The 56,414-nt window shown below is 60.9% G+C and carries 56 protein-coding genes (1 of these 56 only partly in view); 28 read left to right on the top strand and 28 right to left on the bottom strand.

The window, feature by feature from the left end:
* Positions 1-103: the beginning of an MFS transporter gene (locus GSQ77_RS17015; RefSeq protein WP_158903971.1), read on the bottom strand. The gene continues 1,772 nt to the left of window position 1, outside the view; only the first 103 of its 1,875 coding nucleotides appear in the window; its start codon is at positions 101-103; its stop codon lies beyond the left edge, outside the window.
* A gap of 203 nt (positions 104-306) precedes the next feature.
* Positions 307-762, bottom strand: a complete 456-nt coding sequence (locus GSQ77_RS17010) for a CBS domain-containing protein (RefSeq protein ID WP_158903892.1) — start codon at positions 760-762, stop codon at positions 307-309.
* Between the two features lie 121 nt (positions 763-883).
* Here GSQ77_RS17010 and GSQ77_RS17005 point away from each other — a divergent pair, with 121 nt between their 5' ends.
* From GSQ77_RS17005 to GSQ77_RS16995, 3 genes are all read left to right on the top strand, one after another.
* A complete protein-coding gene (locus tag GSQ77_RS17005) occupies positions 884-2,275 on the top strand; it encodes an O-acetylhomoserine aminocarboxypropyltransferase (protein ID WP_158903891.1) in 1,392 nt (463 codons plus the stop codon).
* Positions 2,272-3,105, top strand: a complete 834-nt coding sequence (locus GSQ77_RS17000) for an alpha/beta fold hydrolase (RefSeq protein WP_158903890.1) — start codon at positions 2,272-2,274, stop codon at positions 3,103-3,105. Before GSQ77_RS17005 ends, GSQ77_RS17000 begins: the two co-directional genes overlap by 4 nt.
* Before the next feature lie 116 nt (positions 3,106-3,221).
* Entirely contained in the window at positions 3,222-3,542 is a 321-nt protein-coding gene (locus tag GSQ77_RS16995) for an Mpo1-like protein (RefSeq protein WP_158903889.1), read from the top strand.
* Positions 3,543-3,555: 13 nt separating this feature from the next.
* On the opposite strand, the gene GSQ77_RS16990 is transcribed toward GSQ77_RS16995, so the two are convergent.
* Positions 3,556-4,896, bottom strand: a complete 1,341-nt coding sequence (locus tag GSQ77_RS16990; RefSeq protein ID WP_158903970.1) for a YihY family inner membrane protein — start codon at positions 4,894-4,896, stop codon at positions 3,556-3,558.
* Positions 4,897-5,052: 156 nt separating this feature from the next.
* Here GSQ77_RS16990 and wrbA point away from each other — a divergent pair, with 156 nt between their 5' ends.
* The 3 genes from wrbA (at position 5,053) to GSQ77_RS29830 (ending at position 7,457) form a co-directional block, all read left to right on the top strand.
* Positions 5,053-5,679, top strand: coding sequence for an NAD(P)H:quinone oxidoreductase (gene wrbA / locus GSQ77_RS16985; protein ID WP_158903888.1), 627 nt, complete (start codon positions 5,053-5,055; stop codon positions 5,677-5,679).
* A gap of 18 nt (positions 5,680-5,697) precedes the next feature.
* Positions 5,698-7,167, top strand: a complete 1,470-nt coding sequence (locus GSQ77_RS16980) for an FAD-binding oxidoreductase (protein ID WP_158903887.1) — start codon at positions 5,698-5,700, stop codon at positions 7,165-7,167.
* A 164-nt stretch (positions 7,168-7,331) separates the two neighbouring features.
* Positions 7,332-7,457, top strand: a complete 126-nt coding sequence (locus GSQ77_RS29830) for a hypothetical protein (RefSeq protein ID WP_301951161.1) — start codon at positions 7,332-7,334, stop codon at positions 7,455-7,457.
* Positions 7,458-7,482: 25 nt separating this feature from the next.
* Here GSQ77_RS29830 and GSQ77_RS16975 read toward each other — a convergent pair whose 3' ends face one another.
* Positions 7,483-8,424, bottom strand: a complete 942-nt coding sequence (locus tag GSQ77_RS16975) for an AEC family transporter (protein ID WP_158903886.1) — start codon at positions 8,422-8,424, stop codon at positions 7,483-7,485.
* A gap of 284 nt (positions 8,425-8,708) precedes the next feature.
* Between GSQ77_RS16975 and GSQ77_RS16970 the strand changes: the two genes are divergently transcribed.
* Positions 8,709-9,584, top strand: coding sequence for a lipid A biosynthesis lauroyl acyltransferase (locus tag GSQ77_RS16970; protein WP_158903885.1), 876 nt, complete (start codon positions 8,709-8,711; stop codon positions 9,582-9,584).
* On the opposite strand, the gene GSQ77_RS16965 is transcribed toward GSQ77_RS16970, so the two are convergent.
* Together GSQ77_RS16965 and GSQ77_RS16960 are read right to left on the bottom strand one after the other, a co-directional pair.
* Entirely contained in the window at positions 9,585-10,499 is a 915-nt protein-coding gene (locus GSQ77_RS16965; protein ID WP_158903884.1) for a LysR family transcriptional regulator, read from the bottom strand. It abuts the gene before it with no gap.
* Between the two features lie 24 nt (positions 10,500-10,523).
* Positions 10,524-11,537 carry a zinc-binding alcohol dehydrogenase family protein gene (locus GSQ77_RS16960; protein WP_158903883.1) on the bottom strand — a complete coding sequence of 338 codons (1,014 nt, stop codon included), beginning with the start codon at positions 11,535-11,537 and terminating at the stop codon, positions 10,524-10,526.
* Positions 11,538-11,942: 405 nt separating this feature from the next.
* Between GSQ77_RS16960 and GSQ77_RS16955 the strand changes: the two genes are divergently transcribed.
* Entirely contained in the window at positions 11,943-12,425 is a 483-nt protein-coding gene (locus GSQ77_RS16955; protein ID WP_158903882.1) for an Lrp/AsnC family transcriptional regulator, read from the top strand.
* Positions 12,426-12,437: 12 nt separating this feature from the next.
* Here GSQ77_RS16955 and GSQ77_RS16950 read toward each other — a convergent pair whose 3' ends face one another.
* Positions 12,438-12,761, bottom strand: coding sequence for a hypothetical protein (locus GSQ77_RS16950; RefSeq protein WP_158903881.1), 324 nt, complete (start codon positions 12,759-12,761; stop codon positions 12,438-12,440).
* Positions 12,762-12,966: 205 nt separating this feature from the next.
* Here GSQ77_RS16950 and GSQ77_RS16945 point away from each other — a divergent pair, with 205 nt between their 5' ends.
* Positions 12,967-13,257: a hypothetical protein gene (locus GSQ77_RS16945; RefSeq protein WP_158903880.1), complete on the top strand. Its 291-nt coding sequence runs from the start codon at positions 12,967-12,969 to the stop codon at positions 13,255-13,257.
* Positions 13,258-13,350: 93 nt separating this feature from the next.
* On the opposite strand, the gene GSQ77_RS16940 is transcribed toward GSQ77_RS16945, so the two are convergent.
* Positions 13,351-14,400 carry an NADP(H)-dependent aldo-keto reductase gene (locus GSQ77_RS16940; RefSeq protein ID WP_158903879.1) on the bottom strand — a complete coding sequence of 350 codons (1,050 nt, stop codon included), beginning with the start codon at positions 14,398-14,400 and terminating at the stop codon, positions 13,351-13,353.
* 301 nt (positions 14,401-14,701) lie between these two features.
* On the opposite strand from GSQ77_RS16940, the gene GSQ77_RS16935 reads away from it, so the two are divergent.
* The 8 genes from GSQ77_RS16935 to hpaR all read left to right on the top strand — a co-directional run bounded on the left by GSQ77_RS16935 (position 14,702) and on the right by hpaR (position 21,280).
* Entirely contained in the window at positions 14,702-15,454 is a 753-nt protein-coding gene (locus GSQ77_RS16935) for a fumarylacetoacetate hydrolase family protein (protein WP_158903878.1), read from the top strand.
* Positions 15,451-16,224: a fumarylacetoacetate hydrolase family protein gene (locus GSQ77_RS16930; protein WP_158903877.1), complete on the top strand. Its 774-nt coding sequence runs from the start codon at positions 15,451-15,453 to the stop codon at positions 16,222-16,224. The genes GSQ77_RS16935 and GSQ77_RS16930 overlap by 4 nt, the downstream gene beginning before the upstream one ends.
* Positions 16,225-16,282: 58 nt before the next feature.
* Positions 16,283-17,746, top strand: coding sequence for a 5-carboxymethyl-2-hydroxymuconate semialdehyde dehydrogenase (gene hpaE / locus GSQ77_RS16925; protein WP_158903969.1), 1,464 nt, complete (start codon positions 16,283-16,285; stop codon positions 17,744-17,746).
* A gap of 12 nt (positions 17,747-17,758) precedes the next feature.
* Positions 17,759-18,610 (top strand): 3,4-dihydroxyphenylacetate 2,3-dioxygenase, encoded by an 852-nt coding sequence (hpaD, locus tag GSQ77_RS16920; RefSeq protein ID WP_158903876.1) that lies wholly within the window; start codon positions 17,759-17,761, stop codon positions 18,608-18,610.
* A 21-nt stretch (positions 18,611-18,631) separates the two neighbouring features.
* A complete protein-coding gene (locus GSQ77_RS16915; protein ID WP_158903875.1) occupies positions 18,632-19,021 on the top strand; it encodes a 5-carboxymethyl-2-hydroxymuconate Delta-isomerase in 390 nt (129 codons plus the stop codon).
* Between the two features lie 62 nt (positions 19,022-19,083).
* Positions 19,084-19,887, top strand: coding sequence for a 2-oxo-hept-4-ene-1,7-dioate hydratase (hpaH, locus tag GSQ77_RS16910; RefSeq protein ID WP_158903874.1), 804 nt, complete (start codon positions 19,084-19,086; stop codon positions 19,885-19,887).
* 32 nt (positions 19,888-19,919) lie between these two features.
* A complete protein-coding gene (hpaI, locus tag GSQ77_RS16905; protein WP_158903873.1) occupies positions 19,920-20,726 on the top strand; it encodes a 4-hydroxy-2-oxoheptanedioate aldolase in 807 nt (268 codons plus the stop codon).
* A gap of 68 nt (positions 20,727-20,794) precedes the next feature.
* Positions 20,795-21,280 carry a homoprotocatechuate degradation operon regulator HpaR gene (gene hpaR, locus GSQ77_RS16900; protein WP_158903872.1) on the top strand — a complete coding sequence of 162 codons (486 nt, stop codon included), beginning with the start codon at positions 20,795-20,797 and terminating at the stop codon, positions 21,278-21,280.
* 81 nt (positions 21,281-21,361) lie between these two features.
* Here hpaR and GSQ77_RS16895 read toward each other — a convergent pair whose 3' ends face one another.
* Together GSQ77_RS16895 and GSQ77_RS16890 are read right to left on the bottom strand one after the other, a co-directional pair.
* The gene (locus tag GSQ77_RS16895; protein ID WP_158903871.1) at positions 21,362-21,826 is read right to left on the bottom strand and encodes a MarR family winged helix-turn-helix transcriptional regulator; all 465 of its coding nucleotides are present in this window, start codon (positions 21,824-21,826) and stop codon (positions 21,362-21,364) included.
* Positions 21,827-21,912: 86 nt separating this feature from the next.
* Positions 21,913-23,055 (bottom strand): OpgC domain-containing protein, encoded by a 1,143-nt coding sequence (locus tag GSQ77_RS16890; RefSeq protein WP_158903870.1) that lies wholly within the window; start codon positions 23,053-23,055, stop codon positions 21,913-21,915.
* A gap of 377 nt (positions 23,056-23,432) precedes the next feature.
* Between GSQ77_RS16890 and GSQ77_RS16885 the strand changes: the two genes are divergently transcribed.
* The 3 genes from GSQ77_RS16885 (at position 23,433) to GSQ77_RS16875 (ending at position 26,299) form a co-directional block, all read left to right on the top strand.
* A complete protein-coding gene (locus GSQ77_RS16885; RefSeq protein ID WP_158903869.1) occupies positions 23,433-24,758 on the top strand; it encodes an Nramp family divalent metal transporter in 1,326 nt (441 codons plus the stop codon).
* Positions 24,759-25,215: 457 nt separating this feature from the next.
* Positions 25,216-25,467 (top strand): GlsB/YeaQ/YmgE family stress response membrane protein, encoded by a 252-nt coding sequence (locus GSQ77_RS16880; protein WP_158903868.1) that lies wholly within the window; start codon positions 25,216-25,218, stop codon positions 25,465-25,467.
* Between the two features lie 169 nt (positions 25,468-25,636).
* Positions 25,637-26,299, top strand: a complete 663-nt coding sequence (locus GSQ77_RS16875) for a DUF1415 domain-containing protein (RefSeq protein WP_158903867.1) — start codon at positions 25,637-25,639, stop codon at positions 26,297-26,299.
* A gap of 97 nt (positions 26,300-26,396) precedes the next feature.
* Here GSQ77_RS16875 and GSQ77_RS16870 read toward each other — a convergent pair whose 3' ends face one another.
* Positions 26,397-27,308 (bottom strand): SAM-dependent methyltransferase, encoded by a 912-nt coding sequence (locus GSQ77_RS16870; protein ID WP_158903866.1) that lies wholly within the window; start codon positions 27,306-27,308, stop codon positions 26,397-26,399.
* Between the two features lie 257 nt (positions 27,309-27,565).
* Between GSQ77_RS16870 and GSQ77_RS16865 the strand changes: the two genes are divergently transcribed.
* On the top strand, positions 27,566-28,393 hold the full coding sequence (locus GSQ77_RS16865; protein ID WP_158903865.1) for an alpha/beta hydrolase: 828 nt from the start codon (positions 27,566-27,568) through the stop codon (positions 28,391-28,393).
* 60 nt (positions 28,394-28,453) lie between these two features.
* Positions 28,454-29,617: a metallophosphoesterase gene (locus tag GSQ77_RS16860; RefSeq protein WP_158903864.1), complete on the top strand. Its 1,164-nt coding sequence runs from the start codon at positions 28,454-28,456 to the stop codon at positions 29,615-29,617.
* Positions 29,618-29,706: 89 nt separating this feature from the next.
* Here the strand turns inward: GSQ77_RS16860 and GSQ77_RS16855 are convergent, their stop codons facing one another.
* A complete protein-coding gene (locus GSQ77_RS16855; protein ID WP_158903863.1) occupies positions 29,707-30,303 on the bottom strand; it encodes a cytochrome b in 597 nt (198 codons plus the stop codon).
* Positions 30,304-30,524: 221 nt separating this feature from the next.
* On the opposite strand from GSQ77_RS16855, the gene GSQ77_RS16850 reads away from it, so the two are divergent.
* Entirely contained in the window at positions 30,525-31,961 is a 1,437-nt protein-coding gene (locus GSQ77_RS16850; protein WP_158903862.1) for a glycosyltransferase family 2 protein, read from the top strand.
* A gap of 21 nt (positions 31,962-31,982) precedes the next feature.
* Here GSQ77_RS16850 and ppk2 read toward each other — a convergent pair whose 3' ends face one another.
* The 10 genes from ppk2 to ycaO all read right to left on the bottom strand — a co-directional run bounded on the left by ppk2 (position 31,983) and on the right by ycaO (position 45,882).
* Complete coding sequence (gene ppk2, locus GSQ77_RS16845) at positions 31,983-32,912, bottom strand: polyphosphate kinase 2 (RefSeq protein WP_158903861.1); 930 nt, start codon at positions 32,910-32,912, stop codon at positions 31,983-31,985.
* 119 nt (positions 32,913-33,031) lie between these two features.
* Positions 33,032-34,201: an acyl-CoA dehydrogenase family protein gene (locus tag GSQ77_RS16840; protein WP_158903860.1), complete on the bottom strand. Its 1,170-nt coding sequence runs from the start codon at positions 34,199-34,201 to the stop codon at positions 33,032-33,034.
* A gap of 138 nt (positions 34,202-34,339) precedes the next feature.
* Positions 34,340-35,680, bottom strand: a complete 1,341-nt coding sequence (locus tag GSQ77_RS16835) for an MFS transporter (protein WP_158903859.1) — start codon at positions 35,678-35,680, stop codon at positions 34,340-34,342.
* Between the two features lie 166 nt (positions 35,681-35,846).
* Complete coding sequence (locus tag GSQ77_RS16830) at positions 35,847-36,653, bottom strand: enoyl-CoA hydratase/isomerase family protein (protein ID WP_158903858.1); 807 nt, start codon at positions 36,651-36,653, stop codon at positions 35,847-35,849.
* A gap of 94 nt (positions 36,654-36,747) precedes the next feature.
* On the bottom strand, positions 36,748-38,415 hold the full coding sequence (locus tag GSQ77_RS16825; RefSeq protein ID WP_158903857.1) for an AMP-binding protein: 1,668 nt from the start codon (positions 38,413-38,415) through the stop codon (positions 36,748-36,750).
* Positions 38,408-38,935, bottom strand: coding sequence for a (2Fe-2S)-binding protein (locus tag GSQ77_RS16820; protein WP_158903856.1), 528 nt, complete (start codon positions 38,933-38,935; stop codon positions 38,408-38,410). Before GSQ77_RS16820 ends, GSQ77_RS16825 begins: the two co-directional genes overlap by 8 nt.
* Positions 38,932-39,747 (bottom strand): xanthine dehydrogenase family protein subunit M, encoded by an 816-nt coding sequence (locus GSQ77_RS16815; RefSeq protein ID WP_158903855.1) that lies wholly within the window; start codon positions 39,745-39,747, stop codon positions 38,932-38,934. Before GSQ77_RS16815 ends, GSQ77_RS16820 begins: the two co-directional genes overlap by 4 nt.
* A complete protein-coding gene (locus GSQ77_RS16810; protein ID WP_158903968.1) occupies positions 39,744-42,803 on the bottom strand; it encodes a molybdopterin cofactor-binding domain-containing protein in 3,060 nt (1,019 codons plus the stop codon). The genes GSQ77_RS16815 and GSQ77_RS16810 overlap by 4 nt, the downstream gene beginning before the upstream one ends.
* A gap of 319 nt (positions 42,804-43,122) precedes the next feature.
* Positions 43,123-43,998, bottom strand: a complete 876-nt coding sequence (locus GSQ77_RS16805) for an AraC family transcriptional regulator (RefSeq protein ID WP_158903854.1) — start codon at positions 43,996-43,998, stop codon at positions 43,123-43,125.
* Between the two features lie 165 nt (positions 43,999-44,163).
* On the bottom strand, positions 44,164-45,882 hold the full coding sequence (ycaO, locus tag GSQ77_RS16800) for a 30S ribosomal protein S12 methylthiotransferase accessory factor YcaO (protein ID WP_158903853.1): 1,719 nt from the start codon (positions 45,880-45,882) through the stop codon (positions 44,164-44,166).
* Positions 45,883-46,246: 364 nt separating this feature from the next.
* On the opposite strand from ycaO, the gene GSQ77_RS16795 reads away from it, so the two are divergent.
* The 3 genes from GSQ77_RS16795 to mdtD all read left to right on the top strand — a co-directional run bounded on the left by GSQ77_RS16795 (position 46,247) and on the right by mdtD (position 49,633).
* Positions 46,247-47,116, top strand: coding sequence for an oxaloacetate decarboxylase (locus GSQ77_RS16795; RefSeq protein ID WP_158903852.1), 870 nt, complete (start codon positions 46,247-46,249; stop codon positions 47,114-47,116).
* A 232-nt stretch (positions 47,117-47,348) separates the two neighbouring features.
* Positions 47,349-48,152 carry a substrate-binding domain-containing protein gene (locus GSQ77_RS16790; RefSeq protein WP_158903851.1) on the top strand — a complete coding sequence of 268 codons (804 nt, stop codon included), beginning with the start codon at positions 47,349-47,351 and terminating at the stop codon, positions 48,150-48,152.
* A gap of 53 nt (positions 48,153-48,205) precedes the next feature.
* Positions 48,206-49,633 carry a multidrug transporter subunit MdtD gene (gene mdtD / locus GSQ77_RS16785; protein WP_254067660.1) on the top strand — a complete coding sequence of 476 codons (1,428 nt, stop codon included), beginning with the start codon at positions 48,206-48,208 and terminating at the stop codon, positions 49,631-49,633.
* 75 nt (positions 49,634-49,708) lie between these two features.
* Here mdtD and GSQ77_RS16780 read toward each other — a convergent pair whose 3' ends face one another.
* The 5 genes from GSQ77_RS16780 to GSQ77_RS16760 all read right to left on the bottom strand — a co-directional run bounded on the left by GSQ77_RS16780 (position 49,709) and on the right by GSQ77_RS16760 (position 54,689).
* On the bottom strand, positions 49,709-50,179 hold the full coding sequence (locus tag GSQ77_RS16780; RefSeq protein ID WP_158903850.1) for a GNAT family N-acetyltransferase: 471 nt from the start codon (positions 50,177-50,179) through the stop codon (positions 49,709-49,711).
* A 16-nt stretch (positions 50,180-50,195) separates the two neighbouring features.
* Entirely contained in the window at positions 50,196-51,149 is a 954-nt protein-coding gene (locus GSQ77_RS16775; RefSeq protein WP_158903849.1) for a dienelactone hydrolase family protein, read from the bottom strand.
* Positions 51,150-51,352: 203 nt separating this feature from the next.
* Positions 51,353-52,411, bottom strand: a complete 1,059-nt coding sequence (locus GSQ77_RS16770) for a hypothetical protein (RefSeq protein ID WP_158903848.1) — start codon at positions 52,409-52,411, stop codon at positions 51,353-51,355.
* Positions 52,408-52,953 (bottom strand): ankyrin repeat domain-containing protein, encoded by a 546-nt coding sequence (locus tag GSQ77_RS16765; RefSeq protein ID WP_158903847.1) that lies wholly within the window; start codon positions 52,951-52,953, stop codon positions 52,408-52,410. The genes GSQ77_RS16770 and GSQ77_RS16765 overlap by 4 nt, the downstream gene beginning before the upstream one ends.
* A gap of 56 nt (positions 52,954-53,009) precedes the next feature.
* Complete coding sequence (locus tag GSQ77_RS16760; RefSeq protein ID WP_158903846.1) at positions 53,010-54,689, bottom strand: SulP family inorganic anion transporter; 1,680 nt, start codon at positions 54,687-54,689, stop codon at positions 53,010-53,012.
* 257 nt (positions 54,690-54,946) lie between these two features.
* Here GSQ77_RS16760 and GSQ77_RS16755 point away from each other — a divergent pair, with 257 nt between their 5' ends.
* Together GSQ77_RS16755 and GSQ77_RS16750 are read left to right on the top strand one after the other, a co-directional pair.
* Positions 54,947-55,519 carry a TetR/AcrR family transcriptional regulator gene (locus GSQ77_RS16755; protein ID WP_158903845.1) on the top strand — a complete coding sequence of 191 codons (573 nt, stop codon included), beginning with the start codon at positions 54,947-54,949 and terminating at the stop codon, positions 55,517-55,519.
* Between the two features lie 49 nt (positions 55,520-55,568).
* Positions 55,569-56,234 carry an epimerase gene (locus GSQ77_RS16750; RefSeq protein ID WP_158903844.1) on the top strand — a complete coding sequence of 222 codons (666 nt, stop codon included), beginning with the start codon at positions 55,569-55,571 and terminating at the stop codon, positions 56,232-56,234.
* Here the strand turns inward: GSQ77_RS16750 and GSQ77_RS29290 are convergent.
* The coding region (locus tag GSQ77_RS29290; protein ID WP_216854912.1) for a hypothetical protein at positions 56,231-56,414 on the bottom strand (184 nt) is incomplete at its 5' end. The two genes, GSQ77_RS16750 and GSQ77_RS29290, sit on opposite strands and share 4 nt — an antisense overlap.

Raw genomic sequence — 56,414 nt, 5'->3', positions numbered from 1 at the left:
TTTGATACGTGACCAGCGACGTGAAGCCGATTTTAAAAACGTTGTCGTTCATGGCCCCAAGGAACTGAGTCCAGAAAAACGGCGCGAAGCGCCTTTCGCGCATCAGGCGACCTTGGCTATGTCCAGCGGCGGCAGGCGGTGCGTCAACAGGATGAGTCGATTCGGACACTGGGAGGTCGCTTATGAGAGTGCTTGTGAGACTGCTTATGCAGCGTACTTATGGAGCGCACATTGTGACGCACTCGGACAAAAAAAAAGCGCGCTACGCGCACGCTTTTTTTGGCGGCAGTGACTTCGGCCAGGGGATCAGCCCGGCTGCCCTTCCTGTTCTTCCGGCCAATCGCGAATATACGCCTTGAGCATGCGGTTTTCAAAACCCTGCTCCTCGACCACTGCGCGAGCAACGTCATAGAACGAGATAACGCCCATCAGCGTGCGGTTCTCCAGCACCGGCAGATAGCGCGCGTGACGTTCGAGCATCATGCGCCGGACTTCGTTGACATCCGTTTCCGGCGTACAAGTGAGCGGATGGTCGTCCATCACCTTGCGAATCGTCGTGGTGCCGACCGACCCCTTATTCTCGCGCAGAATGATGATGATTTCGCGAAAGGTCAGCATCCCGACCAGGTCACCGTACTCCATGACAACCAACGAGCCGATATCACGTTCGGCCATCGAATCGATCGCTTGCTGTAGCGTTGTGTCCGGCGTCACCGTGAAAAGAGCGCTGCCTTTTACTTTCAGTATGTCGCTAACTTTCATGGTCCCCCTCCTGCATTAATATGTTGTTTGATGCTAGCGTAAAGCCCAGTAAAAGGAAAGTCGCTTCGCCCGTCCTAGGGTAAGTCAGGTCGGCCGCCCCTATCAGGAGACACATTCGCTCATGCCTAGTCACCGTTTCGACACCCTCACGCTGCACGCGGGTGCATCGCCCGACCCCGCGACGGGCGCTCGCGCCACGCCCATTTATCAGACCACGTCCTTTGTTTTCAAAGACGCCGACCATGCGGCGGCGCTATTCAATATGGAACGTGCGGGCCACGTTTATTCGCGCATTTCGAACCCGACCGTCGCGGCCTTCGAAGAGCGCATGGCCGCGCTAGAGAACGGCGTCGGGGCGATTGCCACGGCAAGTGGGCAAGCGGCGCTGCACTTGGCGATCGTCACGCTGCTGGGCGCGGGCTGCCATATTGTCGCGTCCGCGGCCTTGTATGGCGGCTCGCATAATCTACTGCACTATACGTTGCCGCGCTTCGGCATCGAGACGACCTTCGTCGATCCGCGCGACCTGAACGCTTGGCGCGCAGCGATCCGGCCCAACACGCGGCTGTTGTTCGGCGAGACGCTCGGCAATCCGGGCCTCGACGTGCTCGATCTGGACGCGGTGGCCGACATCGCGCATCAGCACGGCGTGCCGCTGCTGGTCGATTCGACGTTTACGACGCCGTGGTTATTGCGTCCGTTCGAACACGGCGCCGACCTGGTCTATCATTCCGCGACCAAATTTTTGGGCGGCCACGGCACCACCATAGGCGGGGTGGTCGTCGACGGCGGATGTTTCGATTATGTCGCGTCGGGCCGCTTCCCGGAATTGACCGAACCGTATGACGGTTTTCACGGCATGGTGTTTGCCGAAGAAAGCACGGTCGCGCCGTTTTTGCTGCGTGCGCGCCGCGAAGGCTTGCGCGACTTTGGCGCATGCCTGCATCCGCAGGCGGCCTGGCAATTGTTGCAGGGCGTGGAGACGCTGCCGCTGCGCATGGCGCGGCATATCGACAACACGCGCCGCGTGGTCGAATTTCTGGTCGGGCACGAGGCGGTGGAGTCGGTCGCTTATCCAGAGCTCGACAGCCATCCCGATTACGCACTCGCCAAGCGCTTGCTGCCGCGCGGTTGCGGCGCCGTGTTCAGCTTCAATCTCAAAGGCGACCGAGCGGCGGGACGCCGCTTTATAGAGAATCTCGCGTTGTTTTCGCATTTGGCCAATGTGGGCGACGCGCGCTCGCTGGTGATACACCCGGCCTCCACGACACATTTCCGGATGGACCGCGAGGCGCTGCAACGTGCAGGGATTACCGAGGGCACCATTCGTTTGTCGATCGGGCTGGAAGATGTCGACGATTTGATCGATGACCTCAAGCGCGGCTTGAAAGCCGCGCGCAAAAGCGAGCGCACTGCGCCGACAGCCAATGCCACCGAGTCCGTTCGAGGCGTCGCGGCGACCCAGGCTGAAGGCCCCGCTGCTTCCAGCAACGTTACCAAGGAGACGCCATGAATCTGACAGTCGCGGGACGTGCGGCCTACGTCTATACGGGCGGCAAAACACCGACCGCCGATCAACCCACTGCGGTATTCATCCACGGCGCTCAACACGACCACTCGGTGTGGATCATGCAAACGCGCTACTTCGCGCATCACGGCTTTAACGTATTGGCCGTCGATCTGCCCGGCCATGCACGCAGCGCAGCGCCAGCGTTGACCAGCGTCGCCGCGCTTGCGCACTGGCTGATCTCGCTGCTCGATGCCGCAGGCGTAGCGCGCGCCGTGCTGATCGGTCACAGCATGGGCTCGCTGATTGCCCTCGAGGCGGCAGCACTCTATCCCGCACGGGTGAGTGCGTTGGCGCTGGTTGCGACCGCGTTTCCGATGCAAGTCTCCGCCGCGTTACTGGATGCCGCCCAGCATCGGCTGCCCGAAGCGATCGACATGATCAATACCTGGTCGCACTCGACCATCGCCGCCAAGCCGTCGTTTCCGGGCCCCGGTTTCTGGATGCAAGGCGGCAATCAGCGATTGATGGAGCGCGTCGGTGCGCTCAATCCGGAACCTGTGCTGCTCACCGATTTCTCGGCCTGCAACGCCTACGATCGCGGTTTCGAAGCCGCCACGCAAGTGCATTGCCCAGTGCTATTTGTGCTTGGAAAGCGCGATCTGATGACGCCGGCTCGCGCCGCGCAGCCGTTGGCGCAAGCACTGAGCGAGGCGGGTGCCACCGTGACGACGGTGGTGCTCGATGGCGGCCATGCGCTGATGGCGGAACGACCCGACGAAACGCTGGATGCTTTATACGGGTTCGCCCGCAAAGCTTCGGTCGAGTTGGTGTAACGCATGTGACCGGGCCCGCGTTCCTGTTCACCCCGCCCGCCCAAAAAAGCGGAACCCCGGCGCGCGTTCCGGGTCATATCAACATGACGCGGAATACGCGCAAATAGGGGGAGACCATGAACCATGACACCCACGCACCGGCTTATGCAAGTTTCGCGGAGTTCTACCCGTTTTATCTCGGCGAACACCGCAACATAAGCTGTCGCCGGATGCATTTCTTCGGCTCGCTATTCGCACTAGGTTGCGTGGGCATGGCAATCGCCACGCTGGACTGGTTTTGGCTCCCGCTGGCGCTGGTCTGCGGCTATGGATTCGCGTGGCTAGGGCATATCGTGTTCGAGAAAAATCGCCCCGCTACCTTCCGTCATCCGCTCTATAGCCTGATTGGCGACTGGGTGATGTTCAGCGAAATCTGCCGCGGACGCATTCCGTTTTAAAGCCCATGCAAACTCACGGCACGCGAAAGCCTGCCTCGGCATTCTCGACCGTGCGCGAACTCGAATCGTCCACGGCAATCATGGGTGCTTCGCGCTTCACCATCAATTGATCGAGCGTGAGCCTGAAATGCTTGCTATTGAGCGCATGGCACAGCAACGCGCCATTGAACGGTGTCGGCGCATGCGCCAGCTCCTGGCCTAACTCGACCCGGTTGAGCACAAATAAATCGAACAGCGCGTCGAGCGAAATCTGCGTCGGATTGGCCAGCAAGATCCATCGTTCGGGACCGTTATCGCCCGGCAGTCTGGCAATCCACTGGCGAGCTTCCAGCGCATCGAGCAAACGCACCATCGTATTGAGGTCGCAGCGCAATACGCGCGACAAGGCGCTGCACGCATAGCCGCCCAAGCCCTCCTCGCGCGCCTGTTCGAGGACGATCAGCAGGCCAATCGCATCGAGCAGGTCACCGCCGGCATAGGAAGCGCGCCGGTATTCCCCGGCTCGAATTGCCGGCAGCAGCGAAACCACCGTGGCGCCGAGCAACGTGATCAGCCAGTTCAGATACACCCAGATCAGGAAAATCGGCAGCGTCGCGAACGCGCCGTACACCGCCGTATAAGTCGGGAACCTGCGCATGTACATGCCAAAACCATGTCGCGCCAATTCGAAACCCAGACCGGCCAGCACCGCGCCAATCACCGCATCGCGCCATTCGACACGGCAATTCGGCAAATACACATACAACAGCGTGTAGGCGAGGATCGTCAGCGGAAGTGCCGTGCCGGTCAGCCCCAACGCCATCATCGGGCCCATATGATGGGCGTTTCCCGCCGCCGCACCGAGGCTGCCCGACCAGTTCGCCGACTCCGTGAGCACGAACGAGGAAATTGACAGGCTCAAGCCAAACAAGATCGGGCCGAGCGTGATGATGCTCCAGTACACCAGCACCCGCTGCGTGAGGGGCCGCGATTTACGCACGCGCCAAATCACGTTGAACACCGATTCGATGGTCATCATCGTCATCACGGCCGTCACCCCGAGCACCAGCAAACCGGCCGTAGTCAGCCCTTTTGCCTTCGAGACAAACTCGTCGAGATATTTGAAGATCTGGATGCTCACCTGCGCCGGCATCAGATGATCGGCAAGAAAGCCTTGCAAGGCCACCTGGAACGACGAGAACATCGGAAACGCCGTGAAAATGGCGAAACCCACCGTCACGAGCGGCACCACGGAGAGCACCGTGGTAAAGGTCAGGCTACTCGCGACTTGCGGAATCCGATCTTCGCGGCTGCGGCGAATCGTGAATTTCACCAAGCGCCGGAGCACCTCAAAATCAAACGAAAGCATGGTCAGCACGGCTCCTGCGAGCTTTTGGACGGTTGGATTCAGATTGGATCCTGCGTGAGGTCCGGTTGAAGCTGGGTTGTCCTACGGGTCGAGCTTCGGGGTGGTCTCCGGGTTGATCTCCGGGTTGATCTCCTATAATACGCGCTCAAACTGGCAGACTCTATGAAAGACATCCTCGTTCTCTATTACACCCGCTTCGGCGCCACTCGCGAACTTGCACTTGCGCTGGCCGCCGGCATCGACAGCGTGCCCGGCACCCAGGCGCGCTTGCGCACGGTGCCCGCCATCTCAACCGTATGCGAAGCGACCCAACCGGAAATTCCGGATGACGGGCCACCCTATGCCGAGGTGCGCGACCTCGAAGAATGTGCCGGCCTCGCGCTCGGTTCGCCCACGCGCTTCGGCAATATGGCCGCCCCGCTCAAGTATTTTCTCGATGGCACCTCGCCGCAGTGGCTTTCGGGTGCACTGACCGGCAAGCCCGCCTGCGTGTTTACTTCGACGGGCAGCCTGCACGGCGGTCAGGAAAGCACGCTGCTTTCAATGATGCTGCCGCTCTTGCACCACGGCATGCTGATCCTGGGCATCCCCTACGCGGAAAGCGCGCTGACCACCACGCAGACCGGCGGCACTCCCTATGGCGCCTCTCACTTTGCGCGTGCCGAGCGCGGCGGTACCGAGCGCGAAAGCCGTAACGGTGTGCTGAGCGCCGACGAAAAAACCTTGGCGACCGCGCTCGGTGCGCGACTTGCGCGCAGCGCGTTGGCGCTGGGCGCCCAAGTACGCTGACATGGAGTCGGGTCCCACATGACTGAACACAACACCCCCACCACCTCGTTCTCCGACCCGTTTTGCAACGCGTGCGCCGAAGCGATCGGCGCGGCTCACGTGTACACGCAAGCGCACGACACCGCGCCCTACCTGACGGACTGGCGCAAACGCTATACCGGCACGGCGCGCGCGGTACTTTGCCCGGCCAACGCAGAAGAAGTCGCGGCACTGGTCAAACTATCGGCGCAGTACCGCGTCGCCCTGGTCCCGCAAGGCGGCAACACCGGGCTGGCAGGCGGCGCCACGCCCGACACGAGCGGCACGCAAGCGGTGTTGAGCCTGCGGCGCCTGACCAAGATCCGTGAACTCGACACGACCAATCATACGATCACGGTGGAAGCCGGCTGCATCCTGGCCGAAATCCAGCGCGTGGCGCGCGAAGGCGGATGCCTGTTTCCGCTGTCGCTGGCGGCGGAAGGCAGCTGCACGATAGGCGGAAACCTGGCGACCAACGCAGGCGGCACCAGTGTGTTGCGCTATGGCAATGCGCGCGAACTGTGCTTGGGGCTGGAAGTCGTCACGCCCCAAGGCGAAATATGGAGTGGCCTGCGCGGACTGCGCAAGGACAACACCGGCTACGATTTGCGCGACCTGTTTATCGGTGCCGAAGGCACATTAGGCGTGATCACGGCGGCCGTGCTGAAGCTCTACCCTTTGCCCGCGGCGCGAGTGACAGCGCTCGCCGCACTGCCCACGCCGCAGGCTGCGCTGAGCTTGCTCGAACTGGCGCAACGCATTTGCGGACCACTATTGACCGGCTTCGAATTGATGTCCGATTTTTGCCTGCAACTCGTGAACCAGCATTATCCGGCGCTGCGCTACCCTTACGCGCAGCGGCATGCTCAAACGGTGCTGCTGGAGCTGTCGGATAACGAAAGCGAAAGCCACGCCCGCGCGCTATTCGAGCAACTGATGGAACAGGCGTTCGACGCTGGCCTGGTGGCTGACGCCGTGGTCTCCGAGAACCTCGCGCAATCGCGCGCGTTCTGGAACCTGCGCGAACATATTCCGCTGGCCCAGGCCGAAGAAGGTTTGAACATCAAGCACGATATTGCCGTGCCGGTCTCGCAGATCGCCCACTTCATCGAGGCCACGGACAAGCTCGTTGCACAAGTCGCTCCGGGTGCGCGGATGGTGACGTTCGGGCATATGGGCGACGGCAATCTGCATTACAACGTGCAGGTACCGGCTGGAGGAGATGGACCTGCGTTTCTGCGCGACTACCAGGAGGCGATCAACCGCGTGGTGCACGACAGCGTGCATCGGCATCGCGGCAGTATCAGCGCCGAGCATGGCCTGGGCCAGTTGAAGGCAAACGAAGCCGCAAGGTATAAATCGCCGGTCGAGATCGCGTTGATGCGTTCGATCAAAACGGCGCTCGATCCGGAGAACCGCATGAACCCGGGGAAGGTGCTGCCGCAGGGTCATGACTTCCCGGTCAGATAGTCCGATCAATAGGGCACCGGGAACCTACGTGTGCGACGCATCGACGCGTACCAGCGCGTGACGGTACATAACGGCTTAAAATAGCTGAGTTTTCCCCATTTCACTTCGACGCCCGGCCGTAGCACTTGTGCTATTCGGCTAGGGGCGGCGTCCACACCACACCTATGGCAACTTATCTTTTATTGGGCGGCGGCATCGCCATTGCAGTGCTGTTGGCGTTCGGCAGCATCTTTCAATCGTGGCGCGAGGAAAAGCGGCGCGATATCGCGGATCGCGCCAACGAGAAATAGCGCGTGCGCGGCGCTCTCGCGTTCTTCATTGATGCAATACCACCAAGCATAACGACACCGTCACCAGCGAGATCACCGTCGAAATCAAGATCACGTTGGAAATCATCGCGCCGTCGCGTCGATAATATTCGGCCAACATGAACGGGCCCGTGCCTGTGGGCAGCGCCGCGAGCAGCACGGCCGACTCCGCCCACAAGGGCGGCATCGCAAATACCTTGAACGCAAGCCAGCCCGTCACCAGCGGCTGCAGCACCAGCTTGATCGCCACCAGCATCAACATCGCGGCGGGTTCGCGCCGGCCATGCCCGGCGGCCAGAAAAAGCCCCAAGCCCACCAGCGCGCACGGGCTGGCAGAGGCACCGAGCAGTTTCAGGAACTGTTCGGCGCCAGCCGGCACATGCAAGCCGGTCGCCGCAAACAGCGCACCCAATACCGGCGATGCCAGCAAAGGGTTACGCACCAGCGACACACTCACTTTGCGAAACAGCGGCCAAAGCTGCACATCGTGCGTATGGCGTTGCTGGCCGATCTCGATTAGCACGATAGTGCCGGCAAACAGTACGCATACGGTCAAGATCGTGGCGATGATCGCCGGCTGCAAGCTGGCCGGCCCCAATGCCAGCGAACACAGTGGGATGCCGATAAAACCGGTATTGGCGTAGGAGGCGCTCAAGCTGTCGATGCTGTTGTCGACCCACGGCCGCTTTTGCACGCGCCGCACCGCGAAAGCCACCCCGAAACCGACGACCGTGCCCAACCCATAGGCCCCGATAAAAGCAGGTTGCAGCAAGCTGTGCCAATCGGAATGAGCCATGACGTCAAACAGCAAGGCCGGCAGCGCCAAGTAAATGACATAGCGATTCAGTTCGGACGATGCATTAGGCCCCAGCACACCGCACTTGCGGCAGAGAAACCCCGCCAGGATCAAACCGAAAATCGGCAAAACTACAGAAAAGATCAAACCCATGCATTCCCCGAGTCGACGCATCTGGCCCGCATAGCGAGCGGCAAAGACGCAATCTTAGTCATCGCGGACCGACTGCGCCAATACTATGTGAGGCCGCGCGGGCGTTTGCGGGGGTATCAGTCGGTCCTACCTGGAAACTCCGCGGCCTTCCTGACGTCTTGTAATGTGAAAAATTAAAAAATCGGCGCAATAGTCCGTAGAATCAGCGCAGCACGACTCACCAAGTCCGACTGCGTCCCCCCTCCTTCATGACCGCTGCCGTTTGCGCAGCAGGCCTCCCAAATTTGAAAAAACTCTTCTTTTACCTCATCGTTGGTTTGTTGCGGGTGTTCGCCTTTCTGCCTTACAGCGTGGTCGCACGTGCCGGAGCCTTACTCGGCGCTGTCTTGTATCAGATACCCAGCTCACGTAAAAAAATCGTGCTCGTGAACCTGGCGCTATGTTTCCCGGGGCGCAGCGAGGCGCACTATTCGGCACTGGCCTGCGCTCATTTCCAGCATGTGATTCGAAGCTATGTCGAGCGCGGCATCCAGTGGTTCGGCAGCGAGCGGGCACTGCGCAAGCTCGTGGAGATCGACAGCCAGATTGATCTCGCCGACCCCGACGCGCCGCCCACGATCTTCATGGGCTTCCACTTCGTCGGCATCGAAGCGGGCTGCATGCTGTATTCGATGAACCACCCTATTACCGCTCTGTATGGCCTCATGTCGGACCGACGCTTGAGCGAGCTCGCCCGTACGCAACGTGGACGCTTCGGCGCCGACATGGTGCTGCGCTCCGACAGCGCTCGCGCCATCATCAGACGGTTGCGCGACGGCGTGCCGGTGATGCTGGCCGCCGATCTGGATCACGGCATCAAGAATTCGGTCTTCGTGCCGTTCTTTGGCGTCCAGACCTGCACGCTGACTTCCGTATCGCGGCTGGCCAAGCTGAGCGGCGCGCGCGTCGTGCCATTCGTGACCGAGGTGTTGCCCAACTACGCCGGTTATAAGCTCAAGGTATTCAAGCCGTTGGCCGATTTTCCGTCCGATTGCGAGACGGCCGATGCGCGCCGCATGAACGCGTTTCTGGAAACCCAGATCGAACGCTTTCCCGAACAGTATTACTGGGTGCATCGGCGTTTCAAAAGCCGGCCGCTGGGCGTGGTAAGTGTGTATTAGTCAGCGTCTATTAAACTCATCCACCAGCACATTACAACGCGCTTGCAGATCGTCGCGCAAACGTGTCACTGCCGCCGATAGCAGCGTGCGGTGGGGGCATAGCAGATTCAAAGGTGCGGCTTCTCCCTGCCAATCCGGCAGCAGCACCACCAAGCGCCCGGCTTTTACGTCGCGCGCCATATCGAGCCACGATTTATACGCGATGCCCTGTCCGCTAAGCGCCCAGCGGCGTACTACCTCGGCATCGTCGCTCACACGATCGCCCTTGACGGCAACTTCCGCGGTATCGCGCCCGCGATGGAATCTCCAGCGGTTGTGGACCTGATCGCCAAGCATGAACAGCAGGCAGTTATGCTGCCTCAACGCATCGACACTGGCTGGCGGCCCATGTCGCGCCAGATAGGCCGGCGACGCACAGAGCACACGCCGGTTGGCAGCCGCCAGCGGCAACGCGATCAAATTGGAATCTTCGGGCAAGCCGTAGCGTATCGCCAGGTCCACCGGTTGGCGGTACATGTCGGTCACGCGGTCGCTAAAACGCAGCCGCATCGCAAGCTTAGGGTGGGCGAGCTGGAATTCGTCTAGCCATTCCAGCAGCACATTGCGCCCGAAATCGGAAGGCGCGGCGATATGCAGCGTGCCGCCCAACGCGGCTTTATCGCGAGAGATTTCCGCCTGACCGTCGGCCAGCAGCCGCAGCACTTCGCGCACATGCTGCAGATAACGTTCGCCTTCGCGAGTCAGGCGCAGGCTGCGCGTCGAGCGAATAAAAAGCGGCGTGTCCAGCGTAAGCTCGAGCCGCTTGATCGCGGTGCTCGCCACCGCCGGAGCCACGCCGAGATCGCGCGCAGCCGCCGACAAACTTCCGCTGTCGGCGGCTTGCACGAACACGTTCAAATCTTCGAGCCTGAGCAAATCCGCGATCCTTTCTGAGTTCTTTCAGAACCCTTCGAGCACAATCTTGCCGACCGAACGCTGGCTTTCCAGCAGCGCATGGGCACGCTTGAGATTGGTCGCGTTGATCGCACCGAAGTGTTCGGCCAGGGTGGTCTTGATAGTACCTTGATCGACCAGCTCGGCCACCCGGTTGAGCAACGCGTTTTGCTGCGCAATGTCGGGCGTTGTAAACATCGACCGGGTGAACATGAATTCCCAGTGCAGCGACGCGCTCTTGCGTTTGAGCTTGCGCACATCGAGTTGCGCCGGATCGTCGATCAGACCGAACTTGCCCTGTGGCACAAGCGCTTCGACCAACTGATCGAAATGGGCATCGGTCTGGTTCAAGCTCGCGATATAGGTCACTTGCGGCAAGCCTGCACGCTTGAGTTCTTCGGCCAGCGGTTTGCTATGGTCGATTACATGATGCGCGCCCAAGGAGCTCACCCAATCGCGGGTTTCCTGGCGCGACGCGGTACCGATCACGGTCAGGCCGGTCAACTGGCGCGCCAATTGCACCATGACCGAACCCACGCCGCCAGCCGCACCCACGATGAGCAGCGACTGGCCCTTGGCGGCATCGCCCTGCGGTACTTGCAAGCGGTCAAACAACAATTCCCAGGCGGTGATGGTCGTCAGCGGCATGGCGGCGGCATGGGCGAAATCCAGCGTCTTCGGCATGTGGCCGACGATGCGTTCGTCCACCAGGTGCAACTCGCTATTGGTGCCGGGGCGCGTGAGCGAGCCCGCGTACCAGACGCGATCGCCCGGCTTGAACAGGCTCACGTCGGACCCGACGGCGCGCACGATGCCGCTTGCGTCGTAACCGAGTACCTTGGCCTCGCCGTCGGCCGGCGCGGCGCTGGCGCGCACTTTCGTATCGACGGGATTGACCGACACGGCCTTGATCTCGACCAGCAAATCGTGGCCCTGCGCTACGGGGTCGGGCAAATTGAGATCCAGCAGCGACTGCGCGTCGCTAATCGGCAATGCCTTGTGCAAACCTATCGCTTTCATGACGCATCCTCGGTGGAAAAAGGAAAATGAAACGGAAAATGAAAAGAAACCTGCTCCATGCGTGCCCCGCTCTGGGTTGCCCTGAGCTGCTTTGAGCTCACTGCAGTGCGCTGATTACGGGTCGGCACGACTTGACGGGCTCATAGTGACTCATCTTCGAATAAATAAAAAGTAGGCCGAAACGCAAACACTTTCAATTTGAAAATGAAAATGGTGCCCAAGCTTGTTGCCGTGCCCGCCCAGGGCTAGCGCTCAACCGCCTGCGAAAGACCGGACTCCAGAGAGTCGCTGCATCGCGCTTGCATCCCGTCCTGCTCTGCTATCCTAGCGCGCTGATGCGATCGCCCCGCCGACGACAACGCGGCCCGGGAATCGCCACGCCTAGCCCTTTCCCCGGACCGTGTCATGCCATTACGCCCGTTAGATGCCATCGACAGCCAGATACTCAGCCGGCTGCAAAACGACGCCAAGCTCACCAACGTCGAGCTGGCAATGCAGGTGCATCTTTCGCCTTCCCCTTGTCTCGCACGCGTGAAGGCGCTGGAGCGCGACGGCGTAATCAGCAAGTACGTGGCGTTGGTGAACCCGGAAGCGCTGGGCTTGAACGTCAGCGTTTTTATCCAGATCACGCTCGAGAAGCAGTCGCGCGCCTTCCTCAGCGAGTTTGAGATCGCGATCATGGGACTGCCCGAGGTGATGGAGTGTTATTTGATGAGCGGCAGCGCCGACTACCTGATCAGAGTGGTAGTGCCGGACGTGCAGTCGCTGGAAAAGCTGACGATAGACGAGTTGTCGCGTATTCCAGGAGTGGCCAAGATTCAGTCGAGTTTTGCGCTCAAGACCGTCAAGTCGCAAACCGCGTTGCCACTGCGTGATTTACAGAGATAAGCGTCCGCCCAGCTAGTCAGCCGGATGCAGTGGAGCCATGAAGCTACCCGAGAACCGGCTCCACGACGTGGTGCGCGGCGCGCTCGAACTACCGCGCTGGAACACGTCGCGCACGGCGGCATCGAGCGATTCGTTGCTACCGGTGATTTGATTGTCCAGAATGATGACCCATTCGGATTTCTGACGCGTCACGCGAATACGGCCGTCTTCCATCCCGTCGGAAAACCAGCGCCACACCTGAGCATCGGCCAAATTGGCCTGCGCCGTCGCGGCCAAGCGCTTACGGTCGGTGTTGAACGGCACGGAATAATCGGTAGTTTGGGGAGAAGCAGACATCAGAGAACCCTCCTGCAGCGGTCGGGTTACAAGTATGCGACCCTCACCGCGGAGATCAAGCCCCTAGAATGCAATGGATTATTGCGTTTCTCAGAATAATAAATGGTCTTCTATCGTCGATAATTGAGCCCGCGGCAGGCGAGCGAAGCGAAAATTACTGAGGTGAGCTCGTCTGTAAATGTGCTGTGCCCTCTGGAGGCAAGACATGGATGTGCTCGACAAACTCGATTTCGTAAGGCTGGCTGCGCTGGCCAACGAACACGCGCAAGACGCGCGGCTGTGGCGGTGGTTCGCCAACATGCTCGAAGACGGCCGCCTGGCCTGGTTGCGCGATCGCAAATCGTGGGAAATCTATATCGACGGAGCCTGCGTGACGCGCAACGCCTCATTCGATGTTGCACTGCGCTTTGCCTATGCCGTGAACTGCGAGGGTGTGCCCAACCCCGGTGCCGGCTGTAACGCGCGAGAGCAGCTAATCGCCGAAAGTCACGCCTAGCCGCCCCTCGCGCCGGTGACCGCTGCTCGGTCGCCGTGTCCCGGTCACCGTCTCATGGTTACTCTCTCAGCCGTCTGCGGGTCACCGTCTCTTTCAGGGCGCTGGGTTCGGATACTGCCCATGTATGCGCGCTATCCCTTCCAGCAGTTCCTCAGACAGCACCAGATCGACGCTGGCCAGATTGCTGTGCAACTGTTCCATCGTTGTCGCGCCGATGATCGTGCTGGTCACGAACGGCCGGCTATTCACAAACGCCAGCGCCCCCTGCGCGGGATCGATGCCATGTTCGCGGAATAGCTTCACGTATTCGTAGACGGCACGCTCGGTGTTTTCGCCCTTGTAGCGCGCGAACCGGTCGAACAGCGTGATACGCGCCTGCGCCGGTTTTGCCCCACCCAGATATTTCCCGCTCAATACCCCGAACGCCAACGGCGAATAGGCCAACAAGCCCGCGTGTTCGCGCATCGATATTTCGGCATGGCCAATTTCGTAGGTACGGTTCACGAGGTTGTACGGATTCTGCACGCTCACGATACGTTCTAGCCCGTGCAACTGCGCGAGCTTGAGAAACTCGCAGATACCCCACGGCGATTCGTTCGACAAACCGATATAGCGGATCTTGCCGGCTTTCACGAGTTCGCTCAGCGCGCGCAGCGTGTCGTGTATCGGCGTCGCGACCTCGTCGCTTTGATGCTCGTAGCCGAGCTGACCAAAAATGTTGGTCGGACGATCCGGCCAATGCAACTGATATAGATCGAGGTAGTCGGTGTTCAAGCGCCGCAGGCTATCGTCGAGCGCCTCGCCAAGATTGGCTGCGGTAAAGCGGGTACGGCCGCCGCGCACATGCTGCGGACGCGCGGGCGTATGAGACGGTCCCGCCGCCTTGCTGGCGAGCACGATCTTGTCGCGCTGGCCGTGTTGCTTGAGCCAAGTGCCGATGATCGCCTCGGTGCGGCTATACGTCTGCGCCTTGGGCGGCACCGGATACATCTCGGCCGTATCGATAAAATTCACACCGGCGGCCAGCGCCGCGTCGATTTGCGCGTGGCCTTCGGCCTCGCTGTTCTGTTCGCCCCAGGTCATGGTTCCCAGTGCGATCAAACTGACCTTCAGGCCGGTACGGCCTAATTCACGATAAAGCACAAACGGGCTCCCGAAAAAAAGCGTGGCAAGCGATGTCGCTTGCCACTCAGAGAAAGGCAAAAATTCGCCCTCCGGGATCCATGATGCCGTGTTCTACGAATTTGTGCAGCGCGGTCAAAAAATCAGGCATCGCCAAGTCGTTCTCAAGCCGCCCCATTCGGGTAAGCCCCGGTATGCACCAACTTGACAGCCGTCCACCTGGGGCGAGATACTTAATATGTTAATCAAATATTCGGCACTTGATCCGGCTGCATTCGTGATCTCTATCGAGATCTTCATCGGCCTTACAGGAGACATCCCCATGGACCCTACTCATGCCCTGCTGGCGCTGGATGCCGCGCCCGGGCGCCTGCAGCTGCCTTATCGCGACTCGCAGGCCGCAGGCGTGCTGCTTGGCAGCGTGATCGGCCTGGCGCTCAATGAGCGCCGCGAACTCGCCTCACTGGACGGACTCACCAACGCGCCGCCTTATCAAAAACCCGCGCAGCGCCCGGTGCTGTATCTGAAGCCCGCCAACACCCATGTCATAAGCGGCACACAAATCGTCCTGAATCCGCAAACCGAAGCGGTATCGGTGGCGGGCTGCCTGGGCATCGTGCTCGGTGCGCCACTGGCCCGGGCCAATGCCGCCGAAGCCGCGCAGGTGATTCTCGGTTACACGATCGCGGCCGATCTGAGCGTGCCGCATGACAGCTACTATCGACCCGCCATTCGGCAGAAATGCCAGGATGGCTTTTGCCCGGTAGGGCCATGGCTAAGCCCGCGCGCGAGCATCGGCGACCCCGACGCGCTAGACATCTCGGTTGAAATCGACGGCGTACTGGCCTACCGCACCAACACCGCAGACCTGGTTCGCAGCACTACGGTATTGCTCGCCGAAATCTCGCAGTTCATGACCTTGCAAGCGGGCGACCTGATACTTGCCGGCCCCAGCCTAAGCCCAGCCCACGCGCGCCATGGAGCCCATGTGGCCGTGAGCATCGCCGCGATCGGCACGCTGACGTTTTCAATCGCGGCCGACGCCGCGCACGCCGAACCGGGAGACCGCCCATGAGACGCGCCAGAGTGAGCAGCAACGGCCGGGTCCAATACGCCTTCGATCTGGGCGACGAGCGCATCAAGCTTGCCGATGGGCGCATCTGTCATCAACATGAGGTCGACTGGTTGCCGCCGATCGAGCCACGCACCACCATCGCGCTCGGGCTCAATTACGCCGATCATGCAAAAGAACTCGCCTTCAAGGCGCCCTCGGAACCGCTTGCCTTTTTAAAACCGGGCAGCAGCTTTGTGGGGCACCGCTCGCGCACCGTGAGACCGGACAGCGCCGCCTACATGCACTACGAGTGCGAGCTGGCGGTGGTGATCGGACAGCGTTGCCGCAATATCAGCGAAGCGCAAGCCTACCAATACGTGGCCGGATATACGGTCGCCAACGACTACGCCATCCGCGACTACCTAGAAAACTATTACCGGCCCAACCTGCCGGTCAAAGGCCGCGACACCTGTACTCCGCTGGGCCCATGGCTGGTCACGGCCGACGAGATCCCCGACCCGATGAACCTGCGCCTGAGCACCTCGGTCAACGGCGCCGTCACCCAGCAAGGCAACACGCGCGACATGATCTTTTCGATTCCCGCGCTGATCGCGTGGCTGAGCAGTTTCATGACGTTGGATGCCGGCGATCTGATACTCACCGGCACACCAGAGGGGCTCGCCGATACGCCGGCCGGCGCTGAGGTCGTGACCGAAATCGAGCACGTTGGGCGGCTCGTGAACACCATCGTCAACGCGAGCGACTACTACTCCCCCGCTCAGCGCGGCTGACCCCGCTTCGCTTTAGCCACGAAAACTCAGCCACGAAAACTCATCATGCAAAGGACTTATCGTGATCAAACACTGGATTAACGGACGCGAAGTCGCAAGCGCGACCTGCTTCAACACCTACAACCCCGCCACCGGCGACGTGCTGGCGGAGGTGGCCGCAGGCGAAGAGGCGGAAGTGGCCGCCGCGGTGGCCGCCGCTAAAGAGGCCTTCCCCAAATGGGCCGGCACGCCCGCGAAGGAGCGCGCCAAGTTGATGCGCAAGCTCGGCGAACTGATCGAGCGCACCGTGCCGGAACTGGCCGATCTGGAAACGGCCGACACCGGTTTGCCGATCAGTCAGACGGCCAAGCAACTGATTCCGCGCGCTGCCGAGAATTTCAATTTCTTTGCCGAAGTGTGCGTGCAGATGAACGGCCGCACCTATCCGGTCGACGACCAGATGCTGAACTACACGTTGTACCAGCCAGTGGGCGTGTGCGCGTTGATCTCGCCATGGAACGTGCCGTTCATGACCGCAACGTGGAAGACCGCACCTTGCCTCGCGCTGGGCAATACCGCAGTGCTGAAAATGTCCGAACTCTCGCCGCTCACCGCCGACCAGCTCGGGCGTCTCGCGCTCGAAGCCGGCATTCCCGCCGGTGTGCTGAATGTCGTGCAAGGCTATGGCGCGACGGCCGGAGACGCGCTGGTGCGCCATCCCGATGTCCGCGCCGTATCGTTCACTGGCGGCACCACCACCGGCAAACGCATCATCGAGCGTGCAGGGCTCAAGAAATTCTCGATGGAGCTGGGCGGCAAATCGCCCGTGTTGATTTTCGAAGACGCGGACCTCGACCGCGCGCTCGACGCCGCGCTCTTCACGATTTTTTCGCTCAACGGCGAACGCTGCACGGCCGGCTCGCGCATCTTCATACAACAAAGCGTGTACGACGCCTTCGTCAAACGCTTCGCCGAGCGCGCCAACCGCCTGAGCGTGGGCGACCCGACCGACGCAAAAACCAACGTGGGCTCGATGATCACGCGCCAGCACTGGGAGAAGGTGACCGGCTACATCCGCCTGGGCGCCGAGGAAGGCGCCACGATCGTCGCGGGTGGCGCCGACCAGCCGGCCGACCTGCCGCCGCATCTGCGCAATGGCAATTTTGTGCGCCCGACCGTGCTAGCCAATGTCGATAACCGGATGCGCGTGGCGCAAGAGGAAATCTTCGGCCCGGTCGCCTGCCTGATTCCGTTCAAGGACGAGGCCGAGGGCCTGCGCCTGGCCAACGACACCAAGTATGGGCTCGCGTCATATCTCTGGACCCAGGACGTCGGCCGCGTGCATCGTCTGGCGCGCGGTATCGAAGCGGGCATGGTGTTCGTCAACAGCCAGAACGTGCGCGACCTGCGTCAACCGTTCGGTGGCACCAAGGAATCGGGCACCGGGCGCGAAGGCGGCGAGTACAGCCTGGAAGTGTTCGCGGAAGTCAAAAACGTCTGCATTTCGATGGGCAGTCACCACATCCCCAAGTGGGGCGTTTGAGGAGCGGCGCACATGGGCAAACTCTCTCTTGCTGCCAAGGTAACCCACGTTCCCTCGATGTACCTGTCGGAATTGCCGGGCCCGCACCACGGTTGCCGCGCCGCCGCGATCGAAGGGCATCGCGTGATCGCGCAGCGGTGCCGTGAACTGGGCGTGGACACCATCGTGGTGGCCGATGTGCACTGGCTCGTCAACGCCGGCTATCACGTCAATTGCAACAGCCGCTTCGGCGGCATCTACACCAGCAACGAATTGCCACATTTCATACGCGACATGAAGTACAGCTACTCGGGCAACCCTGAGCTCGGTGAACTGATTGCGCGCACCGCCACCGAACACGGCGTGTTCACGCGCGCGCACCAGATCGATAGCCTGGAGCTGGAGTACGGCACGCTGGTGCCGATGCGGTATATGAACGAGGACCAGCATTTCAAGGTGGTCTCGATTGCCGCTTGGTGCGCCTGGCATCAGCTCGACGAAAGCCGTCGTTTTGGTGCTGCGCTGCATGAAGCCATACTCAAGAGCGACGCCAACGTGGCCTTTCTGGCTAGCGGCTCGCTGTCGCACCGCTTCAACGACAACGGCAGCCCGGAAAGCGCTATCCACTCGATCAGCCGCGAATTCTATCGGCAGGTGGACGAGCGTGTGGTCGAGCTATGGAAGCGCGGCGACTTCGAGACGTTTTGCAAGATGCTGCCCGAGTACGCGAAACTATGCGAAGGCGAAGGCGGCATGCACGATACCGCGATGCTGCTCGGGTTGCTGGGCTGGGACCGCTATCGTGAGCCGGTCGAGGTGGTCACCGATTACTTTGCCAGTTCGGGTACCGGTCAGATCAACGCCATTTTTCCCTTACCGCGCTAAGGCGCGAGGAGCCTGGACACCATGCCGCATATCGTGATCGAATATACCGCCAACTTAGGCGCGCAAGCCCGTATCCCCGAGCTGCTCAAGACCGTCAATCAAACGATGATCGCGCAGGACGGCGTGTTCCCGACCGGGGGCATCCGTTCGCGTGCGCTGCGCCTGGACGACTATCGGATGGCCGATGGCGCGGCGGATGATGCGTTTGTGCACATCACGCTGAAGATCGGTTCGGGACGCAGCGAGGCCGTAAAAAAGCAAGTCTGCGACGCGCTATTCGACGCGGTCAAGGCGCATTTCGCCGAGCTCTACGAGAAGCGTTACCTGGCGCTTTCGCTGGAGATCGTTGAATTCAGCGAGACCGGTTCGTACAAGCATAACAACGTGCATAGCCGGTTCAAGAAAACTTGAAGCAAGAAGGCGCGAATTCACGTCGCGTCACATAAGAGCCTCTCACTATTCGGAAACCCGCCATGCTAGCGCCTGCCCTGATCGAGCAAATAGCTCAATCGTTGCATCAAGCCGAAATTTCGCGCACCCAGATCGGTCAGATCTCGTTGGCCTATCTGGACATCACCATCGCCGATGCCTATGCGATACAACGCCACTGGGTCGGCCTGAAAATGGCCGAGGGCCGCACGCTCAAAGGGCACAAGATCGGCCTGACATCGCGCGCCATGCAGCTCTCGTCGCAGATCGACGAACCCGATTTTGGTGCCCTGCTCGACGACATGTTTTTTGCTGACGGCAGTGAAATTCCGACCGAGCGTTTTATCGTACCGCGCATCGAAGTGGAATTGGCTTTCGTGCTGGGCCGCCCGTTGCGCGGCCCGGGCGTAACGCTGTTCGACGTGTACTCCGCCGTCGATTACGTGATTCCGGCGCTCGAATTGATCGACGCCCGCTCCCATCAGTTCGACCCCGCCACGCAACGTCCGCGCAAAGTGTTCGATACCATCGCCGACAATGCCGCCAACGCCGGCGTGGTGCTGGGCAGCCGCCCGGTCAAAATGCAGGAGTTCGATCTGCGCTGGGTGTCGGCGCTGCTCTCGCGCAATGGCGTGATCGAGGAAACCGGCGTGGCCGCTGGCGTGCTCAACCATCCCGCCAACGGGGTGGTCTGGCTGGCCAATAAAGTGGGCCCGCTCGGCGTCACTCTCGAACCCGGCCAGGTGATACTAGGTGGCTCCTTCACCCGGCCGGTGCAGGCGCGTCGCGGCGATACCTTCCATGCCGACTATGGGCCTTTGGGTAGTATTGCTTGTCATTTTGCTTAATCCGATCAAACCGCAAACCGGGAGTTTTCGAAATGACCCTCTCTATGAAAAATGCGTTCAAGGCGGAGCTCGCCGCCGGCGCGCAGCAGATCGGCTGCTGGCTCGGCCTGGCCAGCCCCTACACCGCCGAGATCATGGCCGGTGCGGGTTTCGACTGGCTACTGATCGACGGCGAGCACGCGCCCAATTCGATCCCGAGCATTCTCGCCCAACTGCAGGTGCTGGCCGCCTATCCGGTGCATGCGGTCGTGCGCCCTTCGGTCAACGATCCCGTGCAAATCAAGCAATTACTCGATCTCGGCGCGCAGACCTTGCTGATCCCGATGGTAGAAACCGCTGAGCAGGCGCGCCAGGCGGTCGCCGCCGTGCGCTATCCGCCGCACGGCATACGCGGCGTGGGCAGTGCATTGGCGCGCGGCTCGCGCTGGAGCCGGCATACCGACTATCTGAAGCAATCGGATCGCGAGATGTGCGTGCTTGTACAATTGGAGTCGGCCCGCGGTCTGCAGGAGCTCGACCAGATCCTCGCGGTCGAAGGCGTCGACGGCGTGTTTATCGGTCCGGCCGATTTGAGCGCGGCGCTCGGGCACTTGGGCAACCCCGGGCACCCCGACGTGGAACACGCGATCGACGAAGCCATTACCCGCATCGTTACTTCCGGCAAGGCCGCTGGCATACTAACCGGCAGCCGGGATCGGGCGCATCACTACCTGACGCTGGGCGCGCGCTTTGTCGCGGTCGGGGTCGACGCCACCTTGCTAGCGCGCAGCGCCGAAGCGCTGGCGCAGCAGTTCAAGCAAGCCTCGACGCCTGCACCCAAGCCCGGTGGCGTTTATTGATTTTTTTAACTTGGCTAGCCTGCCGGGCCTCGCCGCCGAGGGCTGTCGTCCACCAGGAAAACCGATCTGTGCCATCGAAGTTTCAACACCGTAACCTGCCGCATCTATTGCTGATTGCACGAGAGACGCTGCTCGATCAGTTTCGGCCTATCCTGCGCGCGCGCGGCCTGACCGAACAACAATGGCGCATCATCCGCGTACTCAGTGACGGCGGCCCGCTGCCGCTCAAAGATATCGTCACCCACTGCCAGATATTCGGCTCCAGCCTCACGGGCATCATCAATCGCATGGAGGCGCAGGATTTTGTCGCGCGGATTCAGCACCCGGAAGACGGTCGCGTCACACTGATCAGCCTGACGCCGAAAGCGCGCCGGCTGGTCAAGCAGATGCAGCCGCTGATCGATGAGGCCTACAGGAACATCGAGGCGCAATTGGGAGAAAAGCGGCTGGATGCGCTGATCGAATTACTCGACGAAACGCTGAACCGGTTTGAAGCCCCGTCGGAACCGCTATCCGAACTCCGGGGCGAAGTGCGAGGTGACATCCCGGGTTGAACCGCGGGTTGAACCCGGGGTTGAACCCGGGGTTGAACCGATCAAGCAGGTCAGCGAAGCTTAACGCCCAGCATTCAGTATTCAAGCCTCGTCGCCATCGCCGCGCAACGCCGTAATCAAGGTATCGAGCGCACCGAGCAACGCCTGCGACTGGTCTGGATCGAGCAGCGCGAGAAATGCCGCGTTACGTTGCTGCGAAATCTTGAGCGCCTTCCGATACAAGGTCTGCCCCTCGGCGGTCAGGCGAATTTCCACGCCGCGCGCATCGCGCTCATTGGTGGTCTTGGCCAGCAGATCCCGGCGCACCAGCGCGTCGGTGGCGCGGCTCGCCTGACTTCGATCCAGGTTCGATTTCTGTCCCAACTCGGAGACCGACAGATTACCGAACGCGCCCACGCACAGGATCACGCGCGCTTCCGGCAAGCTCAGGCCGGTCTGCCGTAAAAACTCGTCGTGAATGATTTTGTCGGTCAATTTCTTGACGACATGCAGCCGATACGTCAGCAGCTCCTCGAGATGCCCTGGCAGCGCAGATTTAGATGACATCGTGGCGGTTCTTTAAATTTCGGCAGAACCGCGATTTTAGCCTGCCCTAGGCCTCGCTTGCGCGAGTTCGTATGCATGTTCTTGATTTAAACAGGTGGACGGCCAGGCAGCGGCCGAGCTCCGGCGGTGTGGTCCTGTGGCTTGCGAAGCGCCGCCTTCAAGGCGTGCGACAGGCTCGCAACCGCAAGCAGTGCAGCGAGCCCTACCGCATCGCTGGCCAGACCGGCACCATAAGCGCTCCAGCTCGCGGCGCGCAACCCCAGGCATTGCAATACGGTGTCCAGCACCACCGAGATCACCGCGCCGGCGATAAAGCACACCAAGCCCTGCCGCCCCACCATGATCACTTGCGGCAACGCCTGCGCCACCTTTCCGAGCCACCCAGCCCGAACCGTCAACGCCACCAGCCAGGCCGCCGACCCGAAGCTCACGACACGCACCGCCGCCAGATTCTGTTTCCAGTGTCCAGGCTCCGGCTGCGTCTGTAACACCAGCTTGCAAAACGCAAAAGTCAGGAACAGCAACACGGCGAGTTTCGTCAGCCGTACGCCCATCTTGGAAACATAAAACTCGCGCGGCACCGGATGCAGACGGCTCAACATGCCGAACACAAACATCAATTGCCAGGCAAACGGGTTAAAGCCCCAGCCGCCCGGATCGGCGCTCGGTAACAGGTGCGCGGCGAGCGGCTGCGAGCACACCCAGATCCCGAGGCTAACCAACAACGCGCCGGCGGCGCTGTTGCGAGCAAACGGTACGGTCAGCGGCGCGGCCAGCGCGAATATCGCGTACATCGGCAATACCGACGCCAGATACGGCTGGCTACGCATACTCACGATGTCGAAAATCGTGCGTACGGGCCTTTGCAGCCACTGTTGCGCGTCGGTATAGGGCAACGAAGTCGGATGCACCTGCAAAATCAACATCGCCAGGCCGCATATCAGCATCAAGGCGGCGGTCAGCAGGTAAGCCCGGTATATTTCCCAGGCACGCTTGAGAAAGCGACGGGTTGCGCCCCCCGGCACGCCACGCTGGTCGATCGAGACATACGCCGCGGCGGTCGCGTAGCCGCCGAGAAAGACGAACACTTCGGCCGCGTCGCAGTACGCGTATTCGTGCAGCATAAAGCGGGACAACACACTGCCGGAGACATGATCGAGCATGATCACGAGCAGAACCAACCCTCGCAGAAAATCGACCTCGACCGAACGCTGCAGTGCTGGATTCATTGGCGTCATTCTCTGTAGGGTGAACGTCATGCCGCGCTGTAAAGCCACGCGACGGTCGGCTTCCAACGTTCGCGTTTCGCTGCTGATTGGCCTAAGTCAATTTGTACCTTAGCTCGCCAAAAAATTCCTGGCCCTGCTTCTTAAAAAATGGGGCTCGACCACCGCTGAGCCCCGTCCTACCGTAGCGCTGAAACACATTGAAATAATTTCGAATAAAAAGATGCCCGATTTCGGCTTTGACCTTCCACTGCGACCTCCCATGGGCGATGCCGGGCCATGCGATTTGTGGAGCGTTGCAAAATCACTTACCTTCCAGTAATACTCGCGGCTTCACCTTCCGCCGTTTTTCCTTCAGATTTCACTTCAAGGTCCAAAAATTGCCGTACAAGCTCCCGACTACCGCAACCGCGCCGTTTTGCCCATCCGAGGTCAAAGGAACAATCGAGATCAAGGCCGGCACCGCCTGGTTGTCCAAGCTGCTGAAATTTGTTGGGCCCGGGCTGCTGATCTCTATCGGCTATATGGACCCCGGAAATTGGGCCACCGATATCGAAGCCGGCGCGAAATACGGCTACAGCCTGCTGTTTGTCGTGATTGCGTCCAGCCTGGCGGCCATGGTGCTGCAATGCCTGTCGATGCGGCTGGGCATCGCCACCGGCGAGGACCTTGCGCGACTCACTCGCGACCGTTATAGCCGCCCCGTGGTGCGTGCCCAGTGGGTACTTGCGGAAATCTCGATCATTGCCACCGATCTGGCCGAAGTGCTGGGCGCAGCGCTCGCCTTTCATCTACTGCTGGGCTGCTCGATCCTGATCGGCGTGTTGTTGACCACGTTCGACACCCTATTGGTGCTGGGCCTGCAAGGTAAAAACTTCCGTCACCTGGAGGCGATCATCCTGGGGCTGGTGGCCACCATCGGCCTGGGGTTCGCGATCGAATTGTGGCTCGTCAAGCCGGATTGGCCCTCGGTCGCCCAAGGCATGCTGCCGTCGTGGCAAACCTTGACCCATCGCGAGCCGGTTTATCTCGCGATCGGCATCCTGGGCGCAACCGTCATGCCGCACAATCTTTACCTGCACTCGTCGATCGTGCAGACCCGCGTCGTCAAGCGCGACGAGGCCAGCAAACGCGAAGCGATTTCGCTGTCGCGCCTCGATACGCTGGGCACGCTGACGCTCGCGCTGCTGGTCAATGCCGCAATCCTGATACTGGCCGGCACCGCATTCCATCTGACCGGCCATGGCGATGTGACGGAAATCGAAGATGCGTACAAACTGCTCACACCACTGGTGGGCACGGGCCTTGCCAGCTTCATGTTTGCCATCGCGCTACTGGCCTCCGGACAAAGCTCCACGTTTACCGGCACGGTGGCCGGCCAAGTGGTGATGGAAGGTTTTCTGAACCTGAAGATTCCCTGCTACCAGCGTCGCCTGATTACCCGCGGGCTGGCGCTCATTCCTGCACTCATCGGCGTGGAAATGCTGGGCGACCACGCGATCGGCACGATGCTGGTGGCTAGCCAAGTGGTACTGAGCCTGCAATTGCCGTTCGCGCTCTTTCCGCTCATCCGTATGACCGGCGACCGGCAGTTGATGGGCACGTTCTGCAATTCGACGCTCACGCACCTGGTCTCATGGACGCTGTTCGGACTGATCACGTTAGCTAATCTGGTGTTGGTCGGCCAGACCTTCGCGCTGATTTAAGTCAGGCAATCTCGTAATAAATACAATGCATCGCCGGATTTACCTGTATTTCTAAGCGACAATTCAAAGCGGAATGTTCAAATAAAAGCAGGGACGCGTCAGGAACTTAATCCGGCTGGCGCGGCTCTTATCGGTACGTCGCACGCAGTTGCACATTTCGATTGCCGGCGACGAGCACACCGATGTCAAATCACGACAACTGAGCACGACAACTGAGCACCTTACCTGAGCGTGTTGGCCAAGCTTTTTAGGTGTGCGTTTAAAGTACGCGCTTAAAGTTCACATTTAAAGTTCGTGTTTAAGAAGTGCGCGTGGATGAAGTTGAAATCGACGGCTGAAATCCGCGGTTTGAATCCGCCTCGCAAGGGGTATGGCAACGTTGCCGCAGTTTTACTGTGCTTTTTTGGTACAGAAGCACCGGAATAGTTATTTCCGTCATTTACTGGGAGGAATTGCAATGGCACACGGCATTATTATTTGGCTGATTATCGGTGGGGTTGCCGGCTGGCTTGCCGGCACGCTGGTCAGCGGCGGCGGCTTCGGGCTGCTCTGGGACATCATCATCGGTATTATCGGCGCCTTCATCGGCGGCTGGCTTGCCGGGGTGCTTGGCATCGCGGTCGGTGGCGGCTTGATCGCCTCGATCATCACGGCCACCGTAGGCGCAATCGTTTTGCTCGTGATCCTGCGGCTAATCCGACGAGCGTGACGTTGCCCCCGGGCGGTTCCCGGGCTCCTGGGTTGCCGGTACGACCCGGTCTCGCGCGACGCGCCTGACCGGGTTTTTGCTTTCTGGGCTATCGGAACCCTTGCTGGACGAACGGAACCGCTAGGACGCTCGGTTAAAATGCGATTTCCCATTACTTGCCGCCCCGCTCATGATCCCTGATCCCACCGTGCCGCCTGAACTGCCTGAGTCGGCGAACGCTCGTGTTGGCGACGGCGCCGGGCAGGCATGCAAAATCGGCGGCTCTGCCGATGGCAACGCGCAAGCTGAAGCGGACGTGATCGCCGCCACACGTCACTGGCTCACACGCGCGGTGATCGGGTTGAATCTGTGCCCATTCGCCAAGGCGGTGCATATCAAAGGGCAAATCCGCTACTTCGTGAGTGCGGCCACCGAAGCGCCTGCCCTGCTGGACGACCTCGAACGTGAATTGTCTGCATTGGCGCAGTGCGACGCGCAGCAGACCGACACCACGCTGGTGATCGTGCCGCATATGCTGGCGAGCTTTGATGATTACAACGACTTCATCTATTTTTCGGAGCGCCTGCTAAAGAGCCTGCGGCTTAGCGGTGTCCTGCAAATTGCCAGTTTCCACCCGCACTACCAATTTGCCGACACCGCGCCCGACGCGATCGAGAACTACACCAATCGCTCGCCTTATCCGATTTTTCACCTGTTGCGCGAAGCCAGCGTGGCGCGGGCCGTCGAGGCCTTTCCTGAAGCGGACGAGATCTACGAACGCAACCTGCAGACCCTGCGTAAGCTCGGCCACCAGGGCTGGCTCGAATGGCTTGCCGGGGCGCCCTCGCCCTAATCCTGGGGTTTGCTGCTCACGGCCGCTCACGGCGCGGGTCACTGCGCTCGCGGCGGGTCACGGCGGGTCACGGCGGGTCACGGCGGCTGACTGTAACTCACGATGCCGCGCTTTGCAGCGTCGGCTCCGACGCAAAAAACCGCTCGCGCATTTCGTCGAGTCCCAGCGTGCTCAACACCTCCTCCAGCCGCTGCGCCGGACGCCGCCGCGGCAGGTCCTGGTAATGCGCGATAATCAACTCGTTTTTCATCGAGTGCTCCCAACCCACCAATTCGGTCACGCTGACCTGATAGCCATGCGCCTCGAGCTGCAAACAACGCAGCACATTGGTGATCTGGCTACCGAACTCGCGAGTGTGCAGCGGATGGCGCCAAATTTCCGTCAACGGATTCGATGCGAGCGCCCGGCCCTTGTTTTTGCGCAATACGCCCGCAACTTCAGCCTGACAGCACGGCACAACCACGATGTACTGGGCCTGTTTATTGAGGGCGAATCGAATCGCGTCGTCGGTCGCCGTATTGCACGCGTGCAACGCCGTCACGATGTCGATTTGGGCGGGCAGGCGAGGCGAGGCAATCGAATCGGCGACCGACAAATTCAGGAACGACATACCCTCGAAGCCAAGCCGGATTGCCAGCTCTTCCGATTTGCGCACGAGATCTTCGCGCGTTTCGATGCCGTAGATCTGCCCGGCACGTTGTTGCGCCTTGAAGTACAGGTCGTACAGGATGAAGCCGAGATAGGACTTGCCGGCGCCGTGGTCGACCAGGCTAACGTTGGCTTGCCGTGCGCTGAGGTCTTGCAGCAGAGGTTCGATAAACTGAAATAGGTGATATACCTGTTTCAACTTGCGCCGGCTATCCTGATTGAGCTTGCCGTCTCGCGTCAGGATATGCAGCTCCTTGAGCAGCTCGAGGGACTGACCGGGACGAATCTCATGCGCCCCCGGCGCCGCATTCGGCGCGTGTGACGAGGGGTCGGCGGATGGCGAGTGCGGCTTTTTGGACATAGGCTGAAAGACAGGGAAAAGGCAAAAAAAAGGCAAAAAAAGGCAGGAAACATTTTGCCTGGGCGCCCTTCTAAATTGTAAAGAACGGCGCGGCGTAGGCGATCGCGCCATAAAACGAGCACCGGGTTCGCAGTTTAACGAAAAGCGCGGCACTATGCTTTTCGGCGCGCTCCACAGCCAGTGTAGGCTGACTGGTCTATGCTAGCGGTATAAAGCCCGTTGCGAGCAACTCCCGCAATTTTTCGAGGACTACAGCGATGAGCGCGATTTATCGTCAGATGGATAGAAGCACGCTGGACGCTGCCTATAACAACAGCGATGCGGTTGGCGGCAAAGCGCCCTATATCGACGATTTCCAGGCCCGCAGTGCCCAGTTGTACATCGACCAGCCGTGCCAGCGCGATTTGATGTATGGCCCGGGCCCGCGTCAGCGGTTCGATTGGTTTCCCGGCCCGACCGCCAACGCGCCCTTGCTGGTGTTTATTCACGGCGGCTATTGGCAGTGGCACGTCAAAGAGGATTTTGCCTTTGTCGCCGCCGGTCCGCTCATACAGGGTTTCAGTGTCATGCTGGCCGAGTATACGCTGGGCCCCGAGGCCAGCATGAGCGCGATCGTCGATGAAATCGGGCAACTGCTCGATTTCATTTCGAATGAAGCCAAATTCGGCGGCGCACATGGCGCCCAGCGACGCTATCTGGCCGGCCATTCGGCAGGCGGTCAGTTGGCTGCCGCCTATCGCGGCTATCCGGGTGTACATGGCGTGCTGGCAATCAGCGGCGTGTTCGATCTCGAGCCTATCAGCCTGTGTTATCTGAACGACAATCTCGCGCTCACCCCCGAGGAAATTACCAAATGCAGCCCGTTGCGCACGATTGCACCGGGGTCGCCCACCGTGGTGGCTGTCGGCGGCGACGAATTGCCGGAGCTGATCCGGCAGTCCACCGACTATGCGCAGGCTTGCACAGCGGCTGGAGAAGATGTCTCGCTGGATCTGCTGCCCGGTCGCAATCACTATTCGGTGCTTGAGGAACTGGCTTCCCCCAATGGCGCGCTCACGGCCGCCCTGCAGCGGCTGCACCGCTAACCGCCTGGCGCCCCCTACCTCCTTTTATGCCAGGCTCCTTTTCTTTTTAGGCAACACCCTATGCGTCGTATCAAGTTTTTACTGACTTTTGTTGCCGTCACCGTTTTCCTGCACCTGTATATCGCGTTACGCCTGCTACCTGATGCGAATCTGTCGCCTGCGCTCACCCATTTGGGCGCGGTGCTGATCGCCGCGCTGTATGGCGCGGTGGTGCTTGGCGTAATTGGGCGTTTCGTGAAGCGACAACCGCTCGCGGACAGGCTGACATGGATCGGTATGCTGGCGCTGGGCCTGTTCTCTTCCCTGCTGGTACTGACCTTGCTGCGCGATGTGTTCTTGCTGTGCGCATTCGTGGTCGAAGCGCTCACCCATTCCGCGTTCCTGACCGCGCAATGGCGCGCCGAATCGGCACGCGCGGTGCCGGTGCTCGCCCTGTTATCGACGCTGGTGGGCTTTTTCAACGCGCGCCGCCGCGCCCGCGTGGTCACCATAGACGTGCCGATCGCGGGCTTGCCGCCCGAGCTGGACGGCTTCACGATTGCCCAGATCAGCGATCTGCACGTGGGCGCGACGATCAAACGCCGCTACATCGACGCCATCGTAGACGCGGTCAATGCGCTTTCGCCCGATTTGATCGCAGTGACCGGCGACGTGGTGGACGGCAGCGTGGGCGATTTGAATACGCACACGGCGCCGCTGGGTCGGCTCAGCGCGCGCCACGGCGCGTTCCTGGTCACCGGCAACCATGAATATTATTCCGGCGCGGCCGAATGGATTATTGAATTTCGACGCCTGGGTTTGCGCGTACTGCTCAACGAGCACGTGGTGATTGATCACGGTAGCGCTCAGCTCATCGTGGCCGGCATCACGGATTACACCGCGCCAAGTTTCGACCCCAGCCATCATAGCGACCCGCTGCGCGCGCTGGCCGGTGCGCCACTCGATGTCGTGTTCAAGTTGCTGCTGGCGCACCAACCTCGCTCGGCGCATGCAGCCGCCCAAGCCGGCTTCACCTTGCAGTTATCGGGCCATACACACGGCGGCCAGTTCTTCCCGTGGAATTTCTTTGTCCCCCTGCAGCAGCCGTTCACGGCCGGTCTCGCAAAGCTCGAGGATTTGTGGGTTTATACGAGTCGCGGCACCGGTTATTGGGGGCCGCCCAAACGCCTGGGCGCCCCATCCGAAATCACTCGCTTGAGATTAAGCGCGCTACCCGCTGCTTGAGGCGGTTCAAGCTACACGCCTTGGCGCTTGATCCAAGGCGTGGCTTTCGGCGCATGAGCCGACCCATGAGCCGGCTCAGGGTTTGACGCTTATTTACCCCACGGCAGCATGCGCCGCACGACCGATTCGCGGTCAATGAATTCGTGCTTCAACGCGCCGGCCACGTGCAGGAACAGCACGACATACAGCACGTATCCCAGCCACGTATGAAGCTCGCCCAATTGCGTATGCAATACGTCCTTGGTCTGCGGATCGAGCGCCATGAAGTAGCCGATGCGTGGCCATGGCACCAGGAAGTACAACTTCATCGGATGCGAAGCCGCTGCAATCCAGGCCGAGTCGTGCGCCCAACCCGATAACGGGATCGCGAAGATCAGCACGTAAAGCAGGAAATGCGCTGTGTGAGCGGCGCCGCGCTCCAACGTCGGGAACGACTTGGGCAGCGCCGGCGGTCGATGCGTAACGCGCCACAACAAGCGCGCAATCGCCAGCCCGAGCACGGTGATACCGATCGATTTGTGCAGGTCGATGACATAGCGTTCCCACCCTTCCGGCCAGAAATCATCGGTCAAGGCCAAAATCACGTTAAGGATAATCAGCGCGGCGATCAGCCAGTGCAAACTCGCTGCGGTGCGTGTGTAACGTTGCGATTCATTCATCGTGATCGGTTCAAGAAAATTACGCATCAAAAGAAATCCCGGTAAAAGACTTGTTACCGGGGCCAACTATCAGGTAAAGCAGAAGCTAAAGAAAGAAACTAAATACCGGGCTAAAACTCGGCGCTAAAACCCGAGCCAAGCACGCCCATACGCGGATTGCTGCGCCATGCTAATCTTAATCGACAGATTCAATATACATCAGGCCACCAATGGCTGCCGTGCCCCTCAACAACCGAGTCGATAAACCCTTGACGCCCACGTTAGCCCAAGCATTTGCTCTTGCCTCACCGCGTATATCCCCGCGCCGCACGCCACTCACGAGCTTTCTGATTCACGGCGCGGTAACGGCCTTGTGGATCACATTGTTCGCCCGCGCATTCTTTTTGCAAGGTGTGCTCGCCTGGTCTGCAGGCTTGATCTACGTCTTCTACGACACGGCGTTGCTGGCCTACGTGGCATGGAAAAGCTGGCCCTTGCGCACATTGCCGACCGCGGCAGCGTCGCGCCCGGCCGACGAGCGACGACCCACGCTGAGCGTCATCATCGCCGCGTACAACGAAGCACCTGTGCTGCGCAAGACCATCGGCTCGTTGCTGGCGCAGGACGAACTGATCGAGCAAATCGTGATCGCCGACGACGGCTCCGACGATGAGACCGCCGCGGTACTGGCAAGCGAATATGGCTTGGTCGAAGCCGCCCCAGGCGTAATCAGCGACCCCAGCCCGAGCCAGCCGACGCTGCGCTGGCTGCGCGTGCCGCACGGTGGCAAGGCTCGCGCGCTCAACGCCGCGCTGCCGCTGATCGAAACCGAAATCGTGCTGACCGTGGACGCCGACACCCTGCTTGATATCGACGCCTGCCGTGCCATGCGCGACGCATTCGCCAGCGAGCCGGGCCTGGTGGCGGCCACCGGCGTGCTGACGCCCGTGTGCAGCAAGACCTTGAGCGGACGCATCTTCCAGTGGTTTCAAACCTACGAATACATCCGCAATTTCATCTCGCGCTTCGCGTGGATGCGCGCCGAAAGCCTGCTGCTGATTTCGGGCGCGTTCGCCGGCTTTCGCCGTCAACCCGTGCTGACCGTGGGCGGCTTCGACCCGGCATGCCTGGTCGAAGACTACGAATTGATTCACCGCCTGCACCGCTACGCCGTCGACCATGAACTGCATTGGCAAACCCGCGTGCTCGGCAATGCCCGTGCGCGCACTGCCGCACCGAGCAACCTGAAAGGGTTTCTTCGCCAACGCCGCCGCTGGTTTGCCGGTTTCTTGCAGACCCAATACTGGAATCGCGACATGACGGGCAACCGTCGTTTCGGGCAATTAGGCACCTTGATGATGCCGGTCAAAGCCATCGACACCGTGCAACCGATCTACGGGCTGACCGCGTTTTTCCTGCTGATCTGGTTCTTGGCGCACGGCAAACTGGTGCTGGTGGGTTCGGTATTCAGCGTGATCACCGCGAAGATCCTGATCGACTTTGGTTTCCACCTTTGGTCGGTTCATCTATACCGACGCTGGACCGGCGACTACTCGGGATCGAGCTTCGTCTACGCGCTGCTATCGTCGCTGGCTGAGCCCTTCAGTTTTCAGTTGCTGCGCCACGTGGGCGCGACGCTGGGCTGGGTGCAGTTTATTTCCGGGCGCCGCAACTGGGGCGCGCAAAGCCGCACCGGCCTGCTCTGACGCGCGTCATCACGTGAGCGCTCAATAAACCTGAGGCACCAGGAAGGTTTCGGGCACCTGCTGACGTATGTAGTCTTCGTGGCGTACACGCGCCGGCAACTCGATCGGCGTGTGCTCGACTTCGTGATACGGCATTTGCGTGAGTAAATGCGCGATGCAATTCAGGCGCGCACTTTTCTTGTCCACAGCCGGCACGACCCACCACGGCGCTTCCGGGATGTGGGTACGCTCTATCATCACTTCCTTGGCCTTGGTGTAGGCCTCCCAGCGCCGACGCGATTCCAGATCCATCGGGCTGAGTTTCCACTGTTTGAGCGGATCGTGAATGCGCCCCAGAAAACGCAGATGCTGCTCTTCGTCCGTGATCGAAAACCAGTATTTGATGACCTGGATGCCGGAGCGCACCAGCATCTTTTCGAATTCGGGCACGGAGCGGAAAAACTCCTCGTACTCGTCGTCCGTGCAAAACCCCATCACGCGCTCGACGCCCGCGCGGTTATACCAACTGCGGTCGAACAACACGATCTCGCCGGCTGCCGGCAGATGCGATACATAGCGCTGGAAATACCATTGAGTGCGTTCGCGATCGTTAGGCGCAGGCAAGGCCGCCACCCGGCACACGCGCGGATTCAAACGCTGCGTGATGCGCTTGATGACGCCCCCTTTGCCGGCGGCGTCGCGCCCTTCGAACACGATCACCACCTTGTGGCGCGATTTCTGGACCCAGTCCTGCAGTTTGACGAGCTCGCCTTGCAAGCGAAACAGTTCGCGGAAATAGCGGCGACGATGATCGGTCGAGTCCCCGGTATGAGGTTCCAGCGGCGTGCCGGTCGCGGCATCGAAACGGCGGTCGTCGAGCTCCATTTCCAGCTCTTCGTCGTAGCTATCGATCAGATCGTCGCGTACGCGCTGCATCAGCGCTTCATTATCTTCAGCGGTGCTATCAGTCATAATCGGCTCGATTTAGAATAAGTCCATCCTCGAATTTGCTACAGCCGCGTGACGCGCTGGTGACAATGCATGGCGACAATGTGCAGCGCCGACCGGCCCCAACCCGGCCACCCTCGATCTCACCCCAACGTATGCCCCGCCAGCAGACGCTTGGCCAGGCTCCAGCGATGCACCTCCGAGGGGCCGTCGTAGATCCGGAACGGACGGACATCGCGCCAGATCCGCTCGACGATGCGCTCGCCCGTCACACCCTGGCCACCCAGGATCTGCACCGCGCGGTCCACGACACGGAAAATCGCCTCCGAGCTGATCACCTTGGTCATGCTCGACTGCGCGCTGCCTTTGGCGCCTTGGTCCAGCACCCACGCGGTGTGCCAGATCGACAGGCGCGTGACGTGCATATCCATGAGGTTATCGGCCAGCATGAAGCCCACCCCCTCGTGTTCGCCGAGCTTTTTGCCGAATGCCTCGCGCTGCTGCGCATACGCCAGCGCCTCGTCATGGGCACGGCGCGCGGCACCGAGCCAGCGCATGCAGTGGGTCAGGCGCGCCGGCGCCAGACGCACCTGCGCATACCGCATGCCCTGCCCCAGCTCGCCCAGCACCGCATCGGCCGGCACGCGCAGGTTTTCAAAGCGCACGACGCAATGGCCGCCCGGAAAGCAGCGGTCCAGGGATTCCATGGTGCGCTCCACGCGTATCCCCGGCGCATCCATATCGCTGAGAAACATCGTCGCGCTGCCGTCTTCCATGCGCGCCATGATGATGGCAAACGCCGCACCGTCCGCACCGGTAATAAACCATTTGACGCCATTAATCACGAAATGTTCGCCGTCACGCACCGCCTCGGTTTTCAGCATGCCGGGGTCGGAGCCGGCGCCCGGCGACGGTTCCGTCATGCAGAAACACGAGCGCGTGAGCCCCTGCGCCAATGGCCTGAGCCAGCGCTCTTTTTGCGGCTCGGTAGCGACGACTTCCATCAAATGCATATTGCCCTCGTCGGGCGCGAAGATATTCATCGCGACCGGGCCGAGGGTCGAATAGCCGGCCTCTTCGAAAATCATGGCTTTCTCGATATGGCTCAGGCCCAGACCGCCGAAGGCCTCCGAAACGTGGGGGGAAAGCAGGCCGGCCGCGCGGGCGCGCGCCAGCAGTTCGTCGCGGAGTTCGGCCGACGGGCCGTGATCGGTATTGCGCGGATCGCGCTCGAACGGGATGATCTCTTCGGCGATGAAGCGCCGGGTACGCTCCTTGAGTGCCTGCAATTCGGGCGTCAGGTCGAAATTCATAGGGGGTCTCGGGTCTGCTGCATTGGGCACGTTAGTTGCACGGCACGCCGGATGCCGCGTAACTGAGCAAAAGATAAACGATATCTCAATTATCGTGCGCAGGGAAACCCAGCCCCCCGGCTCGGTCGCCCCGGAGCGCTACACCGCGCGGTCGAGCTGCCCTTTGGTCTCCGGAATCACGAATGCGCCGATCAACAGGATCACCGAAATCGCCGTGGTAAAAATCGCCAGCGTCATCGGCAGATCGCTAGCCGTATGCGCTGTCAACGACACGAACGTGGGCATCATCCCGCCAATCGCGAAGCCGATATTCCACGACAGGCCGGTACCGCTCGCCCGGATCGCGGTCGGAAAGCGTTCGTTCAGGAAGATCAATGTCGGCGCAAAGCCGGCCGTGCCCAACATGCTCAGCGCCACCGCATACGCAGCAATGGCCTCGACGCTCTGCGCTTGCGCCATCGTCAGGAACAGCACCGGAAACAACACCAACCGCACCAGGCCGATATAGATGAACGCGCGCTTGCGGCCGATTATTTCGCTCAAGTGACCGGCCAATACCGCCGCCACAATAACGCCCACGCTGCTTAAAGCCAGGATTACGCCCGCCGTGGCATTGGGTGCATGATTGACCAGCTTCAGATACGAAGGCAGATATCCCGACGTCAGATAGTAGCCACTACCGCCGCCTATCGTGAGCAACAAATTGACGAACAGCACGCCGCGCCATTTGCTCGAAAACAAGGTGGCGAGCGGTGCTTCGACCTTGGGTCGGGCGATGCCCGGGGCCGCTTCGCTCTTGAGCTTCTTCCACATCGGCGACTCTTCAAGGCTGCTGAAAACGAACAAACCCAATATCGAACTGATGATTCCGGTAAAGAACATGCAACGCCAGCCCCAGTCTTCGAACGCTTGCCCCGGGAACACCGACGAAGCCAGCAGATACACGAGCGACGCGAGCAATGCCCCGGCGCCTGCGCCACCACCGCCGATCAACCCCGATACTGCGCCACGCCATGCCGGCGGCACCGATTCGGTTCCGATCGTATGGGTCGAGGCCACCACGCCGCCGACAAAAATGCCCTGCACCAGACGCAACAGCAAGAACAGGATAGGCGCGAGAACACCCACCTGCGCCACGGTCGGCAACGTGCCGAACAACGCCGTCGCCACCCCCACGCCGATGACCGCCACCATCATCGCGCCCTTGCGTCCGTGACGGTCCGCGTAGGAGCCGAATAGCGCCGAGCCGATCGGGCGCATCAGCAGCGTCACCGCAAACGACGCATACACTGCCGCCAGCGAAAGCATCGCGTGCGTGGATGGAAAAAACAGCTTGCCGATAACGGGTGCCACATATAGCAAGACAAACAGATCGAACAAATCGAGCGCCCAGCCCAGGCACGAGGCACTGACGGTGGCAAGAATCTGTCGGTTGGTGACGCCGCCGATTGGCATCAAAGGTTGAGCGATATTTGACATGGTGATCTCCTCTCCTCCCTGATCGCGGGTGCGGCCCTGCACCTGCCTGGCATGTAGCCACCACCGCGTCGGGGTTAGTCGCCGTCAACGCAGCAAGGCTGCGTCGCGGAGCGTTATGGTTGTTATGTGCGAGTACTTATGTCGCGAGGCTGTGGGGCCGAACGCTTCACGTGCCTCGGAACGTCGGTTTGCGCTTGCCGTGAAACGCTTCCACGCCCTCGCGGAAATCGTCGGAACTACGCAGGCGACTGTAGCAATGGCCTTCGAGTTCGATGGCGATCGAAAGCGGCGCATCTTCGGTATCGTTGAGCAATTTTTTCGCGGTGCGCTGGGCCAGCGGCGAGAACGCACACAACTCTTCAACCAGCGCATCGGTTGCGGTTTCGAGTTCGGCGTCGGCGACGCAATCGACCGCTACACCCCACTCGTAAGCCTGCTTGCCGGGGATGCGACGTGAGCGCATCACGATGTCTTTGGTCCGAGCAATGCCGACCATTTTCTGCAGCCGTGCGGAGCCGCCCGAACCCGGGATCTGCCCGAGCTTCTGTTCAGGCAACGCGTATTGGGTGGTGACGGTCGCGATGCGGAAATCGCAGGCGAGCGACAATTCGAAGCCCACGCCGAAGCAGAAGCCGCGGTTCGCGGCGATCACCGGTTTGCTGCAACGTGCCGGCGCGGCGATATTCCACGCGAGCTTGGAGACATGCTCGGGCGTGGCCTCAAGAAAGCCCTTGATGTCGCCGCCGCTGGAGAAATGCTCGCCCACTGCGCGCACGACGATCACGCGCACGCGGTCATCGAGGTCCAACGCTTCGAATGCCGCGCACAACTGGTCGCGTTGCGCCATCTGCACGATGTTAAAAGGCGGCCGGTTCAAAATGATGTCGGCGCGCTGGCGGGCTTCGTCGATTTCCACCGAAAAGCCATCCAGTGCCTGCAACAGCGCGTGGCCGCGATGATTAAGGGTAGTCATGGTTCACTCCTGTAAAAACGTTAAACAATCCGGTATTCAGCGGTGTGGTGATCGGTTATTCGGTTCAGTTATTCGGTTCGGTTATTCGGCGCAGTCATTCTGATTTGGCGCTGCCAACAGCATCGACGGCCGCATCGCGCTCGAATTCGCCGGCCGATAATTTCCGGCGCAGGATTTTTCCGACCGGCGACTTCGGAATTTCCTGCACGAATACGTATTCGCGAGGGCATTTGAAATTGACCAGCGCCGAGCTGCGGCAATAGGCGTCCAGCGCTTTCGAATCGAGTGTGCCGCGGCGCTTGATAAACGCCACCACGCGCTGCCCCCAACGATCGTCGGGCACACCGGCCACCGCGACCTCGTCGACGTCGGGATGCAGCGACAACACCGATTCGATATCGACCGGTGAGATGTTCTCGCCGCCGCTGATGATCATGTCGTCGATCCGGCCGCTGACGAAGAGGTCGCCGTCACCGTCGATAAACCCGGTGTCGCCGCTGAAGTACCAGCCGCCGCGCAATGCTTTCGCGTCCGCGTCCGGACGCCGCCAATAGCCTTCGAATGCTTCGTCGCCACGCAGGTCGACGGCAATCTGGCCTTCTTCGCCCGGCATCGCGAGCTCGTCGGGCGTGGTGGCTTGCAGATGCACCACCCGCAAGCGCGTATTGAGTCCGGCGCGGCCGGCGCTGCCGGGTTTGGCAACAGCATCGTGATTGATGCTGACGGTGTAGACCTCGGAAGAGCCGTAGTGATTGACGAACCACTGCGGCTCAAACGTGGCCTGCAGCCGTTGCAACAAGGCATCGTTCATCGGCGCGCCGGCAAAGCCGAGTTTGGTCACCGATGAGATATCGGTGTCGGCAAATTCGGGCGCGGCCAGCAGGTCGTGATACAGCGTTGGCACCAGGTATAGGCAACTGATGCGATGTTCGCTGAGCGCTCGCAGTGCTTGTGACGAGTTCCAGCGCCGCACGCAAACGAAAAGCCCGTCTATGAGCGCCATCGCCAACAGCGAGCGCACACCCATCGTGTGATAAAGCGGCATGACACCCAAGGTCCGCTCGCCGCGTCGATAGAAATTTTGTGCGACGTGAGCGAGCGCTGCGGCGCGCTCGTGACGATGCCGGCGGGGCACGCCTTTGGGTTTGCCCGTGGTGCCTGAGGTGTAGAGCAGCAGTGACAAGTCATCCGCTTCGGCGGCGCTTTCGAACTTGGTGCGCATGTCAGCGGCGGCGGCACTGGCGTTGGCGTTGGCGTTGGCGTTGGCGTTGGCGTTGGCGTTGGCGTTGGCGTTGGCGTTGGCATCGACATCGACATCGACATCGACATCCGCAGTATTCGTCAAACTCTCAAAACTGCAATTGCCGCCGGGCACCCTGTCGAGCGCGACGCGCAACACGCGCTGCGCGGTGGCGCTCCCCTCGACCGCAACAGCACTCACCGCTTCGAAGACCACGCCCACCGCCTGCGCGTCGGCCATGCAATATTCAAGCTCTTCGGGTTTGGCACGCCAATTGACCGGTGTCACGACGATCCCGCAGAACTGGCAGGCCCAGTGCAAAGTGGCCATCTCCCAGCGGTTTTGCAGGATTACAACCAGGCGGTCGCCGCGCTTGATGCCTCGCGCCTGCAGTCCCAGCGACACGCGCCTGATGATCCGATACCACTGCACGTAGGACAGTTGCAACTCGCCATCGACAATCGCCGGCGCGTTTGGGCTGCGCTCGACCGCCTGCAGGAACGTCCGTCCTAGATCAAGCATGGGCGGCCTCCCGGGTGGCAAGGCGCCGCGCGGCCGTATCGAGCACGGCAGCCACGATCGGCGTGTAGCCGGTGCAGCGGCACAGATGGCCGGACAGCATATCGCGCACTTGCGCCTCGCTGGGCTCAGGCATGCGCTTGAGGAAGTCCTCGCACGACATCAAGATGCCCGCAGTGCAAAACCCGCACTGCAAGGCGAAATGGCGCTGGAACGCCTGCTGCAAATCGCTCATGCCATCGCTGCCCGCCAGGCCTTCGACCGTATCGACACGGCGCTCCTGCACCTGCACCGCCAACATCAAGCAAGCGCGCCCGGCAACGCCGTCGACCTGCACGGTGCAGGCGCCGCATACGCCATGTTCGCAACCCACGTGCGTGCCGGTCGCCCCCAGTTCATGACGCAGAAAATCCGATAACAGCGTACGTGGCTCGCACCAACCGCTGCGCTTCTCGCCATTGAGCACGAGCTCGATGCGAGCACGCGTGTCACGTTTAAATTCATGTTCAAACAGATTGCTCATCTTGCCTCCTCTATTACACGCCAACCGAGTTGCCGCACCAGATGGCGCCGGTACTGCGCGCTGATGTGCGCATCGTCCTGAGCGCCCAGCGTCCAGCTGAAATCATTGATCGCCGCCTGCAACGCGGTGCCCTCGAGCCGCGGCCAGCTTTGCACCACCGGCCTGTCGGCCACGCCACCGACCGCGAGCCGTATCGTGTCGGCACTGACCACGGCCGCACAGGCCACCCAGGCAAAATCGCCATGCCGCGCCGAGAACTCGGCAAAGCCATAACGCTCGCCCGCGCGCCGCAGCGGAAACCGCACTTCCTCGAGCAACTCATCGGCGCCGCGCGCCGTGCTCAACATGCCCTGGAAGAAATCTTCGGCGCTCAACACTCTGCGTGCGCGTGGCCCGGCCAGCACCACTTCACCGCCCAGCAACGCCAGCGCAAGCGGCAGTTCTGCGCTCGGGTCGGCATGCGCGATCGAGCCGCACACGGTGCCGCGGTTACGAATCTGGAAATGCGAAATCGACGGAAACACCTGCTGCAACAGCGGTACCTCGTCGGCCAGCGTGTCGCGCCATTCGACCGAGGCCTGGGTGGCGGCCGCACCGATTGCAAGGCAGTCGCGCTCGACGCGTACATAGTCGAGATCGGCGGTGCGAGAAATATCGATGAGCCATTTAGGCTGCGCCAAACGCATATTCAGCACCGCCATCAACGACTGACCTCCCGCCAGCACGCGCGCATCCTCGCCGTATTGCGCCAGTGCTTCGCGCGCCTGCTGCGCGCTCTCGGCACGCAAATAACCAAACGAACAGGGCTTCATGATCGACCTCCAAAGCAGCGCCGCAACCACTGCCCGAGGCGGGCAAGCAAGCTCTGGGAGACCACGGGCGCACCGCTCGCCTGCCGTCCCAGCGATTCGAACAACTGCCGCAGCACGATCTTCGCCGCGCCTTCCAGCATTCGGCTGCCGACCGCCGCGACCTTGCCCGACACTTCCGCTTCGTAGTCGTAGCTCAACCGCGTGCCCGTGCCGCTCGCTTCCAACTGCACGATGCCGCTGCCACTTGCCGTGCCCAGCGACGACAGCCCTGTGCCGGTAAGGCGCAAGCGATGCGGCGGTTCGAGTTCGGAGAGCACGATTTGCGCCTCATAGCGGGCCTTGATCATGCCCACGCCCACGGTCACGTCGGCACGGTAGTGGTTTTCCGCGGTGCGCTCCAACGCATGGCACCCCGGCACGACCTTCGCGAGCGCAACGGGGTCGAGCAGCACGGCAAACACCGCGTCCGGGGTGGCCGCGAGTTGCACGGTGCCCACTGCGGTCAACGCTTTGCCGCGGCCACTGCGCGAACCCGCTGCGGCGTTCGCCCCGCCCGCGCCTTGATCGCGTAGGCTGGCCGCCGGCGAGGCCGCTGCGAACTTCGCAGCGAGCTCGCGCTGAACTTCCGGGGATGGCGGCGGATCGTCGAACCCGAGCAGCGCGAGAACCTTCGGTGGCGTCAACGGCAACTCGATGTCCTGCACGCCGAGCGCGTCAGCCACTGCATTGCCGATACACGGCGGCGTACTCATATTGTTGCCCTCGCCCAGCCCTTTCGCGCCCAGCGGCGTAAACGGCGACGGCGTCTCGAGGTGCACGATGATCGGGTCCGGCACTTCGCAGGTGGTGGGTATCAGGTAATCGGCCAGTGTGCCGCTACGGAAGCTGCCGTCGTCGCCATAACGGAACTCTTCCATCAGCGCCGCACCGAAGCCTTGCGCAAACGCACCGCGGATCTGCCCGTCGGCGAGCGCGGGGTTGAGCAGCGTACCGGCATCGTGCGCCGTGACGTAGCGATCGATGCGCACACGACCGGTGCGGCGATCGATCTCGACGCCGCACATATCGAAAGCAAAACCGTAAGCCGCAGACGTATTGATGCGATCTTGCGCATCGGGCGCCTGCAGATGTTCCGGAGTCCAGAATGCCGTTTCTCGCATCCCCAAAGGCTCGCTCGCCGGCAGCATCTGCGGCGACCAGTGTGGGCCGCTCGCAAGCCGCCCGAACGGCACGGTGCGCTGCGGCGTGGAGGCTGCATACACGGTGCCTGCTGCAAACACGATCTGCGCGGGCTCGCACGCGAATTGCACGGCCGCGATGCGAGCCAGCCGCTCGCGCAAACGCATCGCCGCGAGATGCACGGTGCCGGCCACCGCGCCCGCGAAGCGGCTCGAATAATTACCGGAGGCCACCGACCATGCGTCCTTTTGCGTATCGAGATCGACATTCACCACGATCTCGCCCGGCGTCAGGCCGAACACATCGGCGACCACCTGTGCGCACACGGTCATATGCCCTTGCCCAGCGGGCGTCGATGCGATCGACACGGTCACGCCGCCCAGCAGATCGATATTGACGGTGGCCGTGGCGATCGCGCCGTTCTTGGGGCCCGCCTTGGCGCGCGCCTCGGGCGGCAACACCGTGGTGATGTAACCCATGTTGGAGATCGACGGCTCGACGATCGCGGCAAAACCTATGCCGTACACGCGCCCCGCCGCACGCGCCTGCTCGCGACGCTGCTTGAGTTCTGCGTAGCCGCCCTGCGCAAGCGCACGTGCCAGCGCTTCCTGATAGTTGCCGGAGTCGAGCAAGGCACCGGCCGCTGCCTGATAGGGAAACGCATCGGCCGCCACAAAATTGCGCCGATAGACGTCCAGTACATCGAGCTCGAGTTCGACCGCGATGCGCTGTATCAAGCGCTCCAGCGCGAAGTACACTTGCGGGCCGCCAAAGCCGCGCACCAGTCCGGTCGGCGTCTTGTTGGTCAGCACCACGCGATTGCGCACTTGCAAGTGCTCGATCGCATACGCGCCTGTGAGGCAACCGTGCATACGGTAGAAGGTTGCCGGTTCAGGCGCGCGCAGATACCCGCCGCAATCCTCGATCTGGTCATACGAAAGCGCGGTAATCCGGCCGTCGGATCGCACCGCCGCCTCGATAGTCGAGAGCCGCGCGGTGGCCGACGTGGCAGCGCTCAGGTGCTCGAGCCGGTCTTCGACCCATTTGACAGGCGCACCGGCCTTGCGCGAGGCCAGGCACATCAGCACCACGTAGGGGAACACGGCCTGCTTGACGCCGAAGCTGCCGCCCGAATCGCGCGGCGACTTGTGGCGCAGCCGATTGGCCGGCACATTGAGTGCCATCGCCATCACCGCATGCAGTGAAAACGGCCCCATGAAATTGGAGGTGACTTCGTAGCCTTCCTGCCCCGCAAGATGCTCAGCGACGACTACGCCGCATTCGATCGGCGTGCAGGAATTGCGCGGATATCGGACCGTGAGCGAGACACGGTGTTCGGCTTGCGCGAATGCAGTTTCCGGATCGCCATAGCGAAACGAACGATCGCTCACCACGTTGCTGCCCACCCCTGCATGCAACACCGTCGCGTCGTCGCGCAGTGCCGCTTCGATCTCCACGACGGGCGCCAGCGGCGTGTAGTCGACCTTGACCAGATCGAGCGCATCTTCGGCCAAGGCGCGGCTTTCCGCGATGACCACAGCAACCGGCTCGCCCACGTAGCGCACACGATCTTGCGCCAATGCGAAATGCTGCATCGGGGCTTTCACGCCAACCACGAATGGCCGTGACCATGCCTTGACGTCGGCCCCGGTCAATATCGCGCGCACACCGGGCGCGGCCAGCGCGGCGCTGATGTCGATCGCGCCCAATTCCGCATGGGCATGCGGTGCGCGCACCACCGCAGCGTGCAAAGTGCCCGGCTTGACGGCCAGATCGTCGCCATAACTGCCACGCCCGGTCAGGATCGCCGTATCTTCGAGGCGCTCCTGCGAGCGGCCTACGTATTTGCTTGGCGAAGGTGGGGTTGCGGGGGCGATGGTAGAAGTTGCGGCAGCCGCAGATTCTCGGGCGACAGCCACTTCGGTTACAGCCTCTTGCGTCACGTCTTGCGCCTCGAAAACGATGACGTAGACGAGAGTGACTATTCCCTCGCCTGCCCGGGTAACCGGCGGCCATGGGAACAGCAGTGCATCAGCCGATGCGTAGAGAACGAATCCATTTCGTTCGGTGCGCACAGCCCGTCTCCGGCATCTTGTTATGGTGTACTACCTGAACAAGTATGCGCGGACCACTCTATTTGTCTATTACCTTGGATGCTGCTGACTTACCCAGGAATCTGATTTTTAATAGGGCGCGTTAGATTTCGATGCTGCCGTGGGTCGTGGCATCGACCAGGTTCACGACACGACGATATTCGCTAGGGGTAATCCCGAGGTGCTGCCGGAAAAAGCGCGTGAAGTGCCCCGGCGCCGAAAAACCCATGTGCTCGGAGAGCAAGGCAATCGGCATTTGTCCGCCCGACAGGTCATTGATGGCCTGCTCCATGCGCAACACGTTGGTGTACACATGCGGCGTGACATTGGTGCATAGCCGAAACATCGTATAAAAATGCGCGCGCGACAATCCGGCTTGCGCCGCCATCGTCTCTACGTCGGGCTCGGCGCCGAGATTGGCCCGCATAAAGGCGATCGCGCGGCGGATGCGCCGGTCGGCAATACGCGACGCCGGCAGGATCGCGCGGCTGCCATCTCGATGCAAATGCAAGGGATCGATCACCGACACCATCAGCTCGAATAAGCGATGCTCGAAGCTCGCCGGGATGGGCTCATCGTTGCTGCACATCTCAGCCGCCAACTGGTCGGCCAGTTTGCGAGCGCGGCCGGAAATGGCGACGCACGGCTGCGGGAAATAACCGGAACCGCTGCCGTAAGCGAGCGGATGCTGGATCGCGGCCAGCCAACCGGGTTCGATATACAGGGCAAGAATGACCGTGCGGCGCCCCGCGCTCTCCGGCGGATGGCGGTACGCATGCGGCTCCCATGCGTTGACCAGCACGGCGGTATCGTCCGTCAGCGGTTGCAGCGTTTCGTTGATCGCGAAGGCGGCGTCGCAGCCCTCGACCTTGAGCAGGATGTGGCAATGGTGATGGGCGTGGTACACCAGCGGCGCGTCCATATTGAGCAACGCGACACGACCGAATTTTCCCTGAAAGATCCTGATAGCGGCCGACATCCCGCGCCTCCATGACTGCGACCCCGCCCGGGCATCGCGAAAACGCAGCGTTATTGTTGTTTGAACTCGCTGCCTGTGTCTTCTATATATAGTAACTTATCGTGGCGGCACCTGCCCCCTAGGGCATGCCGCCACGGCGGAGGGCGTGCTGCTGCCGTTTCCAAATTAAGCCGTGCCTAACACCTTGTCGTACGCCGCCAGCAATTTCCCGTGAATCTCGCTGCCTTCCATATCGGGGCCCAGTTTGAACAAGCCGAAGAATCGTTCCTCGCGCGCCAGCAACGCTTGTGCCTGACGCAAGGTTTCGCTGCCGTAGAGCAAAGCCAACGAACGATGGTACTCGCCCGACTCGTCCAGGCTCAGCAGGTTTTCGATGCAACGATAAACAAGGCGGCGCGGCTGGCTGAGTTGACGATAATGATGGATCCAGTCGCAACCCTCGCGGATCGCATCTTCGTCGCCGATCGCCAGTGCCAACAACGTTTTCAGCTCACCGATGCGCAGCTCCTTCCACGGTGTACCCAAGGGCACGGCCAGACCGAGAATCTCCCACAGCGGCCTATCGTCGCCGAGGTTCAGCGTCTGCAAATCGTCGAGCAACTCGCTGCACTCCTCGTCGCTCAAATCGGGCAAGCGCACCATCGCGGGCCGGATGTCGTTGCCCACGCTGTTGTTTTCCCATTCGAGATCTTCGACCGGGTAAATCTCCGACATGCCGGGCACCAGGATGCGGCAGCTATACACACCGAGTTCGGCGAAATCGGCGATATAAATTTCACGATCTTCGGCTTGGATGCAATTGACCAGCCATGCGTAATCTTCCTGCGTGGTGGTGCTGAAATTCCAGTCGGCGAACGGGAAATCCGGCTTGTCGCCCATGAAGTTCCAGCTGATTACGCCGCTCGAATCCACGAAATGGATTTCGAGGTTGGCTACGGCCGTAATCTCGTCCATATCGAAACCGGGCTCCGGAAAATGCTCCAGCGAATCGAGCGCGCGGCCCTTCAATAGTTCGGTCAACGCGCGCTCCAGCGCAATTTCAAAACGCGGATGCGCACCGAAGCTGGCAAATACGCCTTGGTCTTTCGGATGCAGCAACGTGACGTTCATGACCGGATAGCGGCCACCCAGCGAGGCGTCTTTCACCAGAATGCCGAAACCGGCCTCGCGCAAGCCCTTGATGCCCGCAGCGATGCCGGGATAGCGGGCGATCACCTCGTCCGGTACTTCCGGCAGGCACATGCCTTCGGCAATCACGCGGTACTTGATATGGCGTTCGAGAATTTCCGACAGCGCCTGGCTACGTGCTTCGAGCTCGGTATTGCCGGCCGCCATGCCGTTGCTGACATACAGGTTGCCGATCAAATTGACCGGAAACCAGGTTTGCTCGCCGTCGCTCAAACGCAGGTACGGCAAGGCGCAGATGCCGCGGTCGACATTGCCGGAGTTCAGGTCGACCATCACCTCGTCGCCAATCTCGCCTTGCGGATCGTAAAACGCCAGCAGTTCTTCATTGAGTAGCCCTCGGGGCCAACTGCCGTCTTCCGAGGGCGCGAACCAGCGTTCTTGCGCATAGTGGACGAACGGCCGGTTGGCACGCGTTTCCCCTAAATAGAAGTGCGTCCAAAAGTAATGGCATTCGAGCCGTTCGAAAAACTCGCCCAACGCGCTAGCCCGCGCGGCGAGCTCGGACGCGCCTTGGCCGTTGGCAAACAGCATTGGGCATTCTTTGTCGCGCACATGCACAGACCAAATGCCTACGACCGGGTTCAGCCACAAGCTCTCCTCCATATAAAAGCCGCGAGTGGCGAGCTTTTGCGTCATGGTGCTGATGGTGGATTCTAGCGAGGCGTCTTTGCCGGGAATAAAGCTTTCGGTTTGCATGAAGGTACTCTTTGAAAAAACTCGGCAACCGGAAATGGGACCTGCGCCGAATCTACACGGAAACGGCGGCGGCTGTGATTGTTTCACTCGTAAATCGCGACCGAATTCGCCGAAAAATGAGCGAATTGCGCGCTGGGCGGCGATTTGCGGGTTCGCGACGATAAAGTTCACAATAGTGGACTCGCACCGGCCGACGGCTGTATCTTGCTGCATGCGCCGCGCGCCGAAACGGCCCGCGGCAGCGTAACGTGAGATATGCGGAAGACCCGCGGAAGACCCGCGGGAGACTCGCGGCAGCCCCGCGGCGGTCCAGCGCCAGCCCCGCGACAGCTCAGCGACACCTAGCTTACCTACGGAGACACTCATGAATTCAAGCAAAGCTACCCTTAAGCGCATCGTCAATGAACGACGGGGCCTCGTCGTACCCGGCGCCTTCAACGCGATGAGCGCGCGCGTGATCGAGGACCAGGGTTTTGAAGCCGTCTACGTCACGGGCGCAGGCGTGACCAATATGTATATGGGCTTGCCCGATCTTTCGTTTATCGGATTGCATGAAATCGCCGAGCACACCGCGCGCATCCGCGATGCGGTCGGATTGCCCATTATCGTCGATGCCGACACCGGCTTCGGCAATCCCGTGAATACCTACCGGACCGTGCAAATTCTGGAACGTGCCGGCGCCGATGCGATTCAGATCGAAGATCAGGTGTTTCCGAAAAAATGCGGCCACTTCGCCGGCAAGGACGTGATCGCCATCGAGGACATGGTCGGCAAAATCAAGGCCGCCGTGGACGCGCGCAAGGACAGCGACCTTTTGATCATCGGACGTACGGACTCGGCCGCGGTGCACGGATTTGAAGCGGCCATCGAGCGCGCGCAAAAGCTCGCCGAAGCGGGCGCCGATATTCTATTCGTCGAGGCGGTCGAAACCGCCGAGCAGATCAAGCAGTTGCCCAAGCTACTCGATCGGCCTCAACTGATCAATATCGTGATCGGCGGGAAAACGCCGGCGCTCGATGCGCAAGTGCTGGCCGACATGGGCTTCGCGCTGGTGCTTTATGCCAACGCAGCATTGCAAGGTGCGGTCGCCGGCATGACCAAGGCCTTATCGACGCTCAAGAAAAATGGCCGGCTCGATGAAGACAAGAATCTGGTGGCACCGTTTGCGGAACGGCAACGATTGGTGAACAAAGGGTTTTACGACGAGCTCGAACAGAAGTATGCGGCTGAGTAAGAAACGGCATACGCGCTCGGTGTAGGTGGACTGCATGAGTAGACTGTCTGAGCGCCCTGAACTGTTGCCATAACTGTTGCTATAGCGGAGCCGCCGACGCGACCGAGGTAAAATGCGGCTCCGATCAAGAATTCCCCTTCGGGCGCCAAGTATTGCGAGCGCCTTCGCACCACCCGCGAGTCCAGCGGTTTTTTAGTCCCCAGGTTTAAGCCTCTAAAGAAAGCGAGCCTCCATGCAAAATAAAAATTCCATTTCCCGCATTACGCCGCGTGCCCTCACCGCCCTCGCCCTGGTCAGCGCAGCACTGCTCACTAACACCGCTCAAGCCGTCGAAGTCAAAGTCATGAATTCCGGCGGCTTCACCGCTAGCTACAAAGCCCTCACGCCCGCTTACGAAAAAGCCAGTGGCAATACGCTGAGCACGGCATGGGGCCCGTCGATGGGCAAGGCGCCCGAGGCCATTCCGAACCGGCTGGCACGCGGCGAACATGCCGACGTCGTGATCATGGTCGGCTACGCACTGGACGACCTGATCAAGAACGGCAAGGTGTTCCCCGACAGTCGCGTCGTGCTGGCCGACTCGCGTATCGGTGTGGTCGTACGCGCCGGCGCCCCCACGCCCGATATCAGTACCGTTGAAGGACTCAAGAACGCGCTGCTGCATGCCAAGTCGATCGCCTATTCCGATAGCGCCAGCGGCGTGTATGTGCAGAACGAGTTGTTCAAGAAACTCGGCATCGAGGATCAGGTCAAGGGCCGTGCGCACATGATCCAGAAAACGCCGGTTGCGCAATTGGTGGCCAGCGGCGACTATGAAATCGGCTTGCAGCAGGTCGCCGAATTGCTGCCGGTGCCGGGCGTGACCTTCGTGGGCAAGTTGCCGGAATCGGTGCAGAGTGTTACCGGCTACTCGGCGGGCGTGCCGGTCAATGCCGAGCATCCTGAGGCCGGCCGCGATCTGATCAAGTTCCTGGCTTCGCCGGCGGCGGCTCCCGAGGAAAAGAAAAGCGGGCTAGATCCGATCAGCGCCAATTAATTGAAAAAGCAATTGAAAAAGCAATCGATGCACCCTATGGAGAAATTGAGCCGATGAGCGACCCTGTCGCAACGCAGAGCAGCCGTAAAATCATGTTGTGGGTCGTAGCGGTCGGCTTTTTCATGCAGACCCTGGACTCGACCATCGTCAATACCGCCCTCCCGCCCATGGCCCGAAGCTTGGGCGAGAGTCCGCTGCGGATGCAATCGGTGATCATTGCCTATTCGCTGACGATGGCTGTGGTCATCCCCGCCTCCGGTTGGTTGGCCGATCGATTCGGCACCCGCCGCATCTTCCAGACCGCGATTGTCCTGTTCGTGCTCGGCTCGCTGCTGTGCGCCTACTCGAACACGCTCTCGTTCCTGGTCGGTGCACGCGTGATTCAAGGCGCGGGCGGTGCCATGCTGATGCCCGTGGGTCGCCTCGCGGTGCTGCGCACGTTCCCGCGCGCTGAGTATTTGCAGGCGCTCAGCTTTGTCGCGATTCCCGGCATGATAGGTCCGTTGATCGGCCCGACACTGGGCGGGTGGATTACGCAAAGCTTCTCGTGGCACTGGATTTTTCTGATCAATGTGCCAGTCGGCGTGCTCGGCGGGTTGGCCGCGATGCGTTTCATGCCCAATAGCCGGATCGACGACATGGGGCGTTTCGATGTCGGGGGCTACCTGCTGCTCAGTATCGCGATGGTGACCATATCGTTTTCGCTGGACGGTCTGGCCGAACTCGGTTTTCAGCGCGCGACCGTGCTGATGCTGCTGATCGCCAGCTTTGCCTCACTCACCACTTACGTGCTGCGCGCGAACCGCACCGAGCGACCTTTATTCTCGCTCTCGCTGTTTCGCATTCACACGTTCAGTGTCGGCCTGCTTGGCAACCTGTTTGCCCGCATCGGCACCGGGGCCATGCCGTTCTTGATTCCGCTGAGTCTGCAAGTCACCTTGAACTATTCGCCGCTGCAAGCCGGCCTGATGATGTTGCCGACTACCGCGGCCGGGATGCTCGCCAAGCGCGTCGGTACCCAGATGATCGTGCGTCATGGCTACCGTGCGGTGCTCTTCGTGAACACCTTTCTGGTCGGGCTGGCGATGGCGTCGTTCACCTTCATTTCGAATGGTGTCCCGGTGTGGATAATGCTCGTGCAATTGGCGCTCTTCGGCGCAGTCAATTCGATCCAGTTCACGGCCATGAACACGATCACGCTCAAAGACCTCGATGTCAGTACGGCCAGCAGCGGCAATAGCCTGTTGTCGATGATCCAGATGTTGGCGATGAGTCTCGCGGTGACGTCGGCTGGTGCACTGCTCGCCACGTTTCAGCAGTTGTTCAACGAGGGCAGTTCGAGCAAGGCGCTGCCGGCTTTCCATGCGACCTTCATTTGCGTTGGCCTGATCACCTCGGCGTCGGCGTGGATTTTCATGCAGCTGGCGCCCGCGACGCAGCCCGTCGAGGAAGAGGAAGCTCAGCACATGGGCGAGCTTTGATCAGGCGCGGGGGTATTCGGCGCGGGCATATTCGGCGCTGAGGTACTCGGTGCTTAGATATTCGGCACTGAGGTATTACGCGATCAGGTATTCCATGTAGATCGCATCCGGGAAGGGATTGTAGCGATAGGCTGCAATCTCGACGAAACCGAGCTTGCGGTACATATCGATCGCCTGGCCCTGGGTTTGTATGCTGTCCAGTCGAACCGCGCGATAGCCGAGTTGCCGGGCTTCTTCGAGAAACCGCGCGACCAGCAACGCGCCGGCGCCTTTACCTTGATGAGCCTTGGGGACGAACAGGCGTTTCATCTCCGCGATACCGGGCTCCAGTTCCCTGAGCCCAATCACGCCGATATAGCTCGCCCCTTCCTTGGCCAGCAGCAAGCATCCTGTCGGTGCACCGTACATCTGCTCAAGCGTCGCCAGTTCTTCCGAGAAGTCCTGAAACTCGAGATCGATGCCGAGATATTCGGCATAGGCTTTGATGAGGGTTCGGCCGGCCTCGTATTGCGCTGGTGTTTGAGCGACTTCGATCGTGATGGTCATATCAGGCAAAGGCTATTTAGTTCTTGAGATATTGCGCCAGATACGCAGTCGCGCGCTCTATCGCGTCGGCACGCGCCGCGGGATTGGTGCCGGTGATCGGAACCACGCCGGTGCGCCGGTTGGCAAACTCGAAACGCGAGCGGACCGGCAAATTCGGAAAATCGAAATCGTGATATGCATCCGGGTAGACATGGATGTCGACCGGTACGCCGTTGGCGCGCACTGTCTGGACAAAATCTTCACAGGGTTGTGCGGGGGTCCAGACATCGCTTGCGCCGACCAGTATCAACAGCGGGATGGTGGTATGCCAGCTTGACGGCTGCTGTGCCCGGGCGTTGCACCAGCCGGGGTAGAACGCGAGTGCTGCGCGGAAATCGGCGGGTGCTGTCGCAACGGCTGCTCCTGCTCCTGCTCCTGCTCCTGCTCCTGCTCCTGCTCCTGCATCCGCACCGGAGCCAACCGAAGCAGCGGGCGCGACCACGGCACCGGAAACATCGTCATGCGCCGGACTGTTAGGCCCGATCGTAAACAACACCGTGCCGCCGCCGTGCGACCAGCCCATTAGCGCAACGCGCTGCGCTTGCACGTCGGAGCGGCTTTGCAAAAACCGCAGCGCACCATACGCATCACGTGGTCGCTGCACCTCCGGGGTCACCGCTCCTGCGTGTGCGCATTCGCTTTGCTGGCCGCGCGTGGTGAAACTATCGACGGCCAACACCACGTAGCCCTGTGCACTCAAGCGCACGGCCCAGTCTTGTTCGCGCGACAGGATATGACCAGCGCGCGTCAACAAACCACCGCAACCGTGCATGAACACAACAGCCGGATAACGCTCAGTGGTGCTCGCCGAGTCAGGCTTGAACAGATAACCGTCGAGCATCACAGGCTGACCCGAGGCATCCCGATCCAGCGACGGAAATTGGATTTTCTCCTGCGCCACCGCAGGGCGGACGCACAAGAGTAAAGCCATCGTTGCCCATACGGCGACGCAGCGCATCAAGGTCATAGCGTGTCAGAGGCGAAACAGAGAGTTAGGACGACCGGCGTTTGCCGCGCTGGCCGGAAAAACCAAAGTATAGATTGGCCGTCACGCCCCGTCACCTTCGCCGCCCCAGGTTGCAAGCAACAAGTCGAGCGCGCGGACGCATTGCACCACGTCCACACGCTGATCGCTTATACCTGCCAGGCGCCGTCGCGATAGACGATCTCGCCATCGAGCGCGACCGTATGCGTCACGGCAAAAACATCGACGTGGTATTTGGCCGTGGCGCGCCGGATGTTGGATTTCGCATAGACGCCATGCTTCGCGCCCAACGACAGATGGATGCCGCACATCCGTTCGAACGAACCAATATCGGTCACCAAGCGCTCTTGGGTAAACGCCCGGTTCATCCCGAAGCCCAGCTCGCGCAACCACACCTCGCCTTCGTCCGCGCGGATCCTGGCCAGCACTTCATCGAAGGCCGGCGTGGAATCGATCACATCGGTCACCTTGCCGCGGTTCACCACCAGCGTAATCGGCTGCTCAGGCCGATTCACGGAAAACGAAATATCGCCGAACACAAAGATGCGCACGCGGCCATTCACGGTTTCCAGATCACGCGCCTCGGTGAACACTTCCCCGATCGGGAACTGACCGCCGACGTTCGTCATGCCGCTGTAATCGCCGATGTTCAACTTGGCCGGCTCGAACGCACCGGCGAACACCAGTTGCTCGCCGCCGCTATCGAGCACGCCGCCGCTGGCCGCATCGATGCGCGTCTTGAGCGCGTTGCCCACACCGCGGAAATAAGCGGGGTCGTAAGCGAGCGAATCGATGTAGTAAAGCGCCTGCTCGCCTTCCATGCGCGCCAGATGAGGATGCTCGACGACCTTGAACGCACGCTTGAACAGCTCCACGCGTATGCGGTACGGACCGAGTCGAAAGTTGGTCGACTGGATCAGCACCACCAGATCGCCAGGCCCGAACGCGGCGAACACATCGAGAATGTGCGCCGGTTCAACGGTATCGAAATCGATGAATTGCGCTTCGGGCAAGCAACGCCGATACGCCTCGGTGAGCGCCACGGCCAGTTCGCATTGACTATCGAACACGACGGCAGCCGCGTGCGCCGACGTATGACCGATCGAAACCGCGAGGATCTCGCGTACATAGCGCTCGGCTATATCGATGTATTGCGCGGGAATCGTCTCATCTTCATCTGTCCAGTCGACAGCGACCGACTGGGTCATTGCGCTTTCACCAGCAAGCCCGGGGTATCGGGCGCGCCCATCTTGAGCGCCGCGTCGTGCGCGGTAGTTCCGGCGGCGTCTTTGGCGTCAGCAGCGGCGCCGTGAGCCAGCAGATACTTGACGATCTCGACGCGGTTGAACATCGCCGCCATCATCAAGGCGGTGCGCCCGTCGGGCGAAGCGCCCTCCACGTCCGCGCCGTGTTCGATCAGCGCTTGCACGATGCCCAGGTCACCCTTGAACGCCGCGCCGGCCAGCGGGGTTTGGCCCCGGTCGTTGCTCACTTGCGGATCGGCCTTGTGCGCAAGCAGCACCTTGACCGCGTCCAGATGACCGTAATAGCTCGCCAGCATCAGCAGGCTATCGCCCTTGTGATTGCGCAGATTGGCCGGCAAGCCCTTGGCCAGCAAGCCTTCGAGCGTAACCGCATCGCCTTCGCGTGCCAGTTCGAACACTTCCTCGGCGTACTTGAGGAGTTCGTCGTCCAGCTCGGGCCGCTCTGGCGACGGCGGATTGGAGGGTCCGGAGGATTCGTTTTGCATGATTTTCCTTGATGCGGCGGCCGGCGCCTGAGTGCGCCCCAGGCGCTATTTTATATTTATAACGTGGCGACTGCTTCAAGCGGCGTACCGAGCACCAATGTCATGGCCTCATGCAAGGTGGAAAAAACCCGCGCTTCGCCGATCACCGGGGTGATCTGATGGCGATCCATATCCGCTCGCAAATACGCGTTGACCCGCGCAAATACCAGCTTGATCTCGCTTGCGGCCAGATCCTCGCACAAGTCGCGCACCACGCGCGCAGCAGAAAAATCAAGGTCCGTCACCGCACCCGCGTCCAGCACGAACCAGTGCACTGGCGTGGGTGCGTGGGTGATGAGTGCATGGACCTCATCGGCAAAAAGGTTTTCGTTGGCAAAAAACAGGTCTGCGCCGAAGCGATACACGATCAGCCCCGGTGCCGTCTGGATGCCCGGGACGGCGGGCACGGGACGCCAACGGCCTTCGGGATCCGGCGCCAGCACCATGGTGTGCGGTCGGTAGCTATGGTTGACATGACGCATCAACGACAAGGCCATCGCCAGCAAAATACCCTGCTCCACGCCGACCAGCACTACCGCGGCGGTCGTGATGACTGCGAGCGTGAATTCGCCGGGGCTTTCGCGCCGGATCTCGCGCAGGCTCGGTATCTTGATCAATCCAATCGCGATCGTAAAGACCACGGCGGCCAGGATGCAATGCGGCAAGTATTGCAGCGGCCCGGTCAGGAACATCAGTACGACCACCACCACGCCGGCGAACACCAGTTGTGCTACCTGGCTGCGCGCGCCGGCCAGGTCTGCCATTGCTGTCTGGGTCGGGCTGCCGTTCACGACGAATGCACCGGTGAGGGCCGCGGCCATGTTGGCGGCTGACACACCGAGGATGTCGGCATCGGAGTCGACACGCTCGTGATAACGCTCGGCGAACACCCGGGACGCTGCCGCGGTTTGCGCGATGATCATGACGAAGCACGAAGCCGCCACTGGCAGCAGGCGCAGCATCTCTTCCCAGCTCACTTGCGGCAGGCTGAAGCGCGGCAGGCCGCCCGGCACGGGGCCTATCGTGGTGATACCGTGCCCGGCGAAGTTGTAGAAATAGCTCGCGGCGATGCCGCCGACCACGGCGATCATCGGCACCGGCAGACGCGGCAGGTACCGTTTGCAGATCAGGATGCTGCCTGCCACCAGCACCGAGACGCCGAGCGTGGGCAGATGCACTTGCGGCAGGTTGTGCAAGATGGTGTTGAGCTGCAAGATCGTGCGCGGCGACTTCACGCTCAAGCCGAGCATATCGCCCAGCATCGCCACGCCGACCTGGATACCGACGCCGGTCAGGAATCCGACCAGCACGGTGCGAGATAGGAAATCCGCAAGAAAGCCCAGGCGAAAAATGCGCGCGATTAGCAAAAATACCGCGGTCAGCAGCGCCACCATGCCTACCAGCGCGACGTAGCGATCGCTGCCGATGGGTGCCATTACCGAAAGCGCGCTTGCGAATATGGTGGCTGTGGCCGAGTCGGCGGCCACCACCAGATGGCGCGACGAACCGAATACCGCGAACCCCACCAGCGGTAGCAACACGGTGTAAAGGCCGGTGACGACCGGCATCCCGGCAATGCGCGTGTAGCCGAGCACCTGCGGCACGTTCATCGAAGCGAACGTTACGCCGGCGAAAGCGTCGCGCAAGGCGCTGCGCCAGCTCACGGGAAGCACGCCTTTGAAGAGGTTCAGGCGCATGGGGAGAGGCTCGGGTTGCCGTGGGGTACACACGGGAAAGATCGGATAGGCATCGCCGAATCGTGCCGCGATCTGCTGTGAAGATCAAGTGTGATCGATATTTAAACGATATAAACAGTATGAACGGTATGAACAACGGTCGCGCGGATTGAAACATCTTCGGACTACTCTCGGGCCACGCCTGCGCCACAGTCGGCTATTGACCTCAACAGTCGCACGGCCTATTATTGAGTGCTTACTCAATTAAACCAGACTCCATGGCACGCCCCAAAAGTGACGACAAGCGTCAGGCCATCATTGCCGCCGCGATACAAGTGTTCGCCGAAAACGGTCTCTCGGCCACGCCAACGTCAGCTATTTCCAAAGCGGCCGGGGTGGCCGAAGGCACGCTGTTCACCTATTTCAGTACCAAGAATGAGTTGATCAATGCGTTGTATCGCTCGTTCAAGGTCGAACTCGCGGCGTTGCTGATGAGCGAGTTTCCGCGCGAAAAGGATGTGCGCGGCAAACTGCAGCATCTCTGGGACGCTTATGTGAGTTGGGGTGTGGCGTATCCGCAGAAGCTCAAGGTGATGATGTTGCTGCGCGTGTCGGAAGCACTGACTGCGGAGTCCAAGGCGATCGGGTATGAACCGTTTGCGGAAGTCGAGCAGATGGCGCGTGACAGCATCGCGCAGCGCGTGCTGCGGGATCAGCCAGTCGAGTTTTTTGCGGCAGTGATGGGCAATCTGGCGGAAACCACCATCGCGTTTATGGCTAGTGACGTAAAGGCTGCTGATACCTATCGGCAGGCCGGTTTCGAAATGCTGTGGCGCGGCGTTGCGAGGTAGTAGCTTTGGTTTAACCCATCGTGGTTTAACCCTTACCCATTGGAACTCTATGAAAGTCATCCTGTTTGGCGCTTCCGGCATGGTCGGTCAAGGCGTGCTGCGCGAATGCCTGCTGGATCCAGCGGTGACGCAGATATTGACGGTGGGGCGTCGCGCGGATGCACCGCCCGATCCGAAGTTGACGCAGATCGTGCATCGGGATTTTTTCGATTTCGCCGACATCGAGCCGCAACTGTCGGGCTACGACGCCTGCTTCTTTTGCTTGGGGGTTTCGTCGGGTTTCATGCGAGAGCAGGAATATGCGCATTTGACCTATGATCTGACGCTGGCTGCGGCGCGCACTTTGTCGCATGTCAATCCGGGGATGACGTTCGTGTATGTCTCGGGCTCCGGCACCGACAGTACCGAACAAAGTCGCAGCATGTGGGCGCGTGTGAAGGGGCGTACCGAGAACGCATTGTTGAAGTTGCCGTTCAAAGCCGCTTATATGCTGCGCCCCGGCGCAATTCAGCCGCTACATGGGGTGCGCTCAAAAACTGCGCTTTATCAGGCGATTTATTCGGTGACTCGACCTCTGCTGCCTCCGCTGCGAGCGCTGTTTCCCGGCCAGATCACCACGACAGAGCATTTGGGTCGCGTGATGATCGCACTGGCGCGCGATGGCTATCCCAAACCGATACTCGAAGCGCGCGATATCACGGCGCTGAATCCTTAGCAGCCGACATGCGACGTCTGTGGTAACGCAAAGCTTGTCCGAGGCCCCACTCCCGCCCCTGGTCCGTTCTCGCCGTTGGCGACCAGCCCCCTCACGTTATTTGGATTACTAACAAATTTTAATTCGCTCATGATCATTTTATTGACGCCGACTGGATCCATTTTTCGATAGCAACACCAT

Source organism: Burkholderia sp. L27(2015), assembly GCF_009765705.1.
In the GTDB taxonomy this organism is placed as follows: Bacteria; Pseudomonadota; Gammaproteobacteria; order Burkholderiales; family Burkholderiaceae; genus LMUX01.
Note: the sequence above shows the minus strand (reverse complement) of the source record. Positions and strands in the feature narration are given on the sequence as shown.

What these genes read in the sequence shown, in the direction of transcription:
- GSQ77_RS16995 (WP_158903889.1), top strand. Translation starts at nt 3,222, where the DNA reads ATGAACCATGACACCCACGCACCGGCTTATGCAAGTTTCGCGGAGTTC.
- hpaD (WP_158903876.1), top strand. Translation starts at nt 17,759, where the DNA reads ATGGGCAAACTCTCTCTTGCTGCCAAGGTAACCCACGTTCCCTCGATG.
- GSQ77_RS16840 (WP_158903860.1), bottom strand. Translation starts at nt 34,201, where the DNA reads ATGAATTTCGACCTGACGCCCGAATTGCAGGCACTCAAGGAGCGTACC.
- GSQ77_RS16815 (WP_158903855.1), bottom strand. Translation starts at nt 39,747, where the DNA reads ATGAAGCCCTGTTCGTTTGGTTATTTGCGTGCCGAGAGCGCGCAGCAG.
- GSQ77_RS16860 (WP_158903864.1), top strand. Translation starts at nt 28,454, where the DNA reads ATGCGTCGTATCAAGTTTTTACTGACTTTTGTTGCCGTCACCGTTTTC.
- GSQ77_RS16975 (WP_158903886.1), bottom strand. Translation starts at nt 8,424, where the DNA reads ATGGGTTTGATCTTTTCTGTAGTTTTGCCGATTTTCGGTTTGATCCTG.
- GSQ77_RS16935 (WP_158903878.1), top strand. Translation starts at nt 14,702, where the DNA reads ATGGACCCTACTCATGCCCTGCTGGCGCTGGATGCCGCGCCCGGGCGC.
- GSQ77_RS16775 (WP_158903849.1), bottom strand. Translation starts at nt 51,149, where the DNA reads ATGGCTTTACTCTTGTGCGTCCGCCCTGCGGTGGCGCAGGAGAAAATC.
- GSQ77_RS16895 (WP_158903871.1), bottom strand. Translation starts at nt 21,826, where the DNA reads ATGTCATCTAAATCTGCGCTGCCAGGGCATCTCGAGGAGCTGCTGACG.
- GSQ77_RS16755 (WP_158903845.1), top strand. Translation starts at nt 54,947, where the DNA reads ATGGCACGCCCCAAAAGTGACGACAAGCGTCAGGCCATCATTGCCGCC.
- GSQ77_RS16805 (WP_158903854.1), bottom strand. Translation starts at nt 43,998, where the DNA reads ATGTCGGCCGCTATCAGGATCTTTCAGGGAAAATTCGGTCGTGTCGCG.
- GSQ77_RS16780 (WP_158903850.1), bottom strand. Translation starts at nt 50,179, where the DNA reads ATGACCATCACGATCGAAGTCGCTCAAACACCAGCGCAATACGAGGCC.
- GSQ77_RS16770 (WP_158903848.1), bottom strand. Translation starts at nt 52,411, where the DNA reads ATGACCCAGTCGGTCGCTGTCGACTGGACAGATGAAGATGAGACGATT.
- GSQ77_RS16880 (WP_158903868.1), top strand. Translation starts at nt 25,216, where the DNA reads ATGGCACACGGCATTATTATTTGGCTGATTATCGGTGGGGTTGCCGGC.
- GSQ77_RS16955 (WP_158903882.1), top strand. Translation starts at nt 11,943, where the DNA reads ATGCCATTACGCCCGTTAGATGCCATCGACAGCCAGATACTCAGCCGG.
- ppk2 (WP_158903861.1), bottom strand. Translation starts at nt 32,912, where the DNA reads ATGACTGATAGCACCGCTGAAGATAATGAAGCGCTGATGCAGCGCGTA.
- hpaH (WP_158903874.1), top strand. Translation starts at nt 19,084, where the DNA reads ATGCTAGCGCCTGCCCTGATCGAGCAAATAGCTCAATCGTTGCATCAA.
- GSQ77_RS16930 (WP_158903877.1), top strand. Translation starts at nt 15,451, where the DNA reads ATGAGACGCGCCAGAGTGAGCAGCAACGGCCGGGTCCAATACGCCTTC.
- GSQ77_RS17005 (WP_158903891.1), top strand. Translation starts at nt 884, where the DNA reads ATGCCTAGTCACCGTTTCGACACCCTCACGCTGCACGCGGGTGCATCG.
- GSQ77_RS16750 (WP_158903844.1), top strand. Translation starts at nt 55,569, where the DNA reads ATGAAAGTCATCCTGTTTGGCGCTTCCGGCATGGTCGGTCAAGGCGTG.
- GSQ77_RS16915 (WP_158903875.1), top strand. Translation starts at nt 18,632, where the DNA reads ATGCCGCATATCGTGATCGAATATACCGCCAACTTAGGCGCGCAAGCC.
- GSQ77_RS16865 (WP_158903865.1), top strand. Translation starts at nt 27,566, where the DNA reads ATGAGCGCGATTTATCGTCAGATGGATAGAAGCACGCTGGACGCTGCC.
- GSQ77_RS16790 (WP_158903851.1), top strand. Translation starts at nt 47,349, where the DNA reads ATGCAAAATAAAAATTCCATTTCCCGCATTACGCCGCGTGCCCTCACC.
- GSQ77_RS16830 (WP_158903858.1), bottom strand. Translation starts at nt 36,653, where the DNA reads ATGACTACCCTTAATCATCGCGGCCACGCGCTGTTGCAGGCACTGGAT.
- GSQ77_RS16870 (WP_158903866.1), bottom strand. Translation starts at nt 27,308, where the DNA reads ATGTCCAAAAAGCCGCACTCGCCATCCGCCGACCCCTCGTCACACGCG.
- GSQ77_RS16760 (WP_158903846.1), bottom strand. Translation starts at nt 54,689, where the DNA reads ATGCGCCTGAACCTCTTCAAAGGCGTGCTTCCCGTGAGCTGGCGCAGC.
- GSQ77_RS16795 (WP_158903852.1), top strand. Translation starts at nt 46,247, where the DNA reads ATGAATTCAAGCAAAGCTACCCTTAAGCGCATCGTCAATGAACGACGG.
- GSQ77_RS16950 (WP_158903881.1), bottom strand. Translation starts at nt 12,761, where the DNA reads ATGTCTGCTTCTCCCCAAACTACCGATTATTCCGTGCCGTTCAACACC.
- ycaO (WP_158903853.1), bottom strand. Translation starts at nt 45,882, where the DNA reads ATGCAAACCGAAAGCTTTATTCCCGGCAAAGACGCCTCGCTAGAATCC.
- GSQ77_RS16825 (WP_158903857.1), bottom strand. Translation starts at nt 38,415, where the DNA reads ATGCTTGATCTAGGACGGACGTTCCTGCAGGCGGTCGAGCGCAGCCCA.
- GSQ77_RS17000 (WP_158903890.1), top strand. Translation starts at nt 2,272, where the DNA reads ATGAATCTGACAGTCGCGGGACGTGCGGCCTACGTCTATACGGGCGGC.
- GSQ77_RS16835 (WP_158903859.1), bottom strand. Translation starts at nt 35,680, where the DNA reads ATGTCAAATATCGCTCAACCTTTGATGCCAATCGGCGGCGTCACCAAC.
- GSQ77_RS16820 (WP_158903856.1), bottom strand. Translation starts at nt 38,935, where the DNA reads ATGAGCAATCTGTTTGAACATGAATTTAAACGTGACACGCGTGCTCGC.
- GSQ77_RS17010 (WP_158903892.1), bottom strand. Translation starts at nt 762, where the DNA reads ATGAAAGTTAGCGACATACTGAAAGTAAAAGGCAGCGCTCTTTTCACG.
- GSQ77_RS16945 (WP_158903880.1), top strand. Translation starts at nt 12,967, where the DNA reads ATGGATGTGCTCGACAAACTCGATTTCGTAAGGCTGGCTGCGCTGGCC.
- hpaI (WP_158903873.1), top strand. Translation starts at nt 19,920, where the DNA reads ATGACCCTCTCTATGAAAAATGCGTTCAAGGCGGAGCTCGCCGCCGGC.
- GSQ77_RS16765 (WP_158903847.1), bottom strand. Translation starts at nt 52,953, where the DNA reads ATGCAAAACGAATCCTCCGGACCCTCCAATCCGCCGTCGCCAGAGCGG.
- GSQ77_RS16855 (WP_158903863.1), bottom strand. Translation starts at nt 30,303, where the DNA reads ATGCGTAATTTTCTTGAACCGATCACGATGAATGAATCGCAACGTTAC.
- GSQ77_RS16875 (WP_158903867.1), top strand. Translation starts at nt 25,637, where the DNA reads ATGATCCCTGATCCCACCGTGCCGCCTGAACTGCCTGAGTCGGCGAAC.
- mdtD (WP_254067660.1), top strand. Translation starts at nt 48,206, where the DNA reads ATGAGCGACCCTGTCGCAACGCAGAGCAGCCGTAAAATCATGTTGTGG.
- GSQ77_RS16890 (WP_158903870.1), bottom strand. Translation starts at nt 23,055, where the DNA reads ATGAATCCAGCACTGCAGCGTTCGGTCGAGGTCGATTTTCTGCGAGGG.
- GSQ77_RS16980 (WP_158903887.1), top strand. Translation starts at nt 5,698, where the DNA reads ATGACTGAACACAACACCCCCACCACCTCGTTCTCCGACCCGTTTTGC.
- GSQ77_RS29830 (WP_301951161.1), top strand. Translation starts at nt 7,332, where the DNA reads ATGGCAACTTATCTTTTATTGGGCGGCGGCATCGCCATTGCAGTGCTG.
- wrbA (WP_158903888.1), top strand. Translation starts at nt 5,053, where the DNA reads ATGAAAGACATCCTCGTTCTCTATTACACCCGCTTCGGCGCCACTCGC.
- GSQ77_RS16960 (WP_158903883.1), bottom strand. Translation starts at nt 11,537, where the DNA reads ATGAAAGCGATAGGTTTGCACAAGGCATTGCCGATTAGCGACGCGCAG.